Raw genomic sequence first — 57671 nt, 5'->3', positions numbered from 1 at the left:
GCACCGATATGGCGGACGCGCTGCGGGGGCTGTTTTCGCATCCGGCGCATGGGAGACCCCGCTGGGCCGGATCGACGTCGACGAGGAACTGGCCGATGCCGTGTTGGCGGGATCGGAGATGCTCGCCGAGGACGCCGCGGCTCACGATCTGGAACACGCCGTCGAGGTCCAGGTCCCTTTTATTCAGCATCTTGCCCCCTCAGCCAGAATCCTGCCTCTCATTGTGCCGCCGTCGGCGTCGGCCCCCGCGGTGGGGGCGGCCGTAGCAGAGCAGGCAAAGGCCCTCGGCCGCAAGGCTGTCTTCGTGGGCTCCACCGACCTGACCCATTACGGGCCGAGATACCGGTTTACGCCCATGGGTTGCGGACCGGAGGCCTTGAGATGGGCCAAAGAAGTCAACGACCGCCGGCTGCTTGAGTTGGTGGAAGCTCTGAAGTCGGATCAGATCGTGCCGGAGGCCATCGAGCATCACAACGCTTGTGGCAGCGGAGCGGTTGCCGCTGCCATGGAGGCCGGCAAAGTCATGGGGGCCGACCGAGCGTACGTCCTGCGGCATACTACCAGCAATGAGGTCGCCCGCGACCGGTTGGGCGAGTCGGCCGATGCCGTGGGATATGCGGGCGTGGTGCTCGTCAAGACCGGCAGCGTCGCTTGACCCATTTCCGGCAGGCGCTGCTGAACGAAGCGTTCTTCTGAACGGAAAGACGTCTTTCCGAGTGTTCGGATTTCACAAGGAGGAAACATGAACAAAAATGTGAAGTGGAGACCCTATGGGGCGGGGGCCCTACTGGGCGTTATGGCGACGCTGTCGGTGCTGTTGTCCACAAAACTGTTGGGAAAGCCTCAATACCTGGGCACTTCCACGACTTTTGTCCGGGCAGCCGGCCTCATCGAGAGGACCGTTGCTCCGGACCACGTAAAGGACAACGCCTACTACACGAAGGAGCAGGTCAAAGTCGACTGGCAGTTCATGCTGGTTGCGGGCATTTTCGTGGGGGCGCTTGTGGCCTCGCTGATCGATCGCAGCTTCAAGATAGAGGCCGTGCCGCCGATCTGGCAGGAACGGTTCGGGAACCGAGCGGCTGTTCGCGCCTTGGGCGGTTTTATCGGTGGCGTCATCGCAATGTTCGGCGCCCGAACGGCCGACGGTTGCCCCAGCGGCAACGGGCTGAGCGGCCTCATGCAGCTATCCATCAGTGGCTTCATCTCCCTCGCGTTTTTCTTCGGCGTTGGCGTTCTGGTTGCCCGTCTGGTCTATGTTCGGAAGGCAGGTGCGCGATGAACGAGCAGTGGTTGGGTTTGTTGACGGGTGTGCTCTTCGGTGCGTTGCTTCAGCAAGGACGGGTTTTGCGATTCGAGAAACAGCTCGGGGCCCTGCTTCTGAAGGACATGACCATCTTCAAGTTCATGCTTTCGGCGATCATTGTGGGAATGGTCGGCATCAACTTGCTTGCGTCGCTGGGGCTCATCGAGCTGAGGGTCCGCGACACACGGTTGGCCGCCAACATGGTCGGCGGAGCATTGTTCGGCATCGGCTGGGCCATCGCCGGCTTTTGCCCCGGCACGTCGGTCGGAGCGGTGGCCGAGGGTCGTTGGCACGCGGTCTGGGTCATTCTCGGGATGCTGGTGGGGGCCGCCTTGTTCGCCGAAGCCTATCCTGCGTTGCAGGCGAATCTGTTGTCCTGGGGCGCGCTCGGAAAGATCACCCTGGCGAGCGTGCTGGGTCTGAGCCCTTGGGTCGTGATTCCCATCCTGGCCGTCGTCTACATCGTCGTGCTCGTCTGGTTCGAGAAGAAGGGGCTGTAAGAGGCGCGTTTCCACCTGGCTTGGAGTCGGCGAACGGGGTGGAGTCGCGTGAGAGCTCCACACCAAGCCATTGGCACCCATTGGAGCCATTGTCGACTTGCTGGGGCACCTGATGCGGCGAGCCAGGCAGGCGGGTTTATCGTGAAACGTGCCGGCCGCTGGACCTCACGACATCTGCAGCTAGACTATATGTTCTGACCAAGCGAGCCGTCACCGATCCGGGCGCGTCGCGACACGGCGTTGTCAGCCTTGGAGATCGCCCATTGTGAACGCGCGAAGGTCCGAGAGCTTGCCGCCCGGATGAAGCTCCGGGGGTTGCTGAGGTGGCCAGATGAAAGTCAAGAAGATTCAGGTCCGGGAGTTCACTGCCTTCGAGAACGTTGAAATCGAGTTTTCTCCAGGGCTGAACGTCTTCATTGGGGCGAATGCGACCGGAAAATCACATCTCATGAAGCTGCTCTACTCGATCATCAAGGCGGCAGAACAGAGACCAGGCAGACCGTCCCACGTTTCACCCGATGACCAGTTGAAGGAGAAGCTGGCGAACGTGTTCATGCCGGACAAAGGCGAGATCGGGCGCCTCGTCCGCAGAACTCGAGGAAGAAAGAAGGCGATCGCGAGATTAGGGCTGGGCGACTGGGCGGCCTCCCTCGAACTGACAACTTTGGGGCGTTTGCACCTTGAGTGGCCCGGTCCGCCGCCCGCTAAGCGGTGCATCTTCGTCCCATCGCGTGAGACACTCGCCATGTTTGACGGCTTCATCGGCACATATGATCGTAGAGAGATCTCCATTGATGAGACCTACTACGACCTGTGTGTGGCCTTGAGCGCCAAACCGCTGCGCGGGCCACGTCGCGGGGACATTGCCTCTCTGCTCCGGCCACTCGAACACATCCTCGGGGGGCGCGTGGTGCTTGAGGGTGGACGTTTCCATGTCGCCGCCGCCGATGGTTTCATCGAAGCTCATCTACTTGCGGAGGGATTCCGTAAGATCGCCGGGCTGGCGCATCTCATCGCCAATGGTTCTCTCATGCAAAACGGCCTGCTATTCTGGGACGAGCCCGAGGCGAACCTCAATCCCAAGCTTGTCACTCGCGTTGCCGAGACCCTTCGTACTCTGACACGCGGCGGTGTACAAGTATTCATTGCGACGCATGACTTTTTGCTCAGCCACGAACTTTCTCTGGCGGCAGAGTATGAGACTCCCCCGCGGGTTCCGATGCGGTTCTTCGCATTCAGTCGGGCAGATAAAGGCCCGGTCACCATTGAGTCGGGTGAAACCCTCGCAGAATTGACTCACAATCCAATCCTCGAGGAATTTGCTGCTCACTATGACCGCGAGCATGCGCTGTTTCGACAAGCAGGAGCAGCAGGAAGGAAGCCCGGATGAGCACGACCATCACGGAAAGCAATCTTCGGTTCGAGTTCAGCGATCCCTGGGTCGTTCTTAAGTATGACGAACACCTCTGCTACCGCGCCGTCATGGAGAAGCTGAAAGGTACTGTGGTGAACAACCGGGGTGAGGAGGAGTGCTGGCGCACCACTGCTGTTGACGTCGTGGCGACCCGGCCCAAGCTCCTGCTCTTTCTCGAAATCAAGGACTTCCGCGGGCACCGTATCCAAACAAAGACCCGTGTCGGAGACGATCTGGCAGTGGAGGTCGCGGTGAAGACCCGAGATACTCTTGCCGGACTCGTCGGAGGCTTTCACAGGAACCATGCTGACCTGACGCGCCCGTTCGTTGAACGACTTCTGACACGAAACACTGAGATTCGTGTCCTGCTCTGGCTTGAAACCGACGCGTACGCTCCCTCCCCGGTCGAAACGAAACGGCAGAAGAGCCGACAGGTTGTTCTCAGCAAGTGCCTGAAGCAGCGATGCGCGTGGCTCACGAGCCGCGCTTTGGTGGTAAACCTCGAGACTGGTGCGAGTGTGGAGGGAATGACTGTGAAGAGCCTTGCAGGTGCAGGACGCGAGTGAGCGGGGCACGGACAGCATGACTTCAATCAGACAGACCCAATCCGGCCGTGGCGTATTTGTCGGCCGAGTTACCGGCAACGAACCCCTTTGCCGTGAGCATTGGCGGTTTGAAGCGGAGTTCGATGATTTCCCCCCGGCTATGCCCGGGCAATTCGTTCAGATTCTGTGTGCCGACCCGCTGGAGGAGAATCGGGCGGGCGGGGCGTTTCTGCGTCGTCCGTTCAGCATCGGCGGACTGCGGCGCAGCGGCAAACGGGCCTCGCTCTCCATCACCCATCGCGTTCTGGGCATCGGCACGCGCTGGCTGTCGCAGTTGACTGCCGGAGACGGGATCAGCTTTCTTGGTCCGCTCGGCAGGCCCTTCTCGATCGATCCGCAACGGCCTGCGGCGCTGCTGGTGGGCGGGGGAGTCGGCCTGCCCCCGCTGATCTGGCTGGCCGAAACCTTGGCTCAAGCCGGCAAGCAAACGATCGCATTTGCCGGCGCGAGGACCGCCGACCTTCTGCCGCTGACCCGCCTTCCCGATGCCCGGATCTCGGGTGCCGAACCGGCTATGGCGTTCAGAGAATTCGCCGATCATCAGATTCCCACGGTGGTGTCCACGGACGATGGCAGCCTGGGGGCATGGGGGCTGATCGTGGAGCACTTTGAACGGTATCTCAACAGCAAGAGCGACTCACTCAGCGAATCTGCGGTTGTCTACACCTGCGGTCCCGAGAGGATGCTCGCCGCCGTGGCCAAGACCTGCGAGAAGCGGTCGATTCCCTGCCAAGTGTGCATGGAACGAATGATGGGCTGCGGCATGGGGACCTGCCAGTCGTGCGTCATCCGAACTCACGACCAAGATGATCCTGAAGGATGGCGATACAGCCTCTGTTGCACCGATGGACCCGTGTTTGACGGCCGGTCGATCGTCTGGAGCTGACGCCGGCGGATTGCCGCTCATTGACGGCTGGGTGATTCGTCCGCGATACCGCTCGAAGCTCGGGGCACATATAATGGTAAGGCAACGCACTCAGGTGGGGGTTGCGGGGCAGGATACAAGGCAAGGGCGAACTCATGAGCGATCAGCCGGATACCGGTGCCCAGCGACAGAACGAGTACCTGGGCGTCTACTCCCAGGGAGTAATTCATCTGACCGCGCAGGTAGACTGGCCTGACGGGACGTTTGTCTCCGTTCGCGTGGCTGAGCCGCTCCCCGGCCGCGTGGCCGACGGCCGTGAGCTGGGCAAGGTGATCATCGCGGGTTTCGGACTCGCGGGGCGGTGGATTGCGGACATTTTCGACCGCCACAACATCGAATACGTGGTTGTCGAGACCAACCGAGCCACCATTGATGCCCAGCGTCGCATCGGCCGGCAAGTTATCGAAGGTAACATTGCCGAGGAGGCTACGCTGCGCGCCGCAGGCATCGAAAGTGCGGCAATCCTGGCGCTGACCGTCCCCGACGAGGAGGCGGTTCTGGCCGCGACCAGACTGGCCCGTCAATTGAACCCGAGTATCTATATCGTCGCTCGGACTCTCCATGCCTCGTCGGGAATGCAAGCCGCCCAGTACGGGGCTGACGAGGTGGTGAAGGCCGAACAAGTCGTCGCAAGGCAGTTTTACGAGATGCTGCTCCGCAAGATCGGCAAACCGGGGCCGGCCTCGCCGGCACGCTGATCAGGCGCCGAGCGGCGTGGTGAGGAGATGAGACATGTCGAGATTCCCGTTTCGCCTTCCGAGCAAGGTTTCTCTCGAGGGACTGCAATCTGAGTTGAGCAACCTCGTCGAGCGATGGTGGCACTGCGGCGTAAACACCGGGCCCCTGGACGGGCAGGACTGGGCCCCGCCGGTGGAACTGACCGAAGATGCCGACTGCTATCGCGTGACCCTTGAATTGCCCGGCGTACCGCGCTCGTCAATCGATGTGACGGCCGTCGGCACGACACTGCAGATCGTCGGCGACAAGCTTTCGGCCACCGCTTCGGACAGCGCCTCGGCTCCAAAGGTGATCTACAGTGAGCGACGATACGGCGGTTTCAAACGCCTGGTCAATATGCCCGGACCGGTGCGGATCAACGAGGTCGCCGCTGTCCTGACCGATGGCGTGCTGACCGTCACACTGCCCAAAGCCACGGGGACGGGGCCCCAAGATGTACGGATCCCGATCCGAACGCCTGATGAGGCTCCGCCGACGACCTGAGACTGCTCCAGGGCGGACTGCCTTTTTGCGGGCCGTGACCCCAAAGCGCACTGTGACGCGGAAACATGCGCGCAAGACGGGCACCAGTTGCGACGGAAGAGACGAATCGTTGAGGCCGACGGAATGCAGCGAAGAAGGAAGTTCGTTTGTGGTTGCCTGTCGGCGGCCGTGTTGTTGACAGCCTCGGCAGCCGGATCGGCCGATGTTCGCGAGGACCACCGCGCTTGGCTGATCAGGAATTTCGACGAGCAGGCACATGCCATTCTGCGAGCCAGTACGACACAGCCGGCCGACAATGCCGCCGGGGGAATCGCCTGGGGCGACAGTTACGTGATGTCGGCACTCGTCGAGATGCTCGCCGCCACGGGAGACGAGCGATACGCGGAGATGTTCGTTCGACTCGCCGACCATGTTCTCAAGGCGCGTGACGACCAACACGATCGCCGTGATGAGTATCGCGGAACGGTCAAACCGGCCTGGGGATCCAGCAAATACAGCGACGGCAGATGGCACGTGTGGGCGGTCCACACCGGGATGATCTGCGAACCGCTGGCTCGATTCGCGGCGGTCGTGCGAAAGAACCCGAGGCTGAACAGGGGGTACGCCGCCAAGGCAAACGAATACCTTGCCGCCGCCCAACAGGCGGTGGCGGTTCATGAGCCCGACTACCGGCCCGGTCCCGCGAAGGATGAGGCGCATTTGTACGGTGCGGTTCACCGGACCCACTTGCCGCTCAACATGCAGAACGCGCTGGCTCGCGCATGGATCTACATCGACGACGCGACCGGAAAACCCGATCATCGCGAGCTTATCGAGCGGCTGGCGAGATTCTTCAAGAATCGTCTGCGGGTCGAACCGGACGGGGCCCTGGCCTGGGAGTATCGCCCACCCCTTGACGGTTCAGGCACCAAGTTCGAGGATGTGTCCCACGCCGCGATCAACGCTGACTTCATCGTGCTCTGTTACGAGCGCGGCATCGTCTTTGACAAGCGGGACATCGACGGCCTGGAGAAAACCCTGCTGACCAGGGTGATCCGGCCGGACGGTTCGGTCGCCGACCATATCGGTGGACAAAGCGGCGTGAACGCGCACAAAGCACAGGTCATGCGGTGGGCCCGTCTGGCGATCTATTGCCCTGCGGTTCGGGATCGTCTTATCCGGCTTCGCCGCGTTGAGCCGTCGAGCGGCGGCGGCGACATGCTGGGACTGGCGTTGCTGACGGCGGCAAGCAGTAACACGGCAACCCAGCACCCCGCCTACGGGCAAAACACGCCTTGAGGAAGGAATTCTCGATCGAGCGGAGAATCGCGGCCGCAAGTTGAGCGAAGCGAATCCCACCGTGGCGGGCCGGTCCACGCTCGTTGAAGACCGAGGGGATAAACCCCTCGGCTCGTCAAGAATTGCCGCTGCAAGCCGCTCCTGCTGAACCTCGCCACGGCGAGTCTCGCCTTCGGCGGACCTGAACCCCGAACTCTGAACCCTTAACGTCGGTGCTTCTTTCGGCGTCTGCGCTTCTCTTTTTGGGTCTCGCGGCGCTTTTTGAAAGTTGAGCCGGCCTTGATCTTGGGGATGATGCCGCTGGCAGCCATCTTGGCGATGTGGCCCACCGATCGCATGCGATCAAGCATGCTCATGCCGCTCATGACCTTCATCATGTCGCGGACCTGGGCAAAGCTCTTGATCAATGCAGAGACGTCCTTGGGGTCGGTCCCGCTGCCGGCGGCGATACGGCGGCGGCGCGAGGCCTCGATGATGCTCGGATCCCGACGCTCCTTGGGGGTCATCGAGTGGATGATGGCTTCGTAGCGATCCAGCTCCGAATCGTCGACTTCCATGTCGGGCATCTGGGTGCTCAAGCCCGGAACCATCTTCATGAGATCCTTCATGGACCCCATGGATTTCATCTTCTTGAGCTGGCCGAGGAAATCCTCCAGGTTCAAGCCGGTGGCCATCTTCCTTTGAAGCCTGGCGGCCTCCTGAGCATCGTATTGCTGCTGGGCCTTCTCGACCAGGCTGACGATGTCGCCCATGCCCAGGATGCGCCCGGCGATTCGCTCCGCGTGAAACTCCTCCAGCGCCTCCAGCTTTTCGCCCACGCCGATGAACTTGATGGGTTTGCCGGTGATCGTCTTGGCGGACAGGGCGGCGCCGCCGCGGGTGTCCGAATCGAACTTGGTCAGGATCAGACCGTCGAGTTCCAGCCGCTCATTGAAATGCCGTGCGGTGTTCACCGCATCCTGGCCGGTCATCGCGTCGATAACGAGGTAGACTTGGTGCGGGGTCGTCGCCTGCTCGATCTGGGCAATCTCGGTCATCAATTCCTCGTCGATCGCCAGACGGCCGGCGGTGTCGAGGATAACCACGTCACGGTCGGTCTTGCGGGCCTCGATGATGCTGTTGCGGCAGACCTTAACAGGATGGGCATGATCCCGTTCGGTGTAGACGGGCGCACCCACTTGGCCGCCGATGACTTCGAGTTGGTCGATAGCCGCGGGACGCTTCAAGTCGGCGGCGACGAGCAAGGGGCGTTTGCCGCGGGCCATGACGTACTTGGCCAGCTTGCCGCAGGTCGTTGTCTTGCCGCAACCCTGAAGGCCGGCCATCAGAATGACAGTGGGACCGGGAGTCACAAAGGGGATGCGCGGATCAACCGGCCCCATGAGGCTGACCAGCTCGTCATGGACGATCTTGACCAGCACCTGATCGGGTTTGAGCGAAGAGATGACCTGAGCACCGATGGCCTTGGCCTGTACCTCATCGCAGAACTTGCGCACCACCTGGACGTGGACGTCCGCCTCCAGCAACGCCGTCCGAACCATGCGCATGGCCTCGGCGACGTTGGCCTCGGTGATCTTGCCGCGTCCGCGAAGGTTCTGAAACACCTCGCTGAATCGTTGTGTCAGAGCTTCAAACATGGGGAATATGATAGACGGGCGCGGCGGCGGTGACAAACCGTCAGCCGTCACGCCCTGCGACAGATGGCGGCTGGTTCACGGCTGGACGGCTGCTCGGCCGGCGAGATTCGTCAACAAGACGAACCCGCCACAGCAACTGAAAGCGACACAGATGATGCAGGCGGCGATAGCCATTCCGCGACGGGGCTGCTGCCATAGGAGAGTACGAATGGCCAACACCAGGCCGCCGATGCCGCACAGAGTGCCGACGACCGCCGCCGCCGTGGCCAACGGCGAATGGGGCAACTGCCCGCTGGCAATCATGTTAGAGTAGACCTTCGCAAGCTCTTCCTGGGTCGCATTGGGACCGGCCTTCTCGGTCAGGACCCGCGCCAGATTCCCGAGCCAGACCAGCGAAGCGAAGATCGACAGCAAGGCACTGGTGATCGCCATGGTGAGCGCCCAGGGAGCGGCGCTGGCGGCTTGCGCAGGCGAGCGGACGGGATATCCAGACGCAGGCACCACCGGCTCGGGCGACTCGCGAAGAGGGCTAGCCATGGGGATCTGATCAGAAGGCCAGGAACTGACGGCCGGAGCGGTGATGACCTTGCGGCAATAGGGACAGCCGACAGACTGGCCGGCCCATTCATCGTCGACCTCGATAGGCTGGCGGCAGGATGGACATGCAAAACGAATCGCCATGCGAGCACTTCCTGTTGGCACGGAGCGTTGGCACCGACGAACCCGGCACCACCCGCCCACGCAGAGCAAACATCATAAACCGGAAACGCGAAAGCCACAAATGCGGCCCGGCCAACGTGAAACGCCGTGGACACGCCTGAGATCATGCCCAGTCTTTCCAGGAGATCACCGAAACATCCTGGCGTGTGTATGACTCGTCGCCGCCGTAGACGAGAACAGCCCGCGCGTCCAGGCATCCGGTAGTGGCCTTCCATTGCGTCAGATCCCTCAAGAAATCCGATGCAACCGTCTGGCCGGACTTGGCCTCAACGACCACGAGGGTTCCTGGCAAGTCGATGAGCAGATCAACCTCACGCCCGTTCGAGTCTTGCCAGAAGTAGACGTCGGGGACCTGGCCGTGGTTGTGAAACAACTTGAGGACTTCCGAAACCACCCAGGTTTCGAACACCGGGCCGCGGCTGGCGTGGAAGCTGAGTTCCTCGGGATTCCGGATTCGCAGCAGGTAACAGAGCAGCCCCGTGTCGACGAAGTACAGTCTGGGTGACTTGATGATCCGCTTGCCGAAATTGCGGTGATACGGCCTCAGAAGAAAGACCACGAAGCTCGCTTCGAGAATCGATAACCATCGTCGGGCGGTTGTGTGTGAAACCCCCGCATCAGAGGCCAAGCCGGACAGTTCCAGGATTTGTCCTGAACGGCCCGCACAGAGCAAGATGCTCGTCAGTCCGGGCAGTCTTGGATCGGCGGCGAGTTGGGACCGCTGAGACAGCCCAGGAAGACGGCGAGGTCCTCTGAGTCGACATCCGTATCGCCGTCCAGCTTCGCATCTTGGCAGTCAGGGTCGTTCTGTGTGACGGCGGTGCCGCTGAGACATGCCTGGAAGTGACCGAAGTCGCCCTGATCCACGTCGCCGTCCGTCGGCGACGTTGAAGACCGGGTTGTGAGCCCAAGCCGGTTTGAGCGTGAAGGTGAGCGTGACGGTGCGAGCGCCGGTGGCCCCGGTGGCGGCACCTGCCGTGGACACCGAGCAGCCCAGCGGCGTGATGTAGGTCGTGCCGCCCCACGTGTCGGTGCGATAAGCCCATCGCCCGCCTCCGGTTGCGTCCGCGAAAACCCAGGACCCGCCGTAGTTGGTGATGTCCGCGTCAGTCGCGCCCCACGCCATGTAGCCGCGGCCGTTGTTCGTGTCCGGCCCGGACTCGGTCATATTGAAGAGGATGCGGACGCTGGTGATGTCGTTGTAGCCCGCCACACTGCTGGCCGTGAGTGTCACTGTGTACTGCGTCGTGTCGTCGGCGACCAGCACCGAGGAACTGAGTACTGGCAGACTGGAGATACTGACCTTACTGGCAAAGGCAGGAAGAACAGAACCTGTCGTCAGAAAGAGAACTGCGATGTCGACAAGAAGATGAGGGCAACGGGAACCCATGTTCTTTCCCCTGCAATCGAGGAATTACCTTTTCCGCATGAGATGCGACTGTACGTATTCTGGCAAATGAGCCAACGCGAATCAACCACAATGATCGCCTGTCCGGTAACAAGGTTGTCGCTGACGGAGGCGAGGTTAGACTCAGGGGGCTTCGGGTCGGTCTGCAGGTTCTTCCGTGTGAACGACTTGCTGCCCACCGAGGAACCGGCAAGGCGGGTTCAATCGCTCATTTCCGGTGAGCAGGCAGGAGTTGGTCGATGAAGAAAGATTCGCAGGTCACGCGTCGCGATCTTATGGAAAAGGCCGTGGCCATGGGCGGCATGGCGGCGGGGGTTGGCGCTTCGCAGGCCGCGCAAGCCGCCGAGGACGATCAAGACAGGTTGGCAGGCGATGCGGCCGTCAACCGGAAGATCGAGGGCATGGAATCGGACTGCCCGCTGGTCATCAGCGGCGTCATTCCGCGGTTGGGGGTCAGCGCCGGCCTCAACGGCCCGCGCAGCGAATCGGGAATCGGGGCACTCATGCCCTGGGCCGACCGGTTGTGGTTTGTCACCTACACCGCGCACACTTCCACCACCGGCAGCGGAACGGGGCTGTTCTATGTGGACGAGCACATGCGGGTCCACAAGCACCCGGCCTCGGTGGTCGGGACATACGCCAATCGCTTCGTGCATGCCGAGTCGGAGCAGATGATCGTCGGGCCTCACGTCATCGACACCGACAACAAGGTTCGCACGATCGAGGCGCTCACCGACTACCGGCTCACCGCGACCATGCGGCATCTGAAAGACCCGGCCAACAAGGTTTACGTCCTCGGCATGGAATCGCACTTCTTCGAGGTGGACATCCGGACGCTCAAGACCGAGCTGCTGTTCACACTCAACAAGAACCTCAAGCTGCCGGATGGCTTCAAGCCTCATTACAAGGGCGGCTTCACCGCCGGCGACCGAGTCATCGTCGCCAACAACACCTACCACGAGCGCGACGAAACCGAGGGCGTCTCGACGGGGGGCCGCCTGGCCGAATGGAAGGGCCGGGGCGAGTGGGACATCATCGAGAGCACGGCGTTCAACGATGTCGCGGGCACGCCCATGGGCGATCACGCGAACGCCTTCGCGACGGGCTGGGACCGGGCGTCAGTTATGCTCTGCGTATTGAACCGGGGGAAATGGTCCAGGTACCGCCTGCCGAAGGGTAGCCACACGCACGATCAGGCATGGTACACCGAGTGGCCTCGGATTCGCGAGGTGGAAACCGAACGGTTCCTCATGGACATGCACGGGTTGTTCTATGAACTGCCGCGCCTGGCCTACGGCGGGCAGGTCCACGGCGTCACGCCCATCTGTCGGCACATGCGGATCGTGCCTGATTTCTGCTCGTGGCGCGGCCTGCTGGTGCTGGCGGGCAACCAGGTCACGGCCTGCACCGGCAACGCTCACCTGGTCGGCGAGCCGCAGTCAAACCTGTGGTTCGGGAAGACTGACGATCTGTGGGGCTTCGGCAAGCCGCAGGGCTGGGGCGGGCCGTGGCGGGATACGCCGATCCAGCCGGGCCAACCCTCGGACCCATATCTGATGACCGGCTTCGAGCACAAGTGCCTGCATGTGGCGCACCGGGCGGCCGAACCCGTAGACTTCGTCGTCGAGGTCGACTTCCTGGGTAACGGCACGTGGGCTCCGTATGTGCAATTGAGGGTCGATGCCGCCGGGTACGCCTGTCACGAGTTCCCGGCCGGCTTCAGCGCCCATTGGGTGAGACTGCGAGCCGACCGGCCGTGCGTGGCAACGGCCCAGTTCGTGTACACCTGATGCTTCCGCGCTGAGTCCAGAGTACGCCCCTCCCTGCGAGGGTGCCCTGCTGCGCCTTGCCATTCATGCCCGTCGTTCCACCTCTTCGATCCCAGTCGCCTCAGAAGATCGCCGACTGCCGCATGTCCACCTTCTGCCGCGGCAACAGCAACGCTCTTGCCACTGTTGTCACAGGCATTCGCATCGGTACCCTTTGCTGCTATGACTTCCAAAACCTTCTCTAAACTCTTGCGTACGGCAAACTACAGAGGCATACAGCCGTCTGAATCCTTTCCGTCGCAATCGTGCCCGTACCAAAGCAGCAACTCGACCATCTGTCTGGAGTCACCCGCAACACCCGGTGGAGTCGTACGGTTATGAGAATCGCATCTGTTGACATCTTTTCAGATCCGGGGGTCGAACGCCGCGCCGCTTGTCAAGGCAATTGCCCTTGGTGAGGATGCCCGATGTCGACGGTATGATGGTCCGCTTGCCGGCGCATGGTTGGGGTGTGAGGAAACCAGCAACTGAAGGCGGCAAACTCGCCGTCAGCCCTCACCCAGAGTACCATGTGCCGGTAATTGGGTATCGGGCAGTAGGCCGGCAGACGGCCCGGGCGTCGCTGTCAGGCCTCGGCCGGCACGTATACCAAGGCCGCATCGTTTTACGGCTTCTGGAGCAGCAGCCGAGCCGCCGCCCAATTGAGGACGCGACAAATCAAGCCGCAAGGAACACACGAGCTCGTGGTGGCATAAGCTGAAGGGTAGGATAGGGGTATATGGAAGTCAGGAAAAGGAGCTGTGTCCCCTCTGTACTGCTGGGTAGCGACATCGTTGGACGGGCTGCAGCCGTAGCGATGATGTTGTGCTGCATCGCAGCCGCGGGGGGTGAGCGCGGAACGCAAGTCAGCGGCTATAGCAGGCACGTGTTCGACGTGCGGGATTTCGGCGCCAAGGGCGATGGCCAGACGCTGGACACAGCGGCGGTCCAGGCGGCCGTCGATGCCTGCGCGGATGCTTCGGGCGGGATCGTGTACGTGCCGGCCGGCCGATACCTGTGCGGAACGGTGTTCCTGAAGTCAAACGTCACCCTGGAACTGGCCCCGCAAGCCGTGCTGCTGGGCAGCGGGCGACTGGCGGACTACTCCGACAAGACAAAAGGGCCTGAGTACTACCCGTTCTTCAACAAGTGCCTGCTCTACGCCGAAAAGGCATCCAAGATCTGTCTGAGAGGAATCGGGACCATCAACGGGCAAGGGCATCTGTACCCTCCCGGCGACACCACGCATCGTCCCATGCTCGTGCGGTTCGTCAATTGTCAGGATATCACCGTTGACGGCCTGTGCTTCCAGGCCTCGGGCTCGTGGTGCTCGCAGTACATCGACTGTGCGGACATCCGCATCACCGGGCTTGTGATCAACAACCGGGCGAACCTGAACAACGATGGCATCGACCTGGAGAATTGCCGCAACGTCACGATCTCGGATTGCCGCCTCGACTGCGAGGACGACGCGATCGCACTCAAGGGCTCGGCGATGGATGTCGCGATCACCAACTGCCTGATCAGCAGCTACTGTGCGGCCTTCCGCATCGGCCCGGAGTCGGACGGCCCGTTCAAGAATATCGCCATGTCGAACTGCGTGATTCGCGACACGTTCCACAACGGGATCAAAATCCAAATGGTGGAAGGTGGCTCGTTGGACAACGTCGTGTTCTCGAACCTGGTGATGGACAACGTGACCGGTCCGATCTCGATCCGGCTGGCACAGTGGTTGGGTTACCTGGGGGCCAGGCAGCAGGCCGAGCACAAGGTGGACAAGCGTGTGGCACCGCCGCCGGTGGGCACCTTGCGGAACGTTATCATCAGCAACGTGACGGCTCGTGTTCCCGAGAGCCCGCCGCCACTTGTCCTGGGCGGCGTGACCAGCGAGCCGTCCGCCAAGACGCGGCGCTCCTGCATTTCGATCACCGGCTTGCCGGGCCATCCGCCGGAGAACGTCGTGCTGAGCAACGTGCGGATCGTGTTCGCCGGCGGCGGTACGGCAAGCGAAGCTGCCCGCCGGGACATCCCGGAGCTGGAGGACGAGTACCCTGAGTACTACATGTTCGGGACGCTCCCGGCTTACGGACTGTACGCCCGACATGCCCGCGGGCTGGTGTTGCGGGGCGTGCGATTTGAACTGGAGCAGGCCGATCATCGCCCGGCTGTTGTGTGCGACGACGTCGAAGACCTGGAACTGGACGGCTTTCGCGCGGCGGGCAAGGGCGTTGATGAACTGATTCGCCTGATCCAGACGAAGCAGGCGTTTATCCACGGCTGCAGCGTCTCGGACCCGGTCAGGACGTTCGTGCGTCTGGAAGGCGAGCAAAGCGGCGGGATCGTTCTGACGGCCAACAACGTACGCCATGCCGACCAGGTTGTTGAACGGGCACCGGACGTGCAGCCATCCGCAGTCCGCCAGGAACCTTAGGCAAAACGGCTCAAGCATCGCACTTCCAGCGGAGTACGAGCATGTCCACGCAAAGCCGTGGGCATGGTGCCCGACACAACCTGCTGAGACGGGCTGGAAGACCGACGGGATGAACCCCTCGGCTCGTCAAGGCAGCGATCGGCCAAGTACCGATAAATCGGCTATAATAGTAAAGGATGCCTGTTTGAACTCCGTTTGCCCTCAGCCTTGTGCCGATACCAGGAGGGTATCACAGGCTACCGGCGCCGCCGAGAGGTGGAACATGAGAGGAATGTCTTATGCATCCGTTTTGCCGGCGCTGCTGCTGTCCGCAGGGAGCGCGATGGGTCAATCGACCGTCGCCCAGCAGAACAGCACCGCCAATCAAGTGCCCCAGGGCTTGCAGCGGTATGATCAACGGTGGCAGAACGTGGGCAGTGGGTATAGCTCGCTCGGCCTGGAAAGCGTGCCACATTCACTGGACCTGCGTTTTCCCCAGAGCACGGGTGTGACTCGGCCCAGCTATGGGTATCGACCCGAGCCGCTGCGCACGTACGTTCCATCAAGCAACATTTCGCGAAGCCCGCTACAAGACCGGTTCGCCCTGCCAAGAACTATGCAGCCGGCATCCGGGTTGACGCAGCCGCCGGCGGGCCAGACGCGTTTCATGGTGGATTACGCCGCCCCGGCAGCGGCTTCCCAGCAGGGACGGCCTGGGAGTCCGGTTATTGAGCCGATGAGCCCGATCCAGATCAACCCCGTGAGTCCTGCCGGGCCGTTGGATCAAAGCCTGACTCCTTATCGGCAGATGCCGATGGGCGGCAGCGGATCTCAAACGCTTCAGCTCCCGCGTTTGCCCTGGGAAGGCACAGCCGAGCCGGCCCCTGTGACGGCTGCGCCGCAATCCGGTACCAAGCTGCTTGCACCGACGCCACCGTTGGCGCTGCCACGCAGCCGAGAAGACGGCCTCAGATTGCTGCCGGAAGGCACCGAATCTCCGCTGGATCTGATTCTACAGGGCGGCCCCGGGCGGTCTGTTGAACGGCGAGCCGAGGCCCCGGGAGGCAGCCTCCTCCGCCCGATCACAACGCCGCCCGAAGCGGCCCGACCGCCGGTTGCGGGCGGCGATCAGACGCCGGTCGCGACGCCGGTTGCCCGCCAACCGGAAATCGCGACGGCCGCAACGCTCGAGGCAGCCGCCGGCAAACACCTCGAGATAGCCGCAGCCCATCTCAAGGCGGGTGAGTACGCGAAAGCGGCCACGAGCTACGACCTGGCCCGCGTTGTCGCCCCCAAGAGCCCGGTTCCGCTTCTGGGACGCGCCGTCGCGCAACTGGCCACCCGCGAGTACAGCAGCAGTGCGAACAGTCTGTTGCTGGCCGTGGAATTGTCGCCGGACCCGGCCACGTTCCGGCAGGATTTCAACAGCCTGCTGCCCGACGTCGCGATGGTCAAGGAGAGAATCAAGGAACTCCAGGCCGACCTCGCTCGCTTTGACGATTTCCGTCTTCGCTTTCTGCTGGGCTACGCCAAGTATTGCAGCGGCGACGAGACCGCGGGCATGACCGATATGACCCAAGCGGTGCACAAGATGCCCCCCGAACGCGCGGCACCCCGCAGGCTTCTGGAGGCTCTCCGGAAAGACCAGTTGAGCCGGTCGGCCACGACGACCGCGCCGGCCGCGGAGCGATGACCCTCGTTTTGACACTGAATACTGCCGGGATGTGCGGTTGGCGTCTGCCGCACGGGCATTGGGGCTGAATGACATGGTGATTTCGCAGGTTTCAACGGGGCCGCCGCTCGACGATTCGCGCATTCGCTCGCTTATCGAGGAGCTACTCGAAGCGCGTTCGCTCGATGGGCGGCGGGTTCTGGCGATTATCCCCGACCACACGCGCAGCGGGCCGACGGGCACCTTTTTCCGGCTGATTTCCGAGATGCTCGGGCGGCGGGCCAGGCAACTCGACTTCCTGATCGCTCTGGGCACGCACGCCCCCATGCCGGACGAAAAGATCGCCGAATTGCTACAGGTAAGCACGGCGGACCGGCTGGCGAAGTTCACGAAGATCGGGGTATACAATCATCGCTGGAACGATCCGTCGGTCCTCAAACAGGTGGGTACGCTGAACCGGCGCAAGGTTGAGGAGCTATCCGACGGGATGCTCAGCCTGGACGTCCCGGTGCTGCTGAACAAGATGGTTTTCGACTACGACCACCTGTTGATCTGCGGGCCGATCTTCCCGCACGAGGTCGTCGGGTTTTCGGGCGGACACAAGTACTTGTTTCCCGGCATCGCCGCCCCGCAAATCATCAACTTCACCCACTGGCTCGGGGCCTTGATCACCAACCCGGTCATCAACGGCACGCGAAACACGCCGGTGCGGTCGGCCATCGAGGCCGCCGCTGACATGGTACCGATCGAACGCAGCCTGATCGGCTACGTCGTCGAGGGACACGAGGCCCGGGGCGTGTTTGCCGGGCCGGTCCGGGAGGCATGGCACGCGGCCACGGAGCTGTCGGAAGAACTGCAGATCGTTTACCGCGATAAGCCCTACCATACGGTGCTGTCGTGCGCGCCGAGAATGTACGACGACATTTGGACGGCCGGCAAGTGCATGTACAAGCTCGAACCGGTGGTGGCCGACGGCGGCACGCTCATTATTTACGCGCCGCACATCGACGAAGTCTCATACTCCCACGGCCAGGTGCTCGACCAGGTCGGCTACCACGTTCGCGACTACTTCGTGAAGCAGTGGGACCGGTTCAAGGACTTTCCCTGGGGGGTGCTCGCACACAGCACGCACGTCAAAGGGGTCGGCCGATACGAGAGCGGGAAGGAGTGGCCGCGGGTGAATGTCGTCCTGGCCACCCGCATCCCGGAGGAACGCTGCCGGCGGATCAACCTCGGATACCTGAACCCGGATTCGATCAACCCGGCCGACTACGCAGGACGCGAGGACGAAGGGGTGCTGTATCTGCCCAAGGCCGGCGAAATCCTGTATCGGCTGAGGGATATGAGCAAGTTCGGGAAATAGGGTCCTGGGTTCGGGGTTCAGCGGTCAGTGAAGATGGCCGCTCGGGTGAAATAAAGCGATGCGACCCGTGACCACGCTTCTGGAGGTACCCTCTATGCTCGCTATGCTGTATCAGGCAGTGTCGGGCCACAATTGGCCGAGTCCCGATCAGCTCGCAATCCTCGGGGCCTTTTCCATACCGATCGTGGTTGTTGCCGGCGGGCTCTGGTACAAGATCCGCAAGACCCTCTCCGAGAATGACCTCAAGCGGACAATGGTCGAACGCGGGATGTCGGCCGAGGAGATCGAGCGGGTTCTAGCCGCCCACACGCCGGATCGCCAAGGGTGACGCCATCAGTCGTTTCCACTCCCGCTTTCGCGGAGCCCTGAACCCCGATGCCTGAAGCCTGGCTACATCAGCCACCGCTCCGGCGTCAATCCCTGGTACATCTCGACGTCCGCCTGGATCTCCTCCCTGCGCGGATCGCGTTGCGTGTTGCAGAACACCGTGATGGCGGCATCCTGGGAAACGACGAAGGCGATGGCTCCGGCCACGGCCTGGCAGAAATGGTAGGCCGAGCGGTGGCGCATGCCGTAGTCCAGCAGCGGCCTCGGTGGCGGAATGCCGACCGGATCGGGATGTCGGCCGAAGTGGATCACCTCGTCGGTCGTCGCAGGTGAACTCAAGGTGATCTCCGCGCCGAAACCAATGATGTGCAAATCACGATTCAGCACCACCGCGCCGTCGACAGAGCTGAGCGCAGCGAGCAGGTTCTGTGTCCGGACGAGGCCCCGCTGCAGGCAGTGGGCGTCATCGAGAGCAGTGGTTTCGATCTCTTTGCCCGCATACAAATGGTGTGAAAGCTTCGGTTCGACGGTCATCCGAGCTTGGAGAGTCTCGACCAAGACGTTGGAATCCAGCCGGTATTTGATTCGCAGCGGCAGATCACGCACCGGCACGTCGGGTGCGATCAGGAAGGTTCCTCCGCGGTGTGATTCGCAGACTTCGCTGAGGATGCTCTGCCAGACCTGCCCAAGCAGCGCCGAGGCGATCGTTTGATCGCCCAGCCGGCCTTCGGCGGTCGCTTCACGATACCATTGACGCACGTGCTTGATCCGATGCACCGGAAACGGGCAGCGAATGCGTCCGTGTCGAAGCTCGATAGGAAAGCCGAGCGTCTGCACGAGAATCGACCCCGGCCCAAACACCGAGACCGTCCATTCGTAGTGTTTGACAAACAGTCCGAGCAGGTCTTCCCACCGTGGACGTTTGGGGGACCGCTCGGAAGGCGACAACGTCGGGTCGCGAATGCCCACAATCTCAAGTTGATCGGAGTCGCCCGTGCGGGGGACCACGACGATCGCGCGGTGGGCCGAGTCGACGGTCGGCGCGATCTTGACCAATTCGGTCATGTTGTAGAGCAAGGGCGTGACGAATCGAACCGTCAGCTCCCTGGGCAAATCCGACAGGAAGGCCCGAAACCGAACCGGGCGGCGCTCCTCGGTACGCAGGCTGGCCTGAAAAGCCGGGTTGACGAGGGCTGCGAGTTGAGCCTTCGAGCGAGGACGGAAAACTTCCGCTGGCATTTCCTGGGCGGCGTTGTATTCCGCCCATTCCCAAAGCACGTCGACGAGATGCTCGGGATAGGCTGAGCCGTCGGGGGGGAACTGGTACGTGAATTCCTGGTAGACCCGCGCCATTCGGGTGACTCCGGTTTGTCTGCTCAAGTAAGGATCGGGGCATTCCCTTTGGGCCCGATCAAACGGCCCACGCCGGACTTGGAGGCTCTTGCGAACAGCTCGTCTTCCTGCGCCAGGGGGACGGCCCCGACACTTTTTTCATTGAGCCGACCATGCTTTGACGCATTGCGCGATGCCCTCCTCCAGACCCGTGAAGGGTTCGGTATACCCGGACTCGTGCAGCTCGGACAGATCCGCCTCCGTGAAGCTCTGGTATTTGCCCTCCAGCTCGCGAGGGAACGGGATGTACTCGATTTCACCCCCGCCTCGCAGCTTGATCAGCGTTCGGGCGATGTCGTTGAAACTCCGGCTGCGACCGGTACCCACGTTGAAAATCCCCTTGCGAACCGGCCCCTCGGCGAAAAACAGATTAACCTTGACTACGTCGCCGACGAACACAAAATCTCGCCGCTGCTCGCCGTTGCCATACCCGCCGCTTCCTTCAAACAGACGGGCCTTTCCGGTTTGGGAGAGCTGACGGTAAATCTGGTACACCATCGACGCCATGCGGCCTTTGTGCGCCTCGTTGGGGCCGTAGACGTTGAAGTACCGCAGGCCCACGACGGTACTGCCGGCGGCGGGGAGCACGTGGCGAACATGCTGGTCAAACGCGAGTTTGGAATACCCATAGACGTTGAGCGGCCGCTCGTTGGCGGGGTCGATGCGCGTGACCGGGCTGGCCCCGTACGTGGCCGCACTGGAGGCATAGATAAATGGGACGCGGCAGGTGAGGGCGAACTGAAGCAGGGCCTTGGAGAACGTGAAGTTGTTGTCCATCATATAGCGGCCGTCGGTCTCCATGGTGTCGGTGCAGGCGCCCTGATGGAAGATGGCCTTCACCGCAGCGGTGAACGTGCCCGCGTCGAGTTGTCCGCGAAGCTCGCTGCGGTCCAGGTAGTCGACGATCCGACAGTCGGCCAGGTTGGCGAAGCGCGAGCACTGGGTCAGGTCATCGACCACGGTGATTTCGGTGATCCCCCGGTCGTTGAGGGCCCGCACGATATGGCTGCCGATGAAACCCGCTCCGCCGGTGACCAGATACATGTTACCATCGCTCCCCAGCGCCCGTAAGATCAATCAGCGTCAACTTATCGGTGACGGGGACAAGATGCAAGAAAACCGATGCCTTGAAGCAGCCGCAATCCGGCGAAGGCGTCCAAACCCGTGTCGTACCTACCAGCCTCCGAGCCGCAATGCCGAACCGGCGTACCTCGCAACGATGATGGCCGAGGCTTGGACGCGAACGCAGTGTCGCGGCTGCATCAAGGGTGATTCGTATCGCCGTCTGTGATATGATGCCTCCCGCCGACGTAGGGATTGTGAAACGGCAAAGTGCATTTGCCGGGCTGTTGCCAAAGATACGCGGGGGAAGGACGGACAGCGAAGGGAGAAACCGATCGTGGCAGGCGAAAGCATCAAGATACAGCAGATCAAGGCCCACCGGCAGGAGCCGGTGAACATGCCGGGGGCCAAGGGGGCCCGCATCCGCATCCTCATCGGCCAGGACGACGGGGCATGCAACTTCTGCATGCGGCATTTCGAGGTCGAACCCGGCGGCTGCACCCCGCACCACGAGCATCCGTACGAGCACGAAATCCTGGTCCTCAAGGGTAGCGGTACGGCCAAGACCCCCGCGGGCGACCGGCCGTTCAGGCAGGGCGACGTGATCTTCGTGCCGCCGAACGTCGAGCATGGATTCTGCAACACCGGCAACGAACCGGTGGAGTTTATCTGCCTGATTCCGTCGGAGCAGAACTGTGCGTGTCCGAAGTAACTTGAAGACAGTTGTCAGTCTTCAGTCGTCAGTACTCAGTTCAGACATCCAAACCGGGCTTCTGACTGAAAACTGAGAACTGACCACTGAGAACTCCAATCAGGTCCGGTTGCCTCATGACCAAGTCCGAAGCCGAAAAGAGAATCGCTCGTCTTCGTGACGAGATACGCCTGCACGACTACCGCTACTATGTGCTGGCCGAACCGACGATCTCCGATCTGGAATACGACAAGCTCTTCAAGGAGCTGAAGGATCTTGAGACTCAGTTTCCCGACCTGGTCACGCCCGACTCGCCGACGCAAAGAGTCGGCGGAATGCCGCTGGAGGGTTTTGAACAGGTCACTCACGCCGTTCCGATGTTGTCGATTGACAACACCTATAACGAGGCGGAGCTTCGAGAGTTTGACGCGCGGGTGGCCAAGGGGCTGGGGGGAGAGAAATACGAGTACGTGGTGGACCCGAAGATTGACGGGGTAGCCATTTCGCTGCGATACGAAGAGGGCCGGCTGGTGCAGGCCGCAACGCGGGGTGATGGCGAGCGCGGCGACGACATCACCGCAAACGCCCGGACCATCCGGGCAATCCCCCTGATCCTGACGGCCGACGGCGGCCTGCTCCGCAGGGACATCCCACGGCTGCTCGAGGTTCGAGGTGAGGTATATTGGCCGCTGGACGATTTCAACGCGTTCAACCGCAAGCGTCAGGAGGCCGGCGAGCCGACCTTCGCCAACCCGCGCAATGCCACGGCCGGGACGCTCAAACAACTCGACTCTCGCGTCGTCGCCCAGCGGAAACTCAGCTTTACGGCCCACGGTTTCGGAGAGGTCGACCCGCTGGAGTGTGACACGCAATACGAGCTTTTCCAGGCGTTCAAGGCCTGGGGCATCCCGATCAGTCCGTACATGCGCCGGGCGAAGAACGTCGAAGAGGTGATCGGTATCATCCGGGAGTGGGACCGTAAGCGGGGTTCGCTGGACTATGCCACCGACGGCATGGTGGTCAAGGTCGATCGACTCGACCAGCGCGAGCGACTGGGCGCGACCAGCCGTTCGCCGCGGTGGTGTATCGCCTACAAATATGCAGCCGAGCGGGCCCGGACCAAGCTGCATTCCGTCCGCTTTCAGGTGGGCAAGTTGGGGACCATCACGCCGGTGGCCAACCTTGAGCCGGTGCTCCTGGCGGGAACGACGGTCAAGAGCGCGAGTCTGCACAACTTTGACCAGATCGAGCGGCTGGGCGTGCGCGTCGGCGACATGGTCTACGTTGAGAAGGCCGGCGAGATCATCCCCCAGGTGGTCGGGGTGGATATCGAGGCCCGACCGCCGGATGCGAGAGAAATCAGGCCGCCGGCTAGGTGCCCTGAGTGTGACAGCGAGACCGTCCGGGATGAAGGCGGCGTGTTTTTGCGATGCGTTAATCCGGCGTGCCCCGCGCAGATCAAGGAACGTCTCCGCTATTTCTGCGCCCGCGACCAGATGGACATCGAGGGCGTGGGCGACGTGCTGGCGGGGCAACTCGTCGACAGCGGTCTGGTTCGCGAGTTTGCCGATCTGTACAGGCTCAAGGATTGCCGCGAAGAGTTGATCGCTCTGGAACGAATGGGGGCCAAGAGCGCCGACAATCTGCTGGCCGCCATCGAGAAAAGCAAAGCCAATCCGCTTGCTCGGCTTCTGGCGGCACTCAACATTCAGCACGTCGGCGTGAGCACGGCCATCGATCTTGCCGAGCATTTCGGCTCGATGGACGCGCTGATTGCCGCGTCGCGGGAAGACCTGCAACAAGTGGAAGGCATCGGGCCCGAGCTGGCCGAGAGCATCTACGGTTTCTTGCACAATGAGCAAGGCCGGCGGACCATCGCCCATCTGCGCGACGTGGGAGTCAATATGACCCAGCCGCGCAAGGCGAAACCCGGTTCCCAGCCCTTTGCCGGAAAAACCATCGTCGTCACTGGCACGCTGGAGCACTATGGCCGCAAGGACATCGAGGATTTGATTCGCCAACTGGGGGGCAAGCCCGCCGGATCGGTCAGCAAGAAGACCGATTTTGTTGTCGCCGGCGCCGAGGCCGGCTCCAAGCTCGACAAGGCCCGCGAACTGGGCGTCGAGGTCATCGACGAGACCGAATTCCGCCGCCGGGCAGGCGCTGGGTGACAGCACAGGTCGTTCGGACACAGCGATAAATGACGTAAGTGACTTATTAATAAAGATTTGCAGATCACTGTGGACAGATGAAGATACGTATCGTATAATCCGATATAAGACGAGAAGTATGACGAGAATGATTACAAAATCGTTTCGCATCGATGAGAAGACGGCCCAGGAAGTTAATCGTTTTGCTTCCGGACTAAATTTCTCGCAGGTCATGCACCAAGCCATCGAGGCCTGGCTTCGGGAGCGGCGACGGGAGCATAGGGACCAGTTGGTCCGTCAGTCCTGTCGGGCTCGCAGCAAGGCCGAACTGGCGGAATTCGATGAGATTGCAGAGCAGGCCGGACAGTCAGCCCTTGAGCTCATGAAGGAAGAGTGAGATGGCCAGAATCTGCCGGGGAGATGTCTTCGAGTGGCCTAATGTTTCGGACGATCATCCTATGGGCAGCAAGCGCCGCAAATGGGTGGTAGTCTCTCGCGAGTCATTCAACGAAGACAGTCCTCACATCCTGGCCTGCCCCCTCACAAGCTACCCCCCTCAGCCAATTGACATCAGCGTCCCGAAGACACCGCACAACCGACTCGACCACGATAGCTCGCTAATGGTCTGCAGGATCACCCCGATCAGGAAGACGACCATGGGGCCCGTCATCGCCCATGTGGACCACAGTGAGCTTCAGCCCCTCATCGATCGCCTGGACATGATCGTGGGCGATTGAAGAGGGGCGACCGCATCCCTCATCATTTCTCTCCCTGACCCCAACAACCGCCCGAGTCGCGCGTCTGTTTGAGTGTTCGGTTTGTTGGCAATACCCCGCGGACCATCGGGAGCGCGGTCATGCTGCGCATCGGCATCTTCTTTGTCATCGTTTTAGTCTCCACGGACAAGCCGGCCGTGGCCGGCACCCGGGCACGCGAGCGGGGTGAAGTCCCTGCCGGGGCGCGACCTGCGCCGGCCATCGACTCGGTCATCCGATTCGCCCTCTCAAGGGATGGTTTCTCGTTCACGGAGACAGGTGAAATCCTGGTCAAGAGTGCTGAAAAGCCTGATATCGTCCGGCTGCCCAACGACCATCTGCTCGTGGTGTTTCGCTGGCAGCCGCAGCCCGAAGCCGCCGCCGTCCTTGCGGCGGTGTGGTCGGCCGATGACGGGCGGTCGTGGTCGGCACCTCGCCCACTGGTGTTCAAGGGAGGCGGCGGCGATTTCGGCAAGATCGCCGGCTCGAGCCTCGCACTGATGCCCGGCGGTATGGTGCGGCTCTATTTCAGTCTGGCTTCTTCACAGGACGGGGCTGCCCGGCTGGGATCGGCAGTCACGCGAGATGGTTTCACCTATCAGACAGACCCTGAAGTCGGCGTGCGATGCGACGGAGCAGATGTGGTCAATCCGCTGGCGTTCTGGGTGGGGCGCGAACTGCATTTGCTGGCAACACCAGTCAAACCGGCGGCAGCGCGGGCCTCCATGCGTCCGCCGCCCGTTTGGGTTTTCACCTCCCCCGACGGCCGCCATTTCAAGGCTGCCAGACCGATGCGTGAGCCGGTGACACCTGGTGACGTGCTGGGCGACCGCGAAGGCTATCGCATGTACGTCTGCGAACGCGGACAGATCCGGTGCATGGGCTCGCCCGACGGCATGCGCTGGCGGCTTCATCCGGTGATATGTCTGCGAGGAGGCAGTGACCCGGCGGTGGTCCAACTCAAAGACAACAGCTACCTGATGCTGTACTGCGCGCCGCTCGATGAACGTTCGGCGCGGCAACCCGAGAAGGCGCTCGCATCGGCGGGCTCATCAGATGAGGCTGCGTCCGATCTGTTCGGGCAGACCCCGTCTGGAGCTCCCGCCTGGGAGGCATTCACCGAAGCGGATACGGCCGCCGAGGTGGGGTCCGACTTGTCGAGTCCTGCCGATTTCACGGAGGTTTCGACGACCGACGTTCCGGATGAATTCCCGCCGCTGCCGGACTTCCAGAATCCGGTCAACTACATGAGCTGGTATACCGCCAATTCCGTGCCCGCCGCCGGCGAAAACGCGTGGGAGTCTTATGCGGACATTCTCCTCGGCAATCGTGAAGGGCCTGAATGGAGGGTGATCGGCGTTCTCGAGCAGGGCGGCTGGAAAACCGCGGAACCATGGGACCCGGCCGCTCATCCTGATTGGGATGCGGCCTTTCAGTCCGCCGACGAGTTGCTCGTCAAGTTCCGCGAGGCGACGGCGGACCCCAGACCATACGGGGTACCCCCCCTCCGTATGACCGAGAACGGTGAGTACTATGAAGCGCCGGACGGCCCCGGTTTGCTCTTCGAAAATCTGCTGCCGCATCTGGCCGCGTCGCGATACCTGGCCAAGACAACGCTGGCCAACGCCTGGCGCCTGGAGAACGGGCAGATCGACGCTGAGAAGATGAAGGACGCTTGGACCACGGTGCTGGGCAATGCTCAGCACCTCGAGCAGGGCGCCTCGACCATCGAAAAGCTGGTCAGCGTCGCCGAGCGGGCCCTGGTCCAGGAACACGCCAGGTCGGCCCTGGAGTACGGCGTATTCCAAACCGCCGATGATCTCGAGGCCGCCCTCGAAACCCTCCAGATGTACGATGTGCCCGACCCCCACCCCGCAAGCTACGTCCGCTTCGAGTGTGCCGCCAGCCTGGACGCGATCCAGTATGTTTTCGCGCCAACCGGCGACGGTTCGGCGATCGCGTCCGACCCCGAGAAGATCAAACAGATCGGCGGCAACCTGAGCACGACCGAAATGATCTTCGCCGCGCTGCTCCCGGCCAAGACGGTCAACGAAGCTGTCGATCTGTTGAACTCACACTACCGCGAATTCGACGAGCTGATGGCCAGGGGATACCCGGCGTTCCGCGAATCGGACTTCGCCAAACGGGAACAGCAGCGAGCGAAGTCCAATCCCATCACCAGAATCATCATGCCTTCTCTGGACCGCGTCCGACACATGCAAACCCGGGCGGAGGCCTCACGCCGGGCAACCCAACTGTCCTACGCCGCCCACCTGTTCAAGGCCCGCAACGGCCGCTGGCCCGCCAGTCTCGACGAACTGCCCCCCGAGCACCGCGAATCCGTCCGCGCCGACCCATTCACCGACCAGGATCTTCGATACCGCCTCGACGGCGACGGCTTCACCATCTACACTGCCGGCGAAAACGGCATCGACGACGGCGGAATCCACAGCCCCAGCGGCAACATGAACAAAGACGGCAATTCGGACGACTACGTCTTCTGGCCCCCGCAGAAAAACTGACGACAGCCATCCCGTCAACGGATGACCGAGGTTTCTCAGACCGGGTGGCATGCCCACGGCTCTGCGTGGGCATGTGTCAACCGAATCCGTCCTGGACAACAAAGTCCCGATCACGACAATTGGTCCGGGGCAAAGGCCCCCACATGTGCGGTCTCGGAAAACAAGCGAGGTTCTTGTGAACGATACGAAGAGAACGAGATGGTTTGGATCGGCATTGGCCGTGTTGTCATGCACGGTCAGCCTGGGCTGTGCGGGGCGGGCCGATTCTCGGCTTGACGCGGTGATCGACCAGGCCATCCGCGAATTCGAACCCGACTGGCAGCCGCAACAGGGCGAAATCGACAGGCTCGTGGTTCTCATTGCACCGATGGCCCGGCGGGCCGGTTGCCCAGACGATACGGACCGCCTCAACCTGCTCACCGCCGGCTACTTCTATCACCTCGTACGGGGGGGTAGCGGCATCCCGGCGATGTACCGCACCGATGCCGACCTGCTCCCCTCCCCGGACACCCTCGACCGCGCCGACCTCGCCCGCACCGCCTCCGCCGCCAAGTGCGACCTGTGCGTCATCCTTGAGCCTCCCGCTAAGAACGGGGCACAAGCCGGTGCCAAGCTGATTGTTCGAGCCGCTTCATCGGAACCCCCGTCACAGCAATTTGCGGAGACTGTCGCAAACTCGCTCGGGGGGCATGCCGGCCCCGCGGACATCGTTGCCGGTCTCAACGCGCCTGCGATCAGAATTCGGATGGCGGCGACGCAACCCGCGACCCGGTGCTTCGCCCCGCCGCCCCATCGCCTCATGGCCGAGCGTCTTTACCGGGCCATCGCGACTTTCGCGGCCGGGCGGCGCGAGTCGCTGGCCGCTTCGCGTTCGACCCGCTGGCCGCAGAGCGCTCCGTCGGCCGTCGATCTGGGCGCGGTGCGGCCGATGCGTCCCGAAGCCGACAGGATCATGACCATCGTCCAAACCATCCGGCCGTCAGGAGATTTACCCCTTGAGCAGGCCGCGTGGTTCTGTGACATGTTTCGCCGGACGAGTCTGACGGATGCAACCACGGTCTATTTCAATCCGCAGGTCAGCATCGAGGAAGGCGATGTCGTACTGCGCGGAGCCACGACGGCGCCGGCTCTGGCCGGCACACTGGAAAGAGCACTCAAGAGAGCCGGCATTGAACGGGTCCGCAACGAGATGCGTTGCCTGCCGGAGAACGGGCGGCTCGACGGGCACAGGTTTGCCGCCGTGACCGTCTCGACGGCGCGGACCTACAGCAGGCCGTCGGATCTCGGTAATGTTCAGACCCAACTGCTATACGGTGAACTTCTCTGGCTGCTCGACCACCGCGACGGCTGGTACCTTGTTCACGCGAGCGACGGCTATTGGGGTTGGGTCCGACAGGAGGCGGTTCGGATCATCGAGCCGTCGCAGTTCGAGTCTTTGCTCAACTCGAAGCAAGCGGCGGTGCTGAAGACCATCGAGATCAGCGGAACGCAAGTCCCGGCCGGGGCGCGCCTGCCGCTGGTCGTACAAACGCCCTGGGACATCTCCATCCGGACCCCCTTGGGTGAAGCTGCTGTCGTTCCATCCGGCTCGGTCCGCGTGATCGATGATTTCGCGACGACCCGACCGCGGATCATGCCCGCGCTGGAAATGCTGTATGTTCCGTATGTGTTTGGGGCGCGGTCGCCTCTGGGGCTGGATTGCAGCGGTATGGTCAACAATCTCTTTGATCGCAGCGGCCTGCCGATCGCCCGCGACGCCACGCAGCAGTTCCTCAGTGGCAAGCTGGTGGCCACGCGCTGGTATCGCGATACCATCCGGCCGGGTGACCGGCTCTACTTCCTCGACAATTACGGCAAGATTTTCCACACGGGGATTGCGATCAGCTCGACGCATTTCGTTCATTCGTCGCCGCCGGCCGTGCAGATCAGCAGCCTCCAAAAGGGCGACCGACTCTACGAGCAGTATTGGGATCAGTGCTTCGTTGGGGCGAAGAGGCCGTGAGGAAGCCCCCGGCGATCAGCCGTCAGCGATCAGCTATTAGCTCCAGCCAAGAGGCCATTACAGGTAGACGAAGTCCGTCACACGCGGGTTTTGATCGTTGTTGCGGCTATGGATCGAGCCGCCCCGGAGATCGGCTGCCGCAGGCAAATGCAAATCGTTCCGACCGGCCTTGCGGGCTCAAGGCCAAGGCACCGGACGATAGGAAGTCAGCACCGGATCAGGGCGAGGGCTCGCGGTCGGCGGCGAGGTACGCAGGTCGATCACGGTCTCCAACATGGACGAGGAAAAGAGGCCAATTCGTTGATTGCCGGCCACCACGACCTCGTTGTTCATGTCGATGCCACCGATCGCGCAGCCGATGTACATCACGAGACCGTTATTTGGAAAATCCTTGATGCGTATCCGCGGAGCCAAGGGCCGTCCGGCAACCCGGAAACAGTGGTCGATAAACTCGGTGCAGTAGAAACGGTCGTCGTCGGGAATGAACTTCTGATCGTAGAGGACATCCTCGGCGATGAGCCTGTCAACCTCGGCCAGCACGAGCGGGACGAGATACTGATACTCGGGCCGGAGCCGCCGCACGACCGTATTCCACGTGCCATCTTGGTACCAGTCGACCAGGTATCGCCGCGAGATCCCCACGGGCGAGACGTCGACCAGGATGATGCCATCGGGAGCAACGCGATAGACGAGCGCGGCGTGGGAGAGGTCGCTCTCAGTCGCCTCCGCGACCACCTTGCTGAAGTCAACAAGACCGCCGGCCAGCGGGGTGCGACTGAGGCGGAAGATGATGTCGCCCTCCTTCAAGACAGGCTCGAGAACGGGAACGTCCTGTTTGGCCTGCTCATTGAATTTCTCAACGGAGACCGGGATCGGTGTCATCTGGCATCCTGCTGCCAGAAGCGCAGACACCGTGAGAAGGCGTTTTGTCATATCGCAGGTCCTCGAAGGCATCGGCCGCGAAGCCCGGCCGGCGAAAGGCCGGCGGTTCGAAGTCAGCGGGAATCTTAACGCAAACGCCCAGAAAAAGCCATTGCCGGGGGTAGGTGCCCCTCCCCGGACCGGCCGGGGCCCATACGCCCGCTCGCAGGATACCATAAGCATCGGCTTCAGACGCGCCGACGGTTTAGTACCACTTGACCTGCGCCCCGACAAAGCTCATTATCCCCTTATCCCGGGCACTGTTATCGTCGGCAGCGGGCAGAGCCCGATCTGCGGGATTGCACAGTCATCCGCACACCCACGAAGGAAGTTGACCATGATGGCAGCCTTCTCGCAGGATGACCCCGACGCTGCTGACAAGTTTCGAAGCATGTTTGGCCCTGGGCAGATTGACCAGCAAATCCGCCAAGCGATCCACTTTTGCTGGATGACACTGCCCGCAGACAAACGGAACGTTGACGAGGTTGAACACCAGATGCGTCGGATCCTCGATCGAGCTTTGAAGGACCGACGTGACGATGCTCAGGCGTTCGGGATTGGTGAAGAGTAAGCATGCCGGCCGAGACCCAGGATCTCGCGACCGGCATGACGTCGGGCAAAACCCATGCCACCTGCCGCTTGGCGCATGAACATGACTGAATCCAAGATGAGGCCGATGATCCTGCGTGCGGGGATCGTTGTCGCTGGTTACTTTGGTTCCACCTTTCTCCTGTTCATCCTTGACAGTGCAATCACTCAACCACACCCGGTATACGTGTCTGGTACGTGGCTGACCTACGCGGCGCGGAACGCTCTCTTTTGGGCCTTGCGGTTTGGCGTCGGCGTGGCGGTTATCGTGACAGTTGACCTGGGCGTTCAACGAATCCACGGGGCTTCATCAAAACGAGACCTGCGCTTCTATCCGACAGTCAAAGGATTGCGAAATGCCGTCCGCGCCCCGATGCCCCGCTTGGTCATGGTCGCGGGGTTATTGCTACTCGGCGGGTACTATGCTCTGGTTGAGATTGCCATATGGGAGACAAGCCGGCGTCCACACGGGCTTATCTGGCCCCCACATCGCCTGTTCGTCGTGTGTCTGATCTCCTGGGGTGTCCTGTGGATTGCTGACTGCCTGAGACGACCGGGTGGCGGGACGATTGTCGGGGCAATTGCCTTCACAACGTGGGCGACACTCTCTACCCTTTCGATTGCCTTCGGTTGTCTTGTGGAGTAGTCATGATCACCCATTCCTCGCTCCGCGAGAAATGGGACAATCTCGATCAACAGGGAATTCGCAATGACAGAATGCACTACACGTTCGAAGTGGGCAGCCATCCTTATTCTGTTTCTCTCCCCCCTCATCGGCTGCGTGACAGATCCGCAGGCTCGCTGGCAGGGCCCGTTCTTTTTCATCCAAATGGCCGACCCGCAGTTCGGGATGTTCTCCGGCGACAAGGACGTCGAGAAGGAGACGGCTCTCTTCAGCCAGGCTCTCGATCATGCCAACCGCTTACGGCCGGCGTTCGTGGTCATCTGCGGCGATCTGATCAACAGGCCGGGCGACGAAGGCCAAGCCGCCGAGTTCCTGCGTGTTGCCGGCCGACTGGACCCCGGCATTCCCCTGCATCTCGTCTCGGGCAATCACGACGTCGAGAACACGCCCACTCCCGCCGGCCTTGAACGCTACCGGCAACGGTTCGGCTCAGACTGGTACGCCTTCAACCACGGCGGATGCCGCTTCGTGGTCATCAACACCACACTGATCCACGACCCGTCCAAGGCGCCGGAGGAAATGGAGCGGCAGGAAACGTGGCTCCGGCACGAGCTGACCGACCCGCAACAGCCACGGCCGGTCCACCGCATCGTCTTCCAGCACCATCCGTGGTTCAACAAGACGGCCGACGAACCGGACGCCTATGAGAACATTCCCCTATCGCGTCGAGGCCGGTATCTCGATTGGTTGACGCAGGCCGGCGTCTCGGCCGTCTTCTGCGGCCATCGCCACGGCGACAGCATCACCCGACACGGCCGGATGGAGATCGTCTCAACCGGCCCGATCGGTAAACCGCTCCGAAAAGACCCCTCCGGTTTGCGGATCGTCGAGGTGTACAGGGACCGGCTCGTCCACCGGTACTACCCGGTGGATGTCGTGCCGGAAAAGGTGTGCCTGGCGGCGAAATGAGGGAGCCGTCAGCTTTCACCGGTCGGCAATCAGCTTGCTCCATAAGGCTGTTGGCCGCCGTGCCTCGTGATGTAGATGAAGACAAGGAGTAGAGAGAGCGGCCTCCTTGCCGATGGTTTTCTTCTCGCGCGACAAGAACGTCAACAAGAAGGCGCGGCATGTACTCGCGCACGCACGAGCAAAGGGTTGTTCGGTCTTCACATCGGCAAGCTTTGCTGTGGGCCGTCAGACTCCATCTTCCGCCTCCCCTTCTTCGTCGCTGGAAGGACGGGAGACGGGCCGAAAGCAATGGCGCCCGAAGGCCGGACGGTGGTCGGTGGAGTATCTGGTCCTGACCGCGATGCTGATGATGTGGGAGACGGATGCGGCTCTGCGATGCAGTCTCATGAAGGCCTGCGAGAGGATCGTCGAGAGGCTTCCCAAGCGGCGGCGTTGCGCTTTTACGAAATGGGATGGGAAGCGGAAATCTGTTATCGCGGCTACAGGCAAACGCTGGAACAGCCGAAGCTCAGGAGCGATCCCCCGGAGCAGGCCCGCCGGGAGGCGTTCTGGGATATGACCGCAATGCCGCTGTTCGGCCTGATGAGCCCGGAAGCCCTCCTGAAACGGAAACCGGACCGAAAAACCTCGGCATCGCGACCGCTCGGCATAGGATTCGCCGAGCCATGATTACGTCCGCCTGCTGCCGCCGACGGGGCAACCTGCAAACTCTCTTGGCTTTCGCGGTCAGGGACACATACCGTGGGTACCATCCTGACTCATGGCCGACGGCCGAGAGCGAGCAGCTTCTTGTCTACTCATCAATCCCTAAATCCGTCTTGGTCATCAGAGCCTCGAAGACGAAACCGGCGCCTTCGATGTTCTCACGGGCACCTTCCTGGCGGTCGATCACCGCCACGATCTTCTCGACGGTCGCCCCGGCCTCGGTGATGGTCTTGGCTGCCTCGAGCACCTGGCCGCCGGTGGTGGCGACATCCTCGACCAGGAGAATGAGGTCGCCTTTCTCGATCTTGCCTTCGTACATCTTCTTCGTGCCATAGTCCTTCTTGGCGTTGCGGATGATCACGAACGGCAAGCCTGAGGCCATCGAGGTGGAGGCGGCCAGAGCCACGCCGCCGAGTTCTGCGCCCGCGATCCGTGTTGTCTGAGGACTGATATGTCCGGCGAATCGCTCGCCCAGCTCGCGAAGGATCTTCGGTTCGGCCTCGAACAGATACTTGTCAAGGTAATACTTGCTCTTGCGGCCCGAGCGAAGGGTGAAATCGCCTCGCAGCAAAGCCGCCGCCGCCACTGCGTCAAACAGTTCCCGGTCGGTCATGCCTGTGGTCTCCATAACAGAAACTCGGCGAGGGATCATACCACGAAGGACCGCGGCGCAAAACAAGCCGCGACGCCCATCGGCCGTTCCGGACGTCCCCCGCAGGCGACGTGGAGGCTCTCGCCCTGGGAAACGTGCTCCCTGTTCGCAGAATCGCGATTGCCGGCAGGTTTCGCTCGCCAACATGAGATACAAACTGCGTCCGAATCTCAAACCGGCCCCCGGTGTTCAGCCCGCGCAATCCGGATTGCCGGGCACGCCGGCACCCGACAGACAGCTCAAAAAGACCCTCATGTCCGCCTCATCGACGAACTCATCGCCGTCCAGCGAGGCGTCATTGCAGCGAGGCTCGGTCTGCGGCACGGTCGAGCCGTTGAGGCACTCCTGCAAATGGCCGAAATCCTCCTGGTCCACGTCGGTGTCGAAGTCGAAATCGCCCGGCACAGGGGCCGACACGTGGATGGTCGCCTCGGGAACCGACGAGCACAAGCCAAATACGTTGCCGCCGATGTTCGTGTTCTCCGGCGTGGTCTGCCCGTTATTGAATCCGAGCCACACGACGGCACCGTCGCCGCTGTCGGCTATTCCCAGACCGCCCACGCAGAGAAACACCTTGACCGTCCCTGGTGTCACTCCGGTCAAGCTCAGCGTGGCGAACCGGCTCGGGTTGTCCGGCAGGGTGTCGGTGTTGGACAGATCGAAGGCATTGGCATCATCGATGCCCTGGCCGCCCGTGTCGGTTCGGGTTGTGCCGGCAGTGGCCCCGTACCAGCGGCCGGGTGGTTCATCGATCGATATCGACGCCTGGGCTGACCCTCCGTCGTCGCTCCTCAGTCGCACATCGAAGCTGATGCCGTCGAAACCCAGGGGGGCCGTGGCCTTGTTGAACCAGAGATACAGCGGCACCGATCTGCCGGCCACCAACTGCACATCGGGGTTGGTGACGCTGCCCAAGCGGCTGAACGCGGCTTCCTCCTGAAGCCAGAAGAAGGACTGACCGGTGCTGATCTGACTTCCGCCGGACGCCGTTGCCTCATGTCCCGGTCCCTGCGGCAAGCCGGCCCCGTACATCCGATCGGCAAATAGGGGCACGTCGTCCTGATCGACCAGTCCGTTGCCGTTCATGTCGCCGGCGGGACTGAACTGATTGCCGGCTCCGGCCATTTGAACGAAAGAGAAAATGTCACGGTTGTTGGTTCGGTTGTCGTTGTTCATGTCGCCCAGACCGTCGAAGCCGTTGATCTGCACGAGGATGCCGGTGATCGTCGTGACGCCGGGCTCAGCTCTGGTCGGTTCATAGGCCACGACGTCAAGTCGATGGTGCCCCTCGTTCATCCCGGTGAACGTGCGGGCGAACGTGTCCCTGTCTGTTTGCGTGGCCAGCCCCTGCCCGGCTTCGGCCAGAGCGACGACGTCGGTCCCCGGCTGCTGGTCCAGGAACAGATGTACCCGCGTGGCGGTGCGGTCGGGCGAACGCACCGCAATCTGATACATGCTCGAGGTGATCGGCGTACCCGGCGGCGGATCGGCCAACGTCATTGTCGGAGCCAGCCGATCGATCAGAATGACCTTGCGCCACGTCTCGAAAATCGGCGGCGACCCGGCGGGTCGGGAACGGAAGGCGATGACGCCGAGATAATGCCGCCCCTCGGAAAGCGATGTTGCATCGATGATCTGACGGTAGAGGCCCTTCTGCACGCCGCCGATGTCCACGCCGCCCGATTCGAGCGAGACCGACTCGGTCAGGAAATGCTCGTAGCCATAACCCACAAAACCGGGGTCCAGACTGTCGATATAGCCATTGCCGTTGATGTCCATTCCCATGTCCATCCGCAGCAGGGCCAGATCATCCTCGGCCGGGTCGAGCGGATCGGCGTCAACGGTCTCGAGACGGACCTCGAACTGGTCGGCGGTGATCACGTCAATAGGGGTGAGTCGCCGCGTACCGTTGGGTTTGGACGGCGAGTCCGCCGGGATCGTCTCGGCCACCGGTGTCACGAAGAGGTCACCGTCTGGATTCACCGGACCGTACACTACGTAACCGCGTCCATGCCAATCTCCGTTCACGTTCCTGTTTCTCGGCACGCGGATCGTGGCCTGGCCGCCGGCGTCGACCGTGATAACGTCCCAGATGGCGTTGGTGGGATCGACGGCTACGTCGGTCGCATTGCCGGTAAGCTCCTTGAGGCGGGTGCCGGCCGTGAAGCTCGTCTGCACCGTTCTTTGATCGTACCCGTTGTCATGGCGATCGTTGAGGCCCACCAGGCAGGCATTGTCACGTTCGTAGATCAGTACGTCTCCGTCGATCCATCGTTCGAGGTAGCTGCCGCGGGCGTACTCGTTGTGGACATCCACGAGGGTGGTGAGATAGCTGTCGTCGTTCCCCAGCGGATCGGACCGGCTGGGCCGCGGAAAGCTGACGCTGCCGAACTCACCGGCCTGGTAGTAGACAATCGGCAAGCCCGCTCGGGTCAGGAGATAGGCATAGGCGAGCAGCCCCGGTGAGGGCAGCGGCTGCCCGGCGTCGTGGTTCTCGACGAAGGTGACACCGAAGTCGCCGTTATTGGCGTTGCCGTCGAAGTACCCATCGAAGCTGGCGTTCACCACGCTGGACCAGTTGCCGAAGCCGTTCTGGCTGAGCATGTCGTGGATGGCGTAATAGAGCGGGAAGTCCAGGGCGTCGCGATTGCCGGTGACCCCGCCGGAGGTGTTGCAGTTGCCGGTGGTGCCTTTGCACACGAAAGCGGCAATCTCGGGATTGCCCAGGATCGACTCCCCGAAGCTTAGCGGCGTGGTCGGCGCGCCGCTGAGATCCGGCTTGCCCCGCAGCCAGACGTGACGGTCATAAAAATCCCGCCAAAACCAGTCGGGGGTATGTTTACAGGCGTCGATCCGAAAGCCATCGACTCCGACGACCTCGATCAGCCATCGGCAGTAGCGCAGCAGAAGTCCGGTGGCGTTCTCTGCCACGGGATCGCCGGCCATGGGATTGCTCGTGTTGAACGGATGGATGCCGATGCTGTTGGCCGGCAGATCGTTGTCCGAATAGAACTGCCGGTTGTTCGGGCTTGGCCGATCATACGCCGTTCCGGCCGGGATGTTCTGCGGGTCCCCGGATGTGACCGGATGCCGAATGTACGCGATATTGAATTCCTGGCCGATGTCGGCCAGGTTCGAGATCCAACAAGTGGTCGGGCTGGAGTTGCAACTGGCTCCGGGCGCATGGAAATCGCCGTGGCCTTCGGGCCCGCCGCTGACCACGAATCCGGGGTAGTCTCCAGTGGCCTCGAACCCCGGCGTGTCCTTGGACGAGAAGCCGTTGTGGTTCAGGATCAGGTCAATGAAGGTGCCGATGGCCGCCTTGTTTTGCTCGGCCACGACCGCCTCGAAGCCCGCTCGCGTGCCGTAACGTGTCGGGCCGGACGGGGAGCCGAGGTCAAAACGGTCGAAGACCGCGTAGCCGACGTTCGAGGTTCCACCTTCCGCCTTGCTGGGTGGAGGCGTCCAGACCTGGCCGTAGCCGGCGATGAAGGCATCAGCCGTGCGGTCTTCTATGGTTTGCCAGGATGTTTCGAACCACTGGAGAGTAACCGGCACGCCTTGGCCGACAGCCGCCGACACAAGGGCCAAGCATGCCGAACAGGCCATCGATCTCGTCGTCCATCGTCTTGCCATGACCCGGTGCTCCGCGACAGACGGCAGGGTGGAGCCGCCGTGGCCGGGCGGCGCATGTACCCAGCCCCGGGCGACAGCAGCCGTCAATTACCCCCGCGCCCATCCCGGCCAGGACGTGGACTCATTGCTGGGTCAACACCTCGCCCATGTAGTTTGCGTGGTAATCCTCACGCGCCGCCGCGGCCGCCTCTTTCCAGAATGCCGGCCCTCGGGGCAAGGCGGCTTGGAGCCCGTCCCCAAACCCCCGACCGGCCGAAAGCCCGTCCGGATAGGTTCTTACGAGCGGCGTCGCCGCAGGCACAACAGGCCGCCGACCAGCACCAGAATCACCGCTGCCGGCTCGGGTACCACATCCACGCGGATGATGCCGGTCAGAGCATCAACCTGGAATACGGCGGTCGGGTTCGCTGCGGTCACTTCAAACCAGGTCGTGTTCGCATTGACGCCGCGAAAGTCGTCGCCAATGGCGTCCCAAGAACCCGTAACCACGGCCTTCCACTGGTACCAACCAGGGGCCAGCGTCTGCTGATACTTGTAGATCCCGCCGCCCTGTGCCACCATCGCGGTCGCCGGGTTGGCATTATTCCAGCCCTGCCAGTCGCCGACCGCCGTCCAGGTCCCTGGATCGGTGCTCAGGCCCATGCGGCCCCAGTTGCCTCTCCAGCCGTCCTGGATGTCGTTGGCGTTGAATGTGATGGTGACCTTGCCGTCACCATCGCCAAAGAACCAACTGTTCCCGCTGCCGGGCCAGTTTTGGTCCCAACTCCCCGTCGTGACCTTGAACTCATGCCGACCGCCGACGCCGGTCAGGTTTGCCTGCCAGATGCCACTGCCCAGGTCGGTCATGGCGGTGCCGGCCGGGTTCCAACCATTGAAATCGCCGGCGATGTAATAGTCGCCGAACAACGGAGCCACGGCCATGGCGACCGCAGCCACAAAGACAACAGTCACATTCCTCATGTTTTCGCTCCTCCTCTTATAGAGCTGGCTCAAATACTGACCCTCATACCGCACACACCTAGTACTACTGATTACTCCCCAAAGTCCCGCATACAAGCCGATCAGGGTTCCACCGGGTCGTCGCAAGTCTTGTCCGCTGGAACTCCCGGACCGGAAGCACAGAATTCAAACAGGCCGTAATCCTCCGCATCAATATCGAAGTCTCCCTCCCCCGTCGCGGGGTTCCAGTCAAAGCATGCGCAACCGGCTCCAACCCCGCCACCGCTGCCGGTATAACAGGCCTGGAACGCGGCGAAATCCGCCTGGTCGACGTCATTGTCCCCGTCCGCGTCGTATCTCGGATCGGGACAGCCTGGCGGAGGAGGACCGATGTAAGTGGTGAGGCACGAATAGCCCGCGGCCGCCAGATCATCAATTCCGTCGTTATAGTTGGGTCGGCCGCCGCCTAATCCTGCCGGGAGGAACTGATTTGAAAGCCACCCGGCGTAACTGTTGGTTATCATCGCAAACAGGCAGATTGGATCACCCTCAGTGGGAGAACCCACCGCATACGCCGGGATCGAGATTTCGAATCCGGTGGTGGCCGTCTTGGCGTTATTGGGCTGGATACCCAAGGGGTTATAGATCGGGTCATCGGCCGACCGATTGTTGACGCCGACCACGTTCATGTTGTTGATCGCGACCCGCCAATCTGGTACCACCCCGCCGTTGTCGAGCACGCCCTCGCCCGAGTTCACCGGGTTGGACCCGATGTAAATGCTCTGGTTCGTCTGAAGGTTGATCAGATCAACGTAAGCGACGGAACTCCAGATATTGACCACCAGGGCGAAATCGGCTTCGAGGGGAACCGTATCACCGGCCATTCCGCCGATTCGTCCGGCGTTGGCATCCAAGGTGAACTCACCGCCCGCCACGGTGTCAAGGAACACGACCAACTGGTTGCCGTTGGCCTCCAAGTTGCCTGTGACAGCGACGTCGATGGAAAGGTTGTCGAGCCCGTCCTGAACGAAGATCTGGTTGATCTCTGATCCGGGGGCAAGAACGGGCTGGCATTGGGCCTGAACGCGGTCACCGAAGCTGGTCACCGTGTCCTGGCTGGCGACAGCGTTGCTCGTGCCAAACTCGGCCACAATGTCGCGGCCGTCCAATGTGGGGAAGAAAGCAGCCGGCGTCAGGATCGCCTGGGCGAACTGCGTTCCCGTCACCGTCGTGAAATCGGGCCGCGGCCCGAGATTCGTGGCATGGTCATTGCCGTTCTGAATCCCTGGCAACGTCTGGTTGCTGACGTACCCGTCGGGGGCGGTCAGAAGCACCGCCACCTTGAGGGCCAAATCGCCGCTGATCGGCGGCGTCAGCCCCAGATCCGCCAGCGAAATCTTCGCCTCCAACCCGCGCGTTTGGCTTCTTGGGTCGCCCGGCAAACCGGAACCCGGCGCGGGCGGGGCGTTTGCGCTCTCGCCCGTCACACCGGCGGTGCCGGTATTGTTGTAGGCGTACTCCGAACCGTTCGGGTTCGTGCCGCCGGACAGCATGCCGCTGCTGCTGTTGATCTGGACTTCGCCTCGGAAAACGCGTGTCGCAAAGTAGTCGAGTTGTTCGATGGGCGCCTCGGTACAATCGCCCAACCCGCCTTCCGGCGTGGTTGGATCGTTCCACTGCCCGAGCACGGCGGCCGACAGATCATACTGTGTCACGTGCAGCCAGCCGCCGTCTGTGTCAATCGCGATTGCGTAGTCAGGCGAAAAACCCGCTTCGAGCGTGGTACCCGTTGAACCCGGATCACGAATGGTCTCGTTGCCGACGTTCCGAATGAGGGGCTGACCAAGTCCTTGAACGGCACCGGGTGGTCCATTACCGGGGCAATTCTCGACAGGCCCATCCGGCGCGATCTCGGTGGCCAGAACGTTCTGGCCGCCGTCCGTCACGTCCAGAAGGATAATCTGGGAATTGCCGTTCTCCTCGAGGTTGCCGGTCAGCCCGATGTACAGGTAATTGCCGTCGGTTCGCAGATAAAGCTCGTCGAGTTCGGACCCGTTGGTCAAATAGGTGCAGACTGCCGTTCGATCGGCGAAGCTCGTCACCGTGTCCTGGCTTGCGACCAGGTTGGCCAGACCGAATTCACTGACCGTGTTCATCCCGTCGATGTTCGGGCTGAAGGCCTGGACCGATCTCGTCACGGTTGCATACTGATTGCCGGCAACGGCAGTGTAGTCGGGTCGATAGCCGAGGTTGGTCTGATTGGTGCCACGCGCCGTGCCCGGCAGAGATTGGTTGCTGACCAACCCCCCGCCGCCGATGAGAAGTACGCTTATCCTGATCGTCAAGTCGCTGGTCAGTGGTGGTGTATAGCCGAGGTCGGCCAGATGAATTTTGGCCTCCAGGCCTTGGGTCTGAGTGCGAGGATCGCCCGGCAGGCCCGACCCGGCAGCGGCCACCGCTGTCGCGGTGACACCCTGTGTCCCCTGGTTGTTGAAAGCGTACTGCGAGCCGTTGGGGTTGGTGCCGCCGCTCAGCGTGCCGTCGTTGCTGTCCACCGCGACTTGGCCTCGATAGATCCGCGCGGCATAGTAGGGCAGAGACTCAATGCGGTCGAAGCAGGGAGTTACGCCGTTGTTCGTTCCGGGATCATCCCAGGTTCCAAGCGACGCGGAATACAGGTCATATTGGGTCACGTGGACCGTTCCGCCGAAAGTGTCGACCGCGATCGCGTGGTCCGGTTCGAAGCCGCTGTCCAGCAACGTTCCGGTGGAGGCGGGATCTCGAATGGTCAGGTCGTCGCTGGGGTCATCCGGCGTGCCATTGTTGTTGGTGGCCAGCGCCTGCCCCAAATTGGGGACCGCGAAAGGAGGCCCGACCGAGGAACATGGCATTTCGCTGATGATCGGCGCGATCTCCGTGGCGAGGACGTTCTGCCCGACCCCGGGGGTCAAATCAGTGTCCAGCAACAACACGATAGCGTTGCCGTCGAATTGCAGATTGCCGGTGACGCCGACGTAAAGGTACGTGCCGTCCGTCCGGACGTATAACTCATCCAACTCTGAGCCGACGACCGCTGGATCATTCCAGACCTGATCGCCATAGCCGGTGTAGTTGTCCTGCACCGCCGTCGATTCCGCGTTGGCCCATTCCTCGCCGGCGCCAAAACCGATGACCCCGTCGAAGGTCACTTCGCCAATTGCGGACACGGCAACAAAACAGGACATGATTACGGCAACAGATACACATAGCAGTTGGATATGCTGCTTCTGTTCTCTCACGGCTTTTCTCCTTTTCCCGCCGATGGCGGCGTTGCGCCTGAGACCGTTCCGGAACCGTCGACCTGACCGGTTGGAATCGCAGAATGCCCGGAGATGTGCAAAACGTCCTGTTTCCTACCCTCCAACGGCCTGTCCGGATATTGTCCTTGTACTGGGAAACGAATACCGAGTCAATAGGGAGTATACCGCATGCTGGGCTTTGCTGGCACCCGTTTCTTGCCTGCGTCAAGCCCTGCGGGAGTCCGTATCACCCACTCCGGCGCGTTTCGTCGTTGCCTGCACGCGATGCCGTCAGGACCGGACTGGGCGGCATGCGGTTCATGCCAGAGGCGCGGCAAGAGCCGACTAAGTGATTGTCGGCAAACGGCTTCCAAGCCGGTTGACCGGCAACCTGCCTGATCTCGGTGGTCGGCAGGCTGATGCACAGCCGGGACCGGCAGGTCTCCGCCTTCTTCGGTGACTTTGACCATGCCCGAATGTTTCCACGCGCGTTCCGAGAGTCAAAGGGTGTGGTCCGCCTCGTCTCCCGAGCAGGATCCAGGGTTGTCTCCATGTATTCACTGGGACGGATGTGGGCCGAACAGTGCGCTAATCGCCTCGACTGTTCGGTCGACCAGCATCTGCCCGCCCTCAGGACCGACCTTGTTGCTGTGAACCACCGCACTGTAACCGCCTCCGCGCACGGCCCGCTCGGTCGGAAGATAACTTCCGCCGCCGGCCAACTGGATCACGAAGGTCTGAACCGCTTTGCTGCGGGCCTTGATCTGGACGCCGTAGTCGGTGAACAACTCGAATGGATTCGTGCAGATCACCGCATCGCCGATGCGCAGCACGTGCAATTCAGTCTCGTGCGTGGGGTTCGGATTATCCTTCTGCGATTCGAATCTCTGAACGGTTGCCTCGTACCATTTCATCCGCCGGTGCAAACGGTCGGCGGCTTTCGGATCCTTGGCGATTTCGTCGGCGACCTGCCGGCAAGCAACCTTTGCTTCGGCGTATTCTGCTTCGGTCACCAGCCGCATGGGAAGCTGAACCGTTTCCACCCGGTGGATCAGCGGCCCATCGGCATGCCGATCGTTCTTGACCGCCTCGTAAGCCTCATCAACTGCCCGCGTAATGCGCCGGGCCAGTTCCTCCGTCGGCTCCAGCCCGCGAAGCCGCATCATCCGCTCCTCGGCCGCCTTCCGGTGAATCGGTCTGGGCGACTGGTCGCCGGCGGCCCCCGTCCATCCGAGGATACACACCTCCGGACCGTATTGCCTGCGCAACGCTTCGCGCACCGGGTGCCAGAAATCGGCGTTGATCGTGGCTCGACTTTCGACCACTTGCGAAGGACAGGATACGTTGACGCCGATGCAGATGAGTCTGCCGTCCTTGTTCCAGAAGAACAGCGTGCCAACGTCGTGGTCCTCGTAGCCCTCGAGGCCGCGGAACGTCGGTACGTCCGTCCTGCCGTACATTACCGCCGAACCGTCGACGTAGACTGCGCGCCGGTTGTAAGCCACCATGGCATGCCCGAGGCCCCAGGTTACGCTGCCCGGCCCGCGGCTGGTCCATGCCTTTGCGATCACCTCGGCAAGCCGCTCGACAAGAAAGGCTCGATATGCTTCCACCGGCATAACGCCTTCCTTCGGAAGCTCGTATCGGCCCGCTTCCATGACGGGTGCCGTGTGAGTATGGGTTCCGTTCAGAATGATCTTGTCTGCACCGAGTTCCGGAAGCCGTTTCCGTATTTCCTCGCGTACCGAATGCAGCACGACGTCCGGGATGGAAATCAGGTCGCAGGAGACCATGACCGCCGCGTCTAGCGACTTCTCACCCGCGCGCGCTTCCAGGGTCACGGCGTTGGCGGTCAGCGGCGTTTCAATCGTCCGGGCGATTCGGAGGTTGAACTGTCCCTGCAATGCCACCGGACCAGCAGGCGTGATGTCCACACAGGCTGCCCCGACCAGGAGCGAGGTTTTCATCGAGGGCACGTCGCCGGCCGGCGAGGCGCGGAACTGCTGACGAATGACCTGATACTTGGCCGCCTGCTTGACCGGGTCCTGATGGCAGTAGATGAGAACGCCGTCAGCGCAGGCCGTCGCGGCCGTGATCACCTGCTCGACGTACTCCGGGGTGGAATCTCCCAACCGGCTGTGCGCCGTGGCGTAGACATCCACGATGATCGGCACGCTTACGCCCATCAACTCGCGCAGCCGGGCAACCTCCGCTTCGACCAGGCCGGGATCGGTCAGATTGGCGCCGCCGGATTCATGCCGGTAGGGAAACAGCAGGCCGTCAACCAGCCCCGCATAGTCGCGAGCAAAGGCGGGCGTAACGGCGCTGTAGTAGCTGCAGGGCACGAAAGCCAGTTGGGGATGAATCTCGCGAGTGGATGCGCGGATCGCCTTGATCCGCGCGGGCGTGAACACGCCAAGATTGTGCGTGAAATCGTCGATGCTCCAGGCAACCAGATGCGGATGCTTGCGACTGAGACGGGCGATCTCGACCGCCCAGCGTTCATAGTCCAGCCGATAGGGTTCAGAGAATCGCTTGGTGTGCGGCGGCGATTCCGAGGGCGGAACCAGCGTGACCCAGACCTTGAGCCCGGCCTCGCCCGCGCGGGGCAGGAATGCCTGCAAGTCCTCCCAGTCCGTGTCGGCGTGCCAGATCAACCAGTGATAGGTGTTGGCCCGCAGGTCGCCGAGTTCCAAGAGCAACCGGTCCAGGTCCACTCGTCCGTTGGGCAGGCGAGGGGCCGCATCGTAGGTTCCCCGGCAACCGATGATGGCTCGCGCCGCCGGGGCAAGTTTGGCGACGGGAGCGGAGGTTGAGGTCGAGGCGCCCGCACACCACAGCGCCGGCCACAATACACTCATAGCGGCAACCCAACAGTCGTTTCTCATGAATCAAGCCCCCCGGATAACCTTGCTTGGCCGGATCTTCCAGTCCTATTCGGCCATTGTACGACGGCTCATCCCAGCGCCCAGGTGACGAGTTGCCGGCCCTGAACGGAGGGCCCGTGACAGAAGCGGCGGCACTCCTCGCGGCTGACCCGGTTGTCGTGAACGCAAGCCGAAAGCAGAGCGTTTCACCGGTCTTTCCCGAAGGGCAGATAGGCCGCCTTTGGCGGGCAAACCCGCTGAAAGGCCTTGATCGCCCAATCTGGACCGGTCGGCATGCCCGCCCAGACTGTCACGCACCTCTGAACGGATCTTTGCCGCCTGCGGATGATCTCCCTCGACAGAGGAGGCGTCAGGCTTTTTGCCGGGGCCTGCTGAGGCAGGCTTGAAACACTGTGAACGAGGCATTTCGACGTCCGTTGACCGACTTTTGCGATCCTCTCGTTGACAGCGGAACGTCCGCCAACGTCCCAGAACTGCCACTCGGGCGGCAGGCACCCAAGTTCCCTCCTGGCAGGCGCTTGCGGCCGCAGACGAGGTCGCCGGCGGTCTGAGCGGGCGGACTTATCGGCCGGCTCGGTCCAGCCGGCCCATGTGGCAAACAACGGTTGGAAAATGTCCCGCGCGATGTTATATCTAAGGGGTAGGGAATAGTGTCTGTCATGTTCGACAGGGAGTTATTCATTGATTGAACCGTAATCGGAACCCAGGAGGCCTCTGAATCTCCAAAGGGAACGAGCCCGCTGGACGGGAGGTTCTCAAAACCGAATTCAAGCCATCCCCCTTATAGCAGGGTTCTTTCAATCAGCTCCCATCGACATTGCGGCGGATGCTGTTCTCTGTATAGCAGTGCCGCCCGCCGTCCACCGACGGCGGGCGTCTTTTTCCCCGCGTTGCGAGGACCCTGTGACATGGAAGTCGTCATCTGTCCGACCCACGACGATCTCAGTATCCGCGCAGCCCGGATCGTCGCCGAATTGCTTCGTGCCAAGCCCGATGCCGTTCTCGGCCTGCCGATCGGTTCAACACCGATCGGTCTCTACCGTGAACTGGTCCGAATGCATCGCGAAGAGGGCCTCAGTTTCGCCCGGGCGCGGGCCTTTACCCCGATCGAATACGTCGGCCTGGGCCCCGAGCATCCCCAGAGCAGCCATCGCTTCATGCGCCAGTATCTGTTCGATCACGTAGACATGTGCCCCGACAAGGTCTACGCCCCTTCGGGTCTGGCGTTGGACCTGGATGCTCACTGTCTTTTCTACGAGCAGCAGATTGCCGACTGCGGTGGGATTGATCTTCAAATTCTGGGCATCGGCACCGACGGCCACATCGCGTTCAATGAGCCCGGCAGCTCATTCGATTCCCGCACCCGGCGGGTGGCCCTGGCCCGCCAGACGATCGACGACAACGCCCGCTTCTTCCCGAGCCGCCAGCACGTGCCGCTGATGGCGGTTTCACTTGGGATCGCCACTATTCTTGAGGCCCGCCGGATCTTGCTGCTGGCCAGCGGCCCGAACAAGGCGGCGATTCTGGCGGCGGCCGTCGAGGGCATCGTCAATGAGATGTGTCCGGCCAGCGCCCTGCAGCTTCACGAACACGTCACCGTCCTGGCCGACGAATCGGCGGCCTCGCGGTTGACCCTTTCGGCCGGGCAAGGACGGTGAGAAAAACTGAAGGATTAAGGCGGGATTGCATCGACAGACGGTCTTGACTCATCCTTCAGCCTTCATGGTCAGCCATCGCCGTCCCCCGAGGCGGACCAGCAACGCCGCGAACCACGTCCCGGCCGTGAGCCACATCACCATCACCGGCAGCAGCAACCTCAGGTCCACGTGCCCCAGGGAAACCATGTGTGCCCGAAGCCCCAGCAGGCTGAACAGGACCATCACGATGACAAATCGATGACGGCGGGACAAAACCGTCGCCACCAGTCCCGCCCCGCAAGCCAGGGCCGTCCAGCGTGAGTAACCGTATTCAAACGAACGTCCCGCCAACACATGATACAGACCCCGCAACTGCCGGCTGACGAGATCACGTGGGCTCCGCATGCCGAAAAGGTACTTGGCAGGTGAGACCGGTTCGCCTGCGAAGGGATCCGCTGCGACCTGCTCGGCCGTCGGCATCGCAACATCGGCGGGCACCGACTGCCCTAGAAACTCGAGGTTAACCAGTCCGCGTGCCTCCCGCTGTTCCATCGCCAGCGCGTTCCCGTAAGTTCGATACTGGTTGACGTAGAACGGGAGCACGATCAGCAAAGACAGGAGCAGAGCTACCGCAGCCTGCAGGAGCGTCCATCGTCGTGAGATGGCCGCCCATGCCGGCAAAGCCGCCAGCGGAACCAATTCCACGTTGCGCAACCAGATCAGAACCCCCCCCGCTGCTCCCGCAAGCACCACGCGTTTCCACGAGCGGCTATCCCCCTCGAACAGCAGTAACAGCACCGCCATCCATAGGCACAGACCCATCTCCTCGCGCAGCCCTTCGCAACAAAGGTTTGCCAGGTATGAATCGGCAGCCAACAAACCGGCCACCACCACCCCGACCACCGGATCGAACAGGCGGCCGATGACCAGCCCCACGATAGGCAACATGGCCACCCCGAAGACCCAGCTCCAGAAACGCATGGCGTGGTCGGGGTTGGCCGCGAGCCGCAGGAGTGGAGCGTGCATCGCCGACCACAACGGCGATTTCAGACCTGCGGCGTAGGGATTGAAAGTCCGTTGTGCCTGCTGCTGGAAATGCCGCACATCGGGCTGCAACGGATTGGCCCGAACCTGCTCCATGACCTCCTGGCGCCAGAAGGTGCCGGCGGCCGTCACGGCGGCCAGGGCCAGAACCATCGCCCCCTTTGGCCATTCTCGACGCACCACCAACCAGTACCCCGCGAGCAGGCCGACCAGCACCACCATTCCCACGGATGCCAGATCAAGGGCTAGACCCGCACCCCCAACCGCCCGGACAATCAGCATGCCCGCCGGCGGGATGGCCGCAAGAGCGGCTTTCCGACGCGACGAGACGTCACATGGACAGGTTGCCCACCATGCCGCGCAGCCCGCAGCCAGAATGATGAGTGTTGCCAGATCCGTCACTTCGATGCTCCTGGTGACGCGAATCCCAAGGCCGACGGCCTTCTTGCGGGTTGCGATTCAAGGATTCTGCGGTCCGGAAACATGTCCGCAAAACACGCGCCGGCGGCAGTGGAAAAGTCTAGTGACCCCCGATGGCCGAAGCAAACCCCGCCGTCCGGCGGCGCCCGCTCCAAAACAACACAAGACCAAGACAGGTGTCTGCCGACATGTTATGATGCGACCGGAATGGCGCTCCAGAGGGCTGTTTCTCGGCCCTCCGGTTCGCGTCCTGCACGTGGTCACGCGGTTGCACGGAAAGCCGTCCATGAGCGATCTTCGCATCCTTCCGATCCGGACACTGGGACACGGTTTCATCGAGGAACCCTACCTGCCGCCGGGCAAAGATGAGTATTACCTGCGCGATCAGCAGTGCCCGAGTCGGCCGGACCGGTATCGAAGCCTCCGGGCCGACGAGATCGAGGTGCTGATTCGCAACGGCAATACGGCCGACAGTTGGGACAACATCCGTGTCACCGAGCAGTTCGCGCCGCACCGGATCAAGCGGTGCGAGTTTTACGGGCTGGTGCGAATCGGGCGGCTTGAGGAAATGATGCTCGAACATCACGACATGCGCGTGCCCGTGGGAATAACCGACAGCCGCATCATCGCCTGCGATTTCGGCGATGACGTTGCCGTCCATCACGTGCGGTACCTGGCCCATTACATCATCGGCGACCACTGCATTCTGTTGAACATTGACGAGGCCCACACCACCAATCACGCCAAGTTCGGCAACGGGATTGTCAAGGAAGGAGAATCGGAAGAGATCCGGGTCTGGATGGACCTGATCAACGAGGCCGGAGGCCGCCGCGTGATGCCCTTCGATGGCATGACGACCGGCGATGCGTACTTGTGGTCCCGTTACCGCGACCGACCCGCGCTGATGACCCGCTTTGCCGAGATCACCCAGCGCATGTTCGACACGCACCGGGGTATCTACGGAACGATCGGCAAGGACTGCGTCATCAAGAACACCGGGATCATCAAGGACGTTAAGATCGGCGACTGCTGCTATATCAAGGGGGCCAACAAACTCAAGAACCTGACCATCAACTCGACCGAAGCGGAGCCGACTCAGATCGGTGAGGGTGTCGAGATGGTCAACGGCATTGTGATGCCGGGTTGCCACGTCTTTTACGGGTGTAAGGCGGTCAGGTTCATCATGGGCTACAATAGCAACCTGAAATACGGCGCCCGGCTCATCCACTCCTATCTGGGAGACAACTCGACGGTTTCCTGCTGCGAGATCCTCAACAACCTCGTGTTTCCCGCACATGAACAGCACCACAACAACTCGTTTCTCATTGCCTCGCTGGTCATGGGACAAAGCAATATCGCGGCGGGCGCCACCATCGGGTCGAATCACAACAGCCGGGCGCCCGACGGCGAGGTTCATGCCGAACGCGGCTTCTGGCCGGGGCTTTGCGTCAGCGTCAAGCACAACTGCCGGTTCGCTTCGTTCACGCTGCTGGCTCGCGGCGATTACCCCGCCGAAATGGACATTCGCCTCCCCTTCTGCCTGGTGAGCAACGACCCGGGCGGCGACCGGCTGCGGATCACGCCGGCGTGGTGGTGGCGGCATAATATGTACGCTTTGGCCCGCAACACGTGGAAGTTCAGAGCTCGCGACAAGCGTAAGTGCAAATGCCAGCACATCGAGTTCGACTATCTGGCCCCCGACACCGCCGAAGAGATCTTCACGGCCTTGAGGCTGCTGGAGATGTGGGTGGCCAAGGCCGCGTTGCCAAGCCGGGGCGAATCCGCCGAACACATGTCGCCGGACGCACTCGCCGAGACGGGGCGGCGGTTGCTCGTGGAATCGCCCGACGAGGTCGACAGGCTTGAGGTTCTGGCCGAAGGAGCCGAGAAATCCTCGCGGAAGGTCGTTATCCTGAAACCTCGCCAGGGTTACCTGGCCTACCGGGACATGCTTCACTATTACGGTGTGCGAAACCTGGTCGACTACCTGATGGCCGATCCACAGGCGACCCTGGCGTCGGCGGCCGAGGCACTGGCCGGCCCGCAGTGGCGGAACTGGGTGAACGTCGGAGGGCAGATCGTCCGGGCGGATGATCTGGAAACCCTCCTTTCCGGAATCGAGCAGGGGCTCCACCAGACATGGCACGCCATCCACCGGGTGTTTGACAGTTGGTGGGCCAAGTACCCGCTGGATAAGCAGCAACATGCCTTCGCCTGCCTGACCACCTTGTTGGGGAGCAACTCACCGTCGAAGGACCAGTGGGACGCTGCACTGGACCGCGCGGTCGAGATTCAGCACTACATTGCCGACGCGGTTTTCAGCTCCCGCAAGAAGGACGACGAAGACCCCTTCCGCCGAATGGTCTACCGGACGCCGGAGGAAATGACGGCGGTCCTGGGCCGGGCCGAGGATAACAGCTTCGTCAGACAGGTGCGCGAGGATACGCACGCATTCATTTCCCGAATCGAAGAGATCCGCCGGCGGGGATAATCGCCTCACCATCGCGAGATGGGAGCAACTGCGGCGGCTTGGCCAACGCCGCCGGAACAGGCTTCATCCAGGACTGCTCGTGGCCTGATCGCGCGGCGGAACGATCAGCACCCTGAATGGCAATCGCTTTTCTTCCACTTGGCTCAAGGCGCCGGCCCGCCGGTGTTGACCAGGCCCTTACCTCTCGACCGTCCGGAACAGTCGTCCATCGCCCGGGTCGAGTCTGACCTTCACTTGGCGGTCCGCGGGCAGGGTTTCGCCCTCGGACCACTTGCCCGTCTTGCGGTCGAGTTCCTGAAGCTTGCGCCCAGGGATCGCGATCTTCAACTCCGCCTCCGCCGGTTCTTTGTAGCTGCGATTCACGATCATGAAGCTCGTTGTTCGTCCGGACGCACCGAACAGGCCGAGCACGAACTCGCCTTTGCCGACAATCTGCACCGGCGAGTCGGCCGGAACAGCCTGCGTTCCGTAAGGCAGCGGGGCGGTGTGGTAGACACCTGTCGAATCGAGTTGCAGCAACCACGGGCCGAGCTTGGCCATCTCGCCGTTGAGCTCGGCAACCACTTTGGCCAGCGGCGAGGGCTTGCCGTCCTGGTAGATCCCGCCGTAGACCTTGGGCATCCAGTAGACGAAGTAGCTGATCCCGCGCCCCCCGTAGGCCATGGTTGTGTATGCCAGCCAGCGCATCTCGGCTGCGTTGGGCAGCCGCCACACCTTCTCGCCGTTGCAGGCCTGAACGATGTTCAGGAACGGCTTGTTCGCCTCCTGGGCCGCCTGCCGGATCAACGCGAGGTTCAGGAAATACTGGCTGCCGTCGCCGGTGAGCAGGAAGTGGTAATGGTCGTAACTGATGAGATCCGGCTTGACGATCTCGATGAACGCCTTCAGGTGCTCACGGTAGGCCAGCACGGTCTTGTCGCTGGTGCCGACGCCGGCAAAGTTCTGCGGGTAACCTACCTTGGCCCGCTCGGCAGCGTCCGCGCTGACGCCAAGCTGGGCCTCGGTGGCGTAGGTGGGGAAGAGGTTGATGTATGCCAAATGGTCGGGATCCCGCTCGCGCAGGTAGGCAACCAGTCTGCCCAAGCCGGGAAACGCCCCCGCCCCGGGTTCGTCGGTAATGTAGTACGCCTCGAGCGCCGGGTGTCTTTTCACCCGCTCGATCAGCGTGTCCAGTTGGGCGCGCTTGGCCGGGTCGTCGAGCACGTCGGGGCTCAACAGATTACTGGTCAGCATGGCCCGCAGGCCGTGTCTGGCCGCCACGTCCAGGCCTTCGACCGGCACCCAGGTCAGGTTGTAGTTCTCCGCAGCGACGTTCGCCAACGCCTCATCCGTCGCCGGCGGCGGGCACCAGAACGTGATGATGAACTGCTTCTGTTTCCAACCCTTGGCGGCCGGGGGCTCTGCCGCGCCGGCAGCAATTGACAGCGTTGCGAGAAGTGCAGATGCGATGATTGTCTGTCCGTACATGGAAGATCCTCTTCTTATGCCCGACGGTCTATCACAGAGGGCCGACGAGGGCGTCGGCCCCTCTACAGGCCGTTCATGCCCTGTCGCGTCACGGACGCGCATCCTCAACAACGTTTCACCGCATCACGATTGCCGAGACGGACGACCTTGGGCTCACCGAGGCTCGACGGCCACGGCAGGCTGTACGGGATACCCGGCAGCAGGTCGAAGCAGTTGTCGGCCAGCGGGGCTTCGCCGTCCACGTCCAGGCAGACGCCCCAGGCGAACGCCTTTGACGACAGCGTCAGAATCCCATCCTTGACGGACATTTCGATCCTCGGCTCGACGAACTTGAGGTCCTTGAAACGCTCGATGAACAGTCGGTGCTGGCTGACCATGCGGCCGTCTTTTGAGAGGACAGCGAATGCCCCCGCTGAAGCGGAGCCGAGTTGCTGCCACTTGTTCTTGTCGATGGTCGCCAGCACGGTCGACGCGTTGGCTGGCAAGGTCACCGTCTTGCGTTTGTCGTCCTCCAGGCCGCCGGCCAGGCGGAAGAGCCCGCTGCGCAGCTTGCCCGACCACTGGCTCGTCGAATCGTTGACGCCGAAGACCAACACCTGGTCTTTGTCCTCGGCCACGACCACCCGCACCGGTTGAAACGCCCGCCGAACGGGGTGATAGGCGAGCTTCTTTCGCAGGTAGTAGTCCACGATCGTCCAACCGTGGGTCACCGGCCAGGAATCGTTGTACATCCAGAAAATGGCCGACGAACTGCTGAACATCCGGCGGCGGTAGTTGGCGATGTACTCCTGCAAGCCCTCGGCCTGCATCAGGGCGCTGACGTAGGCATAGTCCTCCCACTGCATTTCTTCCGGGTTGAGCCCGGTCCACATCTCGACCGTCGCGTAGGCCCGGCCGAGATCGCCGGGAGTCGGGGCGTTGCACGCAAACGGGTTGTCGTGATGGTCCCACTCCGGCGACAGCAGGTATCGTTGGTCTTCGGACAGGAACTGCCGCAGCGTCGCCGGCGAAGAAGCACCGATCACGCCGCCCTCGTTCGGAAAGCGATCCACGTATTGGCGGTATTTCCAGAAGTCCGCGCCGTGCGGTTCGAGGATCGACACGCCCCAGGGATGCTGATCGCCGACCGTGGGGTCATTCGGTTCCATGTAATCCGGCGAGTAGGGCGAGCTGATCCAGTAGGCCGTCGCCGGGTTCTCGCAAACCGCGATCTTCGGAATGTCATGGTGAAACAACGCGTAGTGCGGGTGCGTGCGGTGTTTGTTGTCGTACCCCCAGTTCCAGTCCCCCCACTCGATCTCGTTGTTGCCGCACCAAACGACCAGGCACGGGTGATGGGCCAGATCGCGAACCGCCCAGGTTACCTCGCGACGTACTTCGGCGGCGAAATCGGGATGGTCGCCCGGATACTTGGCGCAGGCAAACAAAAAATCGTGCCAGATGAGAATCCCCGCTTCGTCGCAAGTTTCACACAAAGCATGGTCAGCGAAGCAACCGCCGCCCCAAACACGAAGCGTGTTGAAGTTTGCTTCGACCGCCAGTCGGACCAGGTCGCGATACCGTTGCGGCGTCACCCTGCTGTACAGCAGGTCCGGCGGTACCCAGTTGCCGCCCTTGCAGAAGATCGGACGATTGTTGATCCGGATGATGAAGTGGCGGCCCTCCTCCGGGTGCGGCGATTGGTCGATCTCCACGCGACGCACGCCTGTCTTGCGGGTGACTGCCTGAGTCTCGCCCGAAGCGGTCAGCTCGACGTCGACGGTATAGCGAGACTGCTCACCGTGGCCGATCGGCCACCAGAGCCGCGGGTCGGCCAGGTCGATGATGAGCTCGTGATTGCTCTGACCCGGTACCATGCGAACCTTCGCGGAGATATCCTGGCCGGTCTCGCGGATGCGGACCCGCAATGTGCCTTCGACCTCCGAGTCGCCCCGATTGAACACAAATGCCCGGGCGTGGACCTTGGCCGATCGCAGATCCGGCGACGGGATGGCAAAAACCGCCGCCTGCTCCAGGTACGGCCCCGCGTGCCATTCCAGGCGAACATCGCCGAGAATCCCGACGTTCATCAGCCGAGCATTCCAATCCCACCCGCACTGGTACTGCGGCTTGCGATGCCACGGCCGCTTGGTCAACAAGTCGATGAGGTGACAGTGATACTCGGCACCGGGCTTGTCCGCGGCGGAGTGAATGCCCGTGGAAAGCTTCACGATCAGAAGATTGTCGCCCTCCTGCAACCTGCCGGTCACATCGAAGCGAGCTGGGCGGTGAGCATTCGCATGATGACCAATCTCCTGCCCGTTAAGCCACACAACCGCCTCGTACTCCAGCTTGTCGAACACCAGCCAGGCGTGTTGTTTGGTCGACTCTTCAGGAGCAACAAATGACCGGCGGTAGATCCAGAACTGCTCCTCGACCCAGCGGGCCTTCAGCGAGTTCAACCCGACGTTCGGATCGTCGATCAACCCCGCGTTCATCAGGACGGTGTGGATGGGAGCCGGCACAGCGGCATCGAGCATCTTCCGTCCGCGCAACGTGGGGGCCGTGTAGTGGTCCGGGTTCATGAGCCCGGAGCCTTCCGCCCAGGTCAGGCCCCATCTCCCATTCAGGTCCATCGTGCCAGGCATGACTCTCCCCTAAGGCGGACCGCCTTTTTGCGGGCCGCAACCCAAGTGCTCTGCGATCCAGAAACATGCGAGCAAGCCGCACAGGTATCTGGCCGTAAGGTTCTAACCCCGCCCTCGGCATACGTCGAATCCTCGTCGGCGCGGCGTCCTCCACGCGGGAAACAAACGAGGAACCTGCCTCGGACGCTGGATAAAGGGTATAGAATCTACTCGTTTCTCTGACGAACGGCAAACAACAGCCGCGGCTATAAAACACCGGGTACGTTGGTCACTTGCAAGGCAAGGCCTAATATCTGGTATACGAGTACGCCGCTGACAGCCCCCGGCAACGCCTGGGTCGCCGCCGCAAGGCTGGGGTGTCCGCCACTGACCACCGCATCGGTGGCGGAGTCTGCCGGATCAGCGCATTCTTGTGGTCCGCGTGCTTTCGCGCAGCGTCCCAAGGCGGCCTTCGGCCGCAACCGAAGCACCCGGCGATCCGGAAACGTGCGCCCAAGCCGCGTGCTTTCCCGGCCGTAAGGTGGTAGTTGCCGGTCTCGGCCCAGCCGTGCAAACCGCGGGACGATGATCCTTGCCGAGGTACGATCATGATTGTCGGTGTGGTGAAGGAAAGCTTTCCCGGCGAACAGCGAGTCGCTCTGGTGCCGTCATCCGTCACCGCTCTGATGAAGAGTGGTTTTGAGGTCATCATTGAGACGGGCGCGGGACTGGCGGCCGGTTATCCCGATTCGCAGTATCACGAAAAGGGAACCAAGGTGGTGCCGACTCGCGGCGAAGTCTTCGCAGGTTGCGACATCCTTCTTCAGGTTCGGACGCTCGGGGCAAATCCCCGGGCCGGACGGGCCGATCTGGCCTTGCTGCGGCGAGATCAAATCCTCATCGGTCTGGCCGAGCCGCTGATGGCCGCTGAGGCAATTAGAGCCTTGGCCGAAAGCGGCGTCACGCTGTTGGCGCTGGAGCTCATGCCCCGCATCACGCGGGCACAAAGCATGGACGTCCTCTCCAGCCAGGGGAGCATCGCCGGATACAAGGCGGTTCTCATGGCCGCCGACACGCTGGGAAAAGTCTTTCCCATGATGATGACCGCCGCCGGAACAATTCAGCCGGCCAGGGTTCTGGTCATCGGAGCGGGCGTGGCCGGGCTGCAGGCCATTGCGACCGCCAGGCGGCTGGGCGCCGTCGTCAGCGGGTGCGATGTTCGACCCGCCGTCAAGGACCAGGTCGAAAGTCTCGGGGCCAGGTTCGTCGCACTGCCCGTCGAGACCGCGGGGACCGAAACGAAAGGCGGGTATGCGAAGGAACAAACCGAGGAGCAGCTCCGCAAGCAGCGCGAGCTGATGGCCAGGGTCGTGGCCGAAAGTGACGTGGTGATCACGACGGCGGCGATCCCCGGTAAGAAGGCCCCCGTGTTATTGACTGCGGACATGGTCAGGAGGATGCAACCGGGTTCGGTGGTTGTGGATCTGGCCGCCGAGCGGGGCGGAAACTGCGAACTGACTCAGCCCGACCGCACGGTGGTGGACAACGGCGTGATCATCATCGGCCCCGTTAATCCCGCGTCATTGGTACCCTGCCATGCCAGCCAGACCTTCTCGAACAATATGGTCCAGTTGCTTCAGCACCTGATCGCCAAGGACAAACAGGTCCGGATCGATACCGGCGATGAAATCACCCGCGAGATGCTGGTCTGTCGCGACGGGCAGATCCTGCATCCGCGCGTCCGGGAAGCGATGGGCTTGACGCCGCCGGCCGGACCGGAAAGGAGTGATGGCTGATGCTGATCATGCTGTTGACCATTTTCGTGTTGGCCGTGTTCGTGGGCTTCGAGATCATCACCAAGGTTCCGCCGACGCTGCATACGCCGCTGATGTCGGGCTCGAACGCGATTTCGGGCATCACCATCGTGGGGGCGGTGCTGGCGGTGCATGCCGGCCATCCGATTCTCAGCGGAGTCATCGCTTTCCTGGCGGTCACCCTGGCCATGATCAACGTCGTGGGCGGCTATCTGGTAACCCATCGGATGCTGCGGATGTTCAAGAAGAAGGGGTAGCACGGTGTCTGATCCCACACTCAACCTCGTTTACCTCGGCGCATCGGTGCTGTTCATTCTGGGCATCAAGGGTCTGACGCACCCGCGGACGGCGGTCCGGGGCAACTTCATCAGCGCCGTGGCCATGCTGGCGGCCGTCGCGGTCACGATCATCTTCGGCCACCCGCACGGGCTGCCGATCGTGCTGGCCGGCCTTGTCGTCGGGGCCCTCATCGGCGTGATCTTGGCCGTCAAAGTGCGGATGACCCAGATGCCGCAGATGGTCGCCCTGCTGAACGGGTTCGGCGGTGCGGCCTCATTGCTGGTGGCGTGGTCGGCGCTGATCGAAAAGGCGGCGACGCGGGCGGCGGCAACTCAGCCAACCTTGCCTCCTCCCGAAATGGCAGCGGTCGGCGACTTGCAGATGACGATTGCGACGGCAGCGTCAGGCCTTATCGGCGCAGTCACCTTCTGGGGCTCTTTGGTCGCGTTCGCTAAACTTGAGGAAATCAGGCGGTTCAATAAACCCGTCTTCCTCCCGGCTCATCAGTTGATCAACTTCGGTTTGCTCTTGCCGGCGGTCCTGCTCGGCGCCTGGATCGTATGGCAGCCCGAACACGGCATGTGGATCTATTTCCTGTTGGTCGCCGTCGCGAGCGCGCTGGGCGTTACGCTGGTAATGCCGATCGGCGGAGCCGATATGCCCGTGGTCATTGCCCTGCTGAACAGCTACTCCGGCCTGGCCGCGGCGGCCACCGGCTTTGTCATCGACAACAATATGCTCATCATCGCCGGCTCGCTGGTCGGAGCCTCCGGCATCATCCTGACACGAATCATGTGCAAGGCGATGAACCGATCACTGGTCAACGTATTGTTCGGAAGGCTGGGGCCGACAGCCGCGACCGCCGGCGCCGATGACGTTTACGGAGGCAGGATCAAGAGCACGACTCCCGAGGAGGTGGCCATGCTGCTCGAGGGCGCCCGGCGCGTGGTGGTGGTGCCCGGTTACGGCATGGCCGTGGCCCAGGCTCAGTACGCCGTCCGCGACCTCTACCAGGAACTGGAAAAACGGGGCACGACCGTTGAGTTCGGCATTCATCCGGTCGCCGGACGCATGCCCGGCCATATGAACGTGCTGCTGGCCGAGGTGAACATTCCTTACGACCGCCTCAAGGAGATGGATGAGATCAACTCCGGCTTTGAACAGACCGATGTCGTCATCGTGCTGGGAGCCAACGACGTCGTGAACCCAGAGGCTCGCCACAACCCCAACAGCCCCATCGCGGGCATGCCCATTCTCGATGTGGACAAGGCCCGCACCGTCGTGGTCATCAAGCGTAGCCTCAGCCCTGGCTTTGCCGGCATCCCCAACCCGCTGTTCGCGATGGACAATTGCCTGATGCTCTTCGGCGACGGTAAAAAAGAGGTTGTCGCACTGATCGAGGCGCTGAAGCGGCAATAAATGGATGACGGGCGACGCACGCGCGGGTGGTCCGGATTCTCCTGTGCGTGTCAGCGCACGCTCTGCCGCCAAGCTGATAATCATCTAGCAAGCCTCCGAGAGGTATGCTGTTGGTTCGTGTTCAG

Annotated in this window: 44 protein-coding genes (1 of these 44 running past the window's edge); 29 read left to right on the top strand and 15 right to left on the bottom strand. The window is 62.2% G+C overall.

Going from position 1 to position 57671, the window contains the following annotated elements:
- The 9 genes from amrB to PLL20_05410 all read left to right on the top strand — a co-directional run.
- On the top strand, nt 1-655 hold the 3' portion of the coding sequence (gene amrB, locus PLL20_05450; GenBank protein HPD29419.1) for an AmmeMemoRadiSam system protein B. The gene continues 239 nt to the left of window position 1, outside the view; only the last 655 of its 894 coding nucleotides appear in the window; the start codon falls outside the window, past its left edge; the stop codon is at nt 653-655.
- A gap of 87 nt (nt 656-742) precedes the next feature.
- A complete protein-coding gene (locus tag PLL20_05445) occupies nt 743-1282 on the top strand; it encodes a YeeE/YedE thiosulfate transporter family protein (GenBank protein HPD29418.1) in 540 nt (179 codons plus the stop codon).
- Entirely contained in the window at nt 1279-1806 is a 528-nt protein-coding gene (locus tag PLL20_05440; GenBank protein ID HPD29417.1) for a YeeE/YedE thiosulfate transporter family protein, read from the top strand. Before PLL20_05445 ends, PLL20_05440 begins: the two co-directional genes overlap by 4 nt.
- Nucleotides 1807-2137: 331 nt before the next feature.
- Nucleotides 2138-3196 carry an AAA family ATPase gene (locus PLL20_05435; GenBank protein ID HPD29416.1) on the top strand — a complete coding sequence of 353 codons (1059 nt, stop codon included), beginning with the start codon at nt 2138-2140 and terminating at the stop codon, nt 3194-3196.
- The gene (locus PLL20_05430) at nt 3193-3786 is read left to right on the top strand and encodes a hypothetical protein (protein HPD29415.1); all 594 of its coding nucleotides are present in this window, start codon (nt 3193-3195) and stop codon (nt 3784-3786) included. The genes PLL20_05435 and PLL20_05430 overlap by 4 nt, the downstream gene beginning before the upstream one ends.
- A 16-nt stretch (nt 3787-3802) precedes the next feature.
- On the top strand, nt 3803-4711 hold the full coding sequence (locus tag PLL20_05425) for a dihydroorotate dehydrogenase electron transfer subunit (protein HPD29414.1): 909 nt from the start codon (nt 3803-3805) through the stop codon (nt 4709-4711).
- A 134-nt stretch (nt 4712-4845) separates the two neighbouring features.
- Complete coding sequence (locus PLL20_05420; protein HPD29413.1) at nt 4846-5448, top strand: NAD-binding protein; 603 nt, start codon at nt 4846-4848, stop codon at nt 5446-5448.
- A 34-nt stretch (nt 5449-5482) separates the two neighbouring features.
- The gene (locus PLL20_05415; protein HPD29412.1) at nt 5483-5971 is read left to right on the top strand and encodes an Hsp20/alpha crystallin family protein; all 489 of its coding nucleotides are present in this window, start codon (nt 5483-5485) and stop codon (nt 5969-5971) included.
- A 123-nt stretch (nt 5972-6094) separates the two neighbouring features.
- The gene (locus PLL20_05410; GenBank protein ID HPD29411.1) at nt 6095-7249 is read left to right on the top strand and encodes a hypothetical protein; all 1155 of its coding nucleotides are present in this window, start codon (nt 6095-6097) and stop codon (nt 7247-7249) included.
- 203 nt (nt 7250-7452) lie between these two features.
- On the opposite strand, the gene ffh is transcribed toward PLL20_05410, so the two are convergent.
- The 4 genes from ffh to PLL20_05390 form a co-directional block, all read right to left on the bottom strand.
- Nucleotides 7453-8886, bottom strand: a complete 1434-nt coding sequence (ffh, locus tag PLL20_05405) for a signal recognition particle protein (protein ID HPD29410.1) — start codon at nt 8884-8886, stop codon at nt 7453-7455.
- Nucleotides 8887-8961: 75 nt separating this feature from the next.
- The gene (locus tag PLL20_05400) at nt 8962-9567 is read right to left on the bottom strand and encodes a hypothetical protein (protein ID HPD29409.1); all 606 of its coding nucleotides are present in this window, start codon (nt 9565-9567) and stop codon (nt 8962-8964) included.
- A gap of 142 nt (nt 9568-9709) precedes the next feature.
- On the bottom strand, nt 9710-10234 hold the full coding sequence (locus tag PLL20_05395) for a DUF4143 domain-containing protein (protein ID HPD29408.1): 525 nt from the start codon (nt 10232-10234) through the stop codon (nt 9710-9712).
- A 168-nt stretch (nt 10235-10402) separates the two neighbouring features.
- A complete protein-coding gene (locus tag PLL20_05390; protein HPD29407.1) occupies nt 10403-10996 on the bottom strand; it encodes a hypothetical protein in 594 nt (197 codons plus the stop codon).
- Between the two features lie 257 nt (nt 10997-11253).
- On the opposite strand from PLL20_05390, the gene PLL20_05385 reads away from it, so the two are divergent.
- The 5 genes from PLL20_05385 (at nt 11254) to PLL20_05365 (ending at nt 18595) form a co-directional block, all read left to right on the top strand.
- Complete coding sequence (locus PLL20_05385) at nt 11254-12804, top strand: hypothetical protein (protein ID HPD29406.1); 1551 nt, start codon at nt 11254-11256, stop codon at nt 12802-12804.
- Nucleotides 12805-13561: 757 nt separating this feature from the next.
- On the top strand, nt 13562-15253 hold the full coding sequence (locus PLL20_05380) for a glycoside hydrolase family 28 protein (protein HPD29405.1): 1692 nt from the start codon (nt 13562-13564) through the stop codon (nt 15251-15253).
- Nucleotides 15254-15515: 262 nt separating this feature from the next.
- Nucleotides 15516-16925: a hypothetical protein gene (locus tag PLL20_05375; protein HPD29404.1), complete on the top strand. Its 1410-nt coding sequence runs from the start codon at nt 15516-15518 to the stop codon at nt 16923-16925.
- 37 nt (nt 16926-16962) lie between these two features.
- Complete coding sequence (locus PLL20_05370) at nt 16963-18267, top strand: lactate racemase domain-containing protein (GenBank protein ID HPD29403.1); 1305 nt, start codon at nt 16963-16965, stop codon at nt 18265-18267.
- 94 nt (nt 18268-18361) lie between these two features.
- A complete protein-coding gene (locus PLL20_05365) occupies nt 18362-18595 on the top strand; it encodes a hypothetical protein (protein HPD29402.1) in 234 nt (77 codons plus the stop codon).
- A 62-nt stretch (nt 18596-18657) separates the two neighbouring features.
- Here PLL20_05365 and PLL20_05360 read toward each other — a convergent pair whose 3' ends face one another.
- On the bottom strand, nt 18658-19947 hold the full coding sequence (locus PLL20_05360) for a hypothetical protein (protein HPD29401.1): 1290 nt from the start codon (nt 19945-19947) through the stop codon (nt 18658-18660).
- Nucleotides 19948-20085: 138 nt separating this feature from the next.
- Entirely contained in the window at nt 20086-21030 is a 945-nt protein-coding gene (gene rfaD, locus PLL20_05355; GenBank protein ID HPD29400.1) for an ADP-glyceromanno-heptose 6-epimerase, read from the bottom strand.
- Between the two features lie 355 nt (nt 21031-21385).
- Between rfaD and PLL20_05350 the strand changes: the two genes are divergently transcribed.
- The 6 genes from PLL20_05350 to PLL20_05325 all read left to right on the top strand — a co-directional run bounded on the left by PLL20_05350 (nt 21386) and on the right by PLL20_05325 (nt 29168).
- Nucleotides 21386-21760: a cupin domain-containing protein gene (locus PLL20_05350; protein HPD29399.1), complete on the top strand. Its 375-nt coding sequence runs from the start codon at nt 21386-21388 to the stop codon at nt 21758-21760.
- A 116-nt stretch (nt 21761-21876) separates the two neighbouring features.
- Nucleotides 21877-23910, top strand: coding sequence for an NAD-dependent DNA ligase LigA (gene ligA / locus PLL20_05345; protein HPD29398.1), 2034 nt, complete (start codon nt 21877-21879; stop codon nt 23908-23910).
- A gap of 127 nt (nt 23911-24037) precedes the next feature.
- A complete protein-coding gene (locus PLL20_05340) occupies nt 24038-24286 on the top strand; it encodes a hypothetical protein (GenBank protein HPD29397.1) in 249 nt (82 codons plus the stop codon).
- Between the two features lies 1 nt (nt 24287).
- Nucleotides 24288-24626, top strand: a complete 339-nt coding sequence (locus PLL20_05335) for a type II toxin-antitoxin system PemK/MazF family toxin (GenBank protein ID HPD29396.1) — start codon at nt 24288-24290, stop codon at nt 24624-24626.
- 119 nt (nt 24627-24745) lie between these two features.
- A complete protein-coding gene (locus PLL20_05330) occupies nt 24746-27166 on the top strand; it encodes a hypothetical protein (protein HPD29395.1) in 2421 nt (806 codons plus the stop codon).
- 175 nt (nt 27167-27341) lie between these two features.
- Nucleotides 27342-29168 (top strand): NlpC/P60 family protein, encoded by a 1827-nt coding sequence (locus PLL20_05325; protein ID HPD29394.1) that lies wholly within the window; start codon nt 27342-27344, stop codon nt 29166-29168.
- Nucleotides 29169-29345: 177 nt separating this feature from the next.
- On the opposite strand, the gene PLL20_05320 is transcribed toward PLL20_05325, so the two are convergent.
- Nucleotides 29346-30050, bottom strand: a complete 705-nt coding sequence (locus tag PLL20_05320; protein HPD29393.1) for a YiiX/YebB-like N1pC/P60 family cysteine hydrolase — start codon at nt 30048-30050, stop codon at nt 29346-29348.
- Between the two features lie 376 nt (nt 30051-30426).
- On the opposite strand from PLL20_05320, the gene PLL20_05315 reads away from it, so the two are divergent.
- The 4 genes from PLL20_05315 to PLL20_05300 all read left to right on the top strand — a co-directional run bounded on the left by PLL20_05315 (nt 30427) and on the right by PLL20_05300 (nt 32940).
- Nucleotides 30427-30660, top strand: coding sequence for a hypothetical protein (locus PLL20_05315; protein HPD29392.1), 234 nt, complete (start codon nt 30427-30429; stop codon nt 30658-30660).
- 81 nt (nt 30661-30741) lie between these two features.
- Nucleotides 30742-31323, top strand: coding sequence for a hypothetical protein (locus PLL20_05310; protein ID HPD29391.1), 582 nt, complete (start codon nt 30742-30744; stop codon nt 31321-31323).
- A gap of 63 nt (nt 31324-31386) precedes the next feature.
- On the top strand, nt 31387-32271 hold the full coding sequence (locus PLL20_05305) for a metallophosphoesterase (protein HPD29390.1): 885 nt from the start codon (nt 31387-31389) through the stop codon (nt 32269-32271).
- Nucleotides 32272-32646: 375 nt separating this feature from the next.
- Entirely contained in the window at nt 32647-32940 is a 294-nt protein-coding gene (locus PLL20_05300; protein ID HPD29389.1) for a hypothetical protein, read from the top strand.
- A 124-nt stretch (nt 32941-33064) separates the two neighbouring features.
- Here PLL20_05300 and pyrE read toward each other — a convergent pair whose 3' ends face one another.
- The 5 genes from pyrE to PLL20_05275 all read right to left on the bottom strand — a co-directional run bounded on the left by pyrE (nt 33065) and on the right by PLL20_05275 (nt 44369).
- Entirely contained in the window at nt 33065-33589 is a 525-nt protein-coding gene (pyrE, locus tag PLL20_05295; GenBank protein ID HPD29388.1) for an orotate phosphoribosyltransferase, read from the bottom strand.
- A gap of 228 nt (nt 33590-33817) precedes the next feature.
- Nucleotides 33818-37264: a hypothetical protein gene (locus tag PLL20_05290; protein HPD29387.1), complete on the bottom strand. Its 3447-nt coding sequence runs from the start codon at nt 37262-37264 to the stop codon at nt 33818-33820.
- A gap of 276 nt (nt 37265-37540) precedes the next feature.
- Nucleotides 37541-38224: a PEP-CTERM sorting domain-containing protein gene (locus PLL20_05285; protein HPD29386.1), complete on the bottom strand. Its 684-nt coding sequence runs from the start codon at nt 38222-38224 to the stop codon at nt 37541-37543.
- Nucleotides 38225-38325: 101 nt separating this feature from the next.
- Nucleotides 38326-41481: a hypothetical protein gene (locus tag PLL20_05280; GenBank protein ID HPD29385.1), complete on the bottom strand. Its 3156-nt coding sequence runs from the start codon at nt 41479-41481 to the stop codon at nt 38326-38328.
- Nucleotides 41482-42038: 557 nt separating this feature from the next.
- Nucleotides 42039-44369, bottom strand: a complete 2331-nt coding sequence (locus tag PLL20_05275) for a hypothetical protein (GenBank protein ID HPD29384.1) — start codon at nt 44367-44369, stop codon at nt 42039-42041.
- Nucleotides 44370-45277: 908 nt separating this feature from the next.
- On the opposite strand from PLL20_05275, the gene nagB reads away from it, so the two are divergent.
- The gene (nagB, locus tag PLL20_05270) at nt 45278-46027 is read left to right on the top strand and encodes a glucosamine-6-phosphate deaminase (protein HPD29383.1); all 750 of its coding nucleotides are present in this window, start codon (nt 45278-45280) and stop codon (nt 46025-46027) included.
- 48 nt (nt 46028-46075) lie between these two features.
- On the opposite strand, the gene PLL20_05265 is transcribed toward nagB, so the two are convergent.
- Entirely contained in the window at nt 46076-47452 is a 1377-nt protein-coding gene (locus PLL20_05265) for a glycosyltransferase family 39 protein (GenBank protein HPD29382.1), read from the bottom strand.
- A gap of 304 nt (nt 47453-47756) precedes the next feature.
- Between PLL20_05265 and PLL20_05260 the strand changes: the two genes are divergently transcribed.
- The gene (locus tag PLL20_05260) at nt 47757-49961 is read left to right on the top strand and encodes a DUF4954 family protein (protein ID HPD29381.1); all 2205 of its coding nucleotides are present in this window, start codon (nt 47757-47759) and stop codon (nt 49959-49961) included.
- Between the two features lie 177 nt (nt 49962-50138).
- Here PLL20_05260 and PLL20_05255 read toward each other — a convergent pair whose 3' ends face one another.
- Nucleotides 50139-51428 (bottom strand): hypothetical protein, encoded by a 1290-nt coding sequence (locus PLL20_05255; GenBank protein HPD29380.1) that lies wholly within the window; start codon nt 51426-51428, stop codon nt 50139-50141.
- A 104-nt stretch (nt 51429-51532) separates the two neighbouring features.
- Nucleotides 51533-54055 carry a hypothetical protein gene (locus PLL20_05250; protein HPD29379.1) on the bottom strand — a complete coding sequence of 841 codons (2523 nt, stop codon included), beginning with the start codon at nt 54053-54055 and terminating at the stop codon, nt 51533-51535.
- A 587-nt stretch (nt 54056-54642) separates the two neighbouring features.
- Between PLL20_05250 and PLL20_05245 the strand changes: the two genes are divergently transcribed.
- Genes PLL20_05245 through PLL20_05235 form a run of 3 tightly spaced genes read left to right on the top strand, consistent with a single transcriptional unit; the run spans nt 54643 to nt 57546 of the window.
- Nucleotides 54643-55830: a Re/Si-specific NAD(P)(+) transhydrogenase subunit alpha gene (locus tag PLL20_05245; protein HPD29378.1), complete on the top strand. Its 1188-nt coding sequence runs from the start codon at nt 54643-54645 to the stop codon at nt 55828-55830.
- Nucleotides 55830-56105 carry an NAD(P) transhydrogenase subunit alpha gene (locus tag PLL20_05240; protein HPD29377.1) on the top strand — a complete coding sequence of 92 codons (276 nt, stop codon included), beginning with the start codon at nt 55830-55832 and terminating at the stop codon, nt 56103-56105. Before PLL20_05245 ends, PLL20_05240 begins: the two co-directional genes overlap by 1 nt.
- Before the next feature lie 4 nt (nt 56106-56109).
- Nucleotides 56110-57546 carry an NAD(P)(+) transhydrogenase (Re/Si-specific) subunit beta gene (locus PLL20_05235; GenBank protein HPD29376.1) on the top strand — a complete coding sequence of 479 codons (1437 nt, stop codon included), beginning with the start codon at nt 56110-56112 and terminating at the stop codon, nt 57544-57546.
- The last annotated feature ends 125 nt before the right edge of the window (nt 57547-57671 follow it).

This window comes from Phycisphaerae bacterium (assembly GCA_035384605.1).
GTDB lineage: Bacteria > Planctomycetota > Phycisphaerae > UBA1845 > PWPN01 > JAUCQB01.
Note: the sequence above shows the minus strand (reverse complement) of the source record. Positions and strands in the feature narration are given on the sequence as shown.

Coding starts and splice junctions, on each gene's coding strand:
- PLL20_05445 (HPD29418.1), top strand. CDS start 743: ATGAACAAAAATGTGAAGTGGAGACCCTATGGGGCGGGGGCCCTACTG.
- PLL20_05440 (HPD29417.1), top strand. CDS start 1,279: ATGAACGAGCAGTGGTTGGGTTTGTTGACGGGTGTGCTCTTCGGTGCG.
- PLL20_05435 (HPD29416.1), top strand. CDS start 2,138: ATGAAAGTCAAGAAGATTCAGGTCCGGGAGTTCACTGCCTTCGAGAAC.
- PLL20_05430 (HPD29415.1), top strand. CDS start 3,193: ATGAGCACGACCATCACGGAAAGCAATCTTCGGTTCGAGTTCAGCGAT.
- PLL20_05425 (HPD29414.1), top strand. CDS start 3,803: ATGACTTCAATCAGACAGACCCAATCCGGCCGTGGCGTATTTGTCGGC.
- PLL20_05420 (HPD29413.1), top strand. CDS start 4,846: ATGAGCGATCAGCCGGATACCGGTGCCCAGCGACAGAACGAGTACCTG.
- PLL20_05415 (HPD29412.1), top strand. CDS start 5,483: ATGTCGAGATTCCCGTTTCGCCTTCCGAGCAAGGTTTCTCTCGAGGGA.
- PLL20_05410 (HPD29411.1), top strand. CDS start 6,095: ATGCAGCGAAGAAGGAAGTTCGTTTGTGGTTGCCTGTCGGCGGCCGTG.
- ffh (HPD29410.1), bottom strand. CDS start 8,886: ATGTTTGAAGCTCTGACACAACGATTCAGCGAGGTGTTTCAGAACCTT.
- PLL20_05400 (HPD29409.1), bottom strand. CDS start 9,567: ATGGCGATTCGTTTTGCATGTCCATCCTGCCGCCAGCCTATCGAGGTC.
- PLL20_05390 (HPD29407.1), bottom strand. CDS start 10,996: ATGGGTTCCCGTTGCCCTCATCTTCTTGTCGACATCGCAGTTCTCTTT.
- PLL20_05385 (HPD29406.1), top strand. CDS start 11,254: ATGAAGAAAGATTCGCAGGTCACGCGTCGCGATCTTATGGAAAAGGCC.
- PLL20_05380 (HPD29405.1), top strand. CDS start 13,562: ATGGAAGTCAGGAAAAGGAGCTGTGTCCCCTCTGTACTGCTGGGTAGC.
- PLL20_05375 (HPD29404.1), top strand. CDS start 15,516: ATGAGAGGAATGTCTTATGCATCCGTTTTGCCGGCGCTGCTGCTGTCC.
- PLL20_05365 (HPD29402.1), top strand. CDS start 18,362: ATGCTCGCTATGCTGTATCAGGCAGTGTCGGGCCACAATTGGCCGAGT.
- PLL20_05360 (HPD29401.1), bottom strand. CDS start 19,947: ATGGCGCGGGTCTACCAGGAATTCACGTACCAGTTCCCCCCCGACGGC.
- rfaD (HPD29400.1), bottom strand. CDS start 21,030: ATGTATCTGGTCACCGGCGGAGCGGGTTTCATCGGCAGCCATATCGTG.
- ligA (HPD29398.1), top strand. CDS start 21,877: ATGACCAAGTCCGAAGCCGAAAAGAGAATCGCTCGTCTTCGTGACGAG.
- PLL20_05340 (HPD29397.1), top strand. CDS start 24,038: ATGATTACAAAATCGTTTCGCATCGATGAGAAGACGGCCCAGGAAGTT.
- PLL20_05335 (HPD29396.1), top strand. CDS start 24,288: ATGGCCAGAATCTGCCGGGGAGATGTCTTCGAGTGGCCTAATGTTTCG.
- PLL20_05330 (HPD29395.1), top strand. CDS start 24,746: ATGCTGCGCATCGGCATCTTCTTTGTCATCGTTTTAGTCTCCACGGAC.
- PLL20_05320 (HPD29393.1), bottom strand. CDS start 30,050: ATGACACCGATCCCGGTCTCCGTTGAGAAATTCAATGAGCAGGCCAAA.
- PLL20_05315 (HPD29392.1), top strand. CDS start 30,427: ATGATGGCAGCCTTCTCGCAGGATGACCCCGACGCTGCTGACAAGTTT.
- PLL20_05310 (HPD29391.1), top strand. CDS start 30,742: ATGACTGAATCCAAGATGAGGCCGATGATCCTGCGTGCGGGGATCGTT.
- PLL20_05305 (HPD29390.1), top strand. CDS start 31,387: ATGACAGAATGCACTACACGTTCGAAGTGGGCAGCCATCCTTATTCTG.
- PLL20_05300 (HPD29389.1), top strand. CDS start 32,647: ATGCAGTCTCATGAAGGCCTGCGAGAGGATCGTCGAGAGGCTTCCCAA.
- pyrE (HPD29388.1), bottom strand. CDS start 33,589: ATGACCGACCGGGAACTGTTTGACGCAGTGGCGGCGGCGGCTTTGCTG.
- PLL20_05290 (HPD29387.1), bottom strand. CDS start 37,264: ATGGCAAGACGATGGACGACGAGATCGATGGCCTGTTCGGCATGCTTG.
- PLL20_05285 (HPD29386.1), bottom strand. CDS start 38,224: ATGAGGAATGTGACTGTTGTCTTTGTGGCTGCGGTCGCCATGGCCGTG.
- PLL20_05275 (HPD29384.1), bottom strand. CDS start 44,369: ATGAGAAACGACTGTTGGGTTGCCGCTATGAGTGTATTGTGGCCGGCG.
- nagB (HPD29383.1), top strand. CDS start 45,278: ATGGAAGTCGTCATCTGTCCGACCCACGACGATCTCAGTATCCGCGCA.
- PLL20_05260 (HPD29381.1), top strand. CDS start 47,757: ATGAGCGATCTTCGCATCCTTCCGATCCGGACACTGGGACACGGTTTC.
- PLL20_05255 (HPD29380.1), bottom strand. CDS start 51,428: ATGTACGGACAGACAATCATCGCATCTGCACTTCTCGCAACGCTGTCA.
- PLL20_05250 (HPD29379.1), bottom strand. CDS start 54,055: ATGCCTGGCACGATGGACCTGAATGGGAGATGGGGCCTGACCTGGGCG.
- PLL20_05245 (HPD29378.1), top strand. CDS start 54,643: ATGATTGTCGGTGTGGTGAAGGAAAGCTTTCCCGGCGAACAGCGAGTC.
- PLL20_05240 (HPD29377.1), top strand. CDS start 55,830: ATGCTGATCATGCTGTTGACCATTTTCGTGTTGGCCGTGTTCGTGGGC.